Below are 55,235 nucleotides of genomic sequence, written 5' to 3' on the forward strand. Positions count from 1 at the left end.
GGGCAGTTTCCCTTCGGTCTTGCGTTTCCGACTCTATCAGATCTTTCCGATCCGATTTCCTCGGTGCTTTCCAGGTTCTCGCTTTCGCGTTTCCCTTTCCGGCGACTCCGACTCTATCAGACTCTTTCGTGTCCGATTCCCTGTCGGCGGGTTGTCTTCAGGCCTTTGAGGGCTTTCGCCCAGCGGCCTTTCGACATTCACTACGTTAACCGATTCCCGCGTCCACTCATAATCGAGTTGCGCGAGTTCGAATTCGGGCATGCAGACACGCCGAATTCGCCCCCGCTGAAGGGGAGTCGTAGGTAGTGGGTTGGCCGCTTCCGGCTGCTGGCTGAACGCCGTACCCGGTTCAAGCGGCTCGGGCTACATTACGGATCCCCCAGGGACGCGTCAAGTTGAGCGCCGACGGGGCGTATGGGCCCGATAAGGGCTCACCGTAGGGTCGTTGGCGATCCAGAAGCGCCAAGGGTGGACTCCGCCGTCGCCGGACACACCGGTGCGGGGACCGTTCCGTACCTGGTCGGAGTGGACGGGCGTGCCCGCGCGCAGGGTCAGCGGGGAGCCTTCGGGGCCGCAGGCGTCGGTGCCGTCGAGCGCACGGTCCACCCCGAGGGCCGTGGCGAGGCGCGCCGGCCCTTTGGCCAGTTCCTTGTCATTGCGGGCCGAGATTCGACGTTTGCGCGCCAGGTCGACGCCCTCGGTGATCTCGCCGGCCCGGAGGAGGACGGCGCTGGGCCTGTCACCGGGACCGCACACCAGGTTCATGCAGAACCACATGCCGTAGGTGAAGTAGACGTACACATGGCCGGGCGGACCGAACATCACTCCGTTGCGGGCCGTGCGGCCGCGATAGGCGTGTGAGCCGGGGTCGTTCGGGCCGTCGTACGCCTCCACCTCCGTGATGCGGAGCTCGATCGGACCGTCCGGGGTGGAGCGCACGAGGATGCGCCCCAGGAGGTCGGGGGCGACGTCCAGTACGGGGCGGTCGAAGAAGTCGCGCGTGAGAGGCGTACGGTCAGGGGCCACGATCATGGCGTACGAGCGTAGTCCAGGAACCGGGACGGGAGCCGGGAGCGGTCCTGGGCCGGTACGGGCGGATGCTCGTCGACGGGGTGGTCAGGTGCTCTCCTCCTTGGAAAAGTGTGGGCACGGAACCGGCCGCGGCTGGATCGCGTTTGTAGGGATCAAGGAATCCAGACGGACATCAGGACGGAACAGGCGTTGCCTGGGGAGGTAGTGACATGGGGTTCAAGCGGCTGCTCGCGAGCATGGGTGCCGGTGGCGCTTCGGTCGAGACGGTGCTGACGGAGGCCAACACCGTCCCGGGCGGCGTCGTCCAGGGAGAGGTGCGGATCCAGGGCGGGTCGGTCAACCAGTCCATCGAGGGCCTGTCCGTCGGTCTGCAGGCCCGGGTCGAGGTCGAGGGCCACGACGACCAGGAGTACAAGCAGGACATCGTCTTCACGAAGGTGCGCCTCGGCGGCGCCTTCGAGCTCCAGGCCGGCGCGGTGCACGCGGTGCCGTTCGGTCTGGAGATCCCGTGGGAGACGCCGGTCACCATGATCGACGGGCAGAGCCTGCGCGGGATGAACATCGGCGTGGTGACGGAGCTGGAGATCGCGCGCGCCATCGACTCGGGCGACCTGGACCCGATCAACGTGCACCCGCTGCCGGCGCAGAAGGCGATCCTGGACGCGTTCATCCAGCTGGGCTTCCGCTTCAAGACCGCGGACATGGAGCGCGGTCACATCCGGGGGACGCGGCAGAAGCTGCCGTTCTACCAGGAGGTCGAGTTCTACCCGCCGTCGCAGTACCGCGGTCTGAACCAGGTGGAGTTGAGCTTCGTCGCGGACGAGCACGCGATGGACGTCGTGCTGGAGATGGACAAGAAGCCGGGCCTCTTCAGCGAGGGCAGCGACTCGTTCCGCTCCTTCCAGGTGGGGCTGCACGACTACCAGAGCACGGACTGGGCGGCCTACCTGAACCAGTGGCTGTCGGAGGTCGGCAGCAAGCGCAGCTGGTTCTAGGCTCGGGTCGGGAGATTCCGCTTCTGGAACCGCCCGGCAACCAACCAGGAACCGATCAGGAGGTACCGAGGTGACCGAGCTCAAGCGGCCGCCGCTCCCCCATGACTTCCATCCGCCCGTGCCGGCGTTCACGGTCACGAGCGAGGACGTCGAGCCGGGTGCGACGCTCAAGGACGCTCAGGTCCACGCGGCGGGGAACACCTCTCCGCAGCTGCGCTGGGAGGGTTTCCCGCCGGAGACCAAGAGTTTCGCCGTGACCTGCTACGACCCGGACGCACCGACGGGGAGCGGGTTCTGGCACTGGGTCCTGTTCGACATCCCGGTGTCGGTCACGGAGCTGCCCACGGGTGCGGGTACCGGCAAGTTCGAGGGCCTGCCCGAGGGCGCGGTGCACGTGCGCAACGACTACGGCTCGAAGGACTTCGGCGGTGCGGCGCCGCCGTCCGGGGACCCGGCTCACCGGTATGTGTTCACGGTCTACGCCGTCGATCAGGAGAAGCTCGGTCCTGACTCGGACGTGTCGCCCGCCGTGGTGGGCTTCAATCTGCGGTTCCACACGCTGGGGCGCGCCCAGCTGATCGGTGAGTACGCCGCTCCCGCGTGAGGCACCTCGCGGTGTCGAAGACTGACGTTCATTGAACGTTTGCCCGCCTCTGGTCTTGGAAGTGATCAGGGGCGGGCATTTTTTATTGCGTTGTCCATCTCGGCGTGCCCGGCCAGAGTTGATCCAGCCCGCCAGGGGGGTGGGCCGGTGCGCACAGGAGGTGGGCTGGATGCGGGACACGCTGGTACTCAACGCGAGCTTTGAGCCGCTGTCGACGGTGACGTTGAACCGAGCCGTCGTTCTGGTGCTGCAGGACAAGGCGGTCGTCGAGCAGGCCCACCCCGAGCTGCGCATGCGCGGAGCCGACCTGGACATACCCGTGCCCCGGGTGATCAGGCTCTGCCGCTACGTCCGGGTGCCCTTCCGAAGACAAGCCCCGTGGTCGAGGCGGGGTGTGCTGGTCCGGGACCGGCACAGGTGCGCGTACTGCGGGCACCGGGCGACGACCGTGGACCACGTGGTGCCGCGGGCGCAGGGTGGCCAGGACTCGTGGCTGAACACGGTCGCCTCGTGTGCGGTGGACAATCACCGCAAGGCGGACCGTACGCCGGAGCAGGCGGGCATGCCGCTGCTGCGGCAGCCGTTCGAGCCGACGCCGGCGGACGCGATGCTGCTGGCGCTCGGGCAGGACGACTTCGACGCACTGCCCCAGTGGCTGGTGCAGCCGGCCGCCTGATCCGTGCGGCGCGGCCCGTGGCCGCATACGGCGATGGGGCCCACCTCCCTCGTGGAGGTGGGCCCCATCGCCGTATGCGGAGGGGTCAGTCGGTGATGGACGGCTTCTCGCGGCGCTCCGTGCCGCCGCCGGAGCCGCCCGGCGTGCCGCCGTTGCCCGAACCGCCGCCCATGGCACCGAAGTTGCCCATGGCGCCGCTGAGTCCCTTGAGGGCGTCGCCGATCTCGCTGGGCACGATCCAGAGCTTGTTGGCGTCGCCTTCGGCGATCTTCGGGAGCATCTGGAGGTACTGGTAGGAGAGGAGCTTCTGGTCCGGGTCTCCGGCGTGGATCGCCTCGAAGACCGTACGGACGGCCTGGGCCTCGCCCTCGGCGCGCAGTGCGGCGGCCTTGGCCTCACCTTCGGCGCGCAGGATCGCGGACTGCTTCTCACCTTCCGCGGTGAGGATCTGGGACTGCCGGATGCCTTCGGCGGTGAGGATCGCGGCGCGCTTGTCACGGTCGGCGCGCATCTGCTTCTCCATCGAGTCCTGGATGGAGGTGGGCGGCTCGATGGCCTTGAGCTCGACGCGGTTGACGCGGATGCCCCACTTGCCGGTGGCCTCGTCGAGGACGCCGCGCAGGGCCGCGTTGATCTCCTCGCGGGAGGTCAGCGTGCGCTCCAGGTCCATGCCGCCGATGATGTTGCGCAACGTGGTGACGGTGAGCTGCTCGATCGCCTGGATGTAGCTGGCGACCTCGTACGTCGCGGCCCGGGCGTCGGTGACCTGGTAGTAGATGACGGTGTCGATGTTGACGACCAGGTTGTCCTGGGTGATCACCGGCTGCGGCGGGAACGGCACGACCTGTTCTCGCAGGTCGATGCGGTTGCGGATGGAGTCGATGAACGGGACGACGATGTTCAGGCCGGCGTTCAGTGTGCGTGTGTAGCGGCCGAAGCGCTCGACGATGGCGGCGCTCGCCTGTGGGATGACCTGGATGGTCTTGATCAGGGCGATGAAGACCAGCACCACCAGAATGATCAGGACGATGATGATCGGTTCCATCGTTGCTCCCCGTACCCTTCTCCGCCTCGGTGATTCCGAAAGATCTTATGGTTGTTGAAGATCTTGCTGGACGAGTCTGACAGACCGCCGTCTGCCACGTGGGGCGTTCGGTTCACTTGCGTCGTACGAGGTCACATGATGATCGCCGTAGCTCCTTCGATGTCCACGACGTCCACTTCCTGGCCTACCTCGTAGGACTGTCCGGCGTCGAGGGCGCGTGCGGACCAGATCTCCCCGGCGAGCTTGATCCTGCCACCGCCGGAGCCGTCGATCCGCTCCATGACGACGGCCTGTTTCCCCTTCAATGCTTCCACGCCCGTGGCCAGTTGAGGCTGCTGGGCACGGTGCCGGGCCGCGATGGGCCGCACCACGGAGATGAGGGCGACCGAGACGACGGCGAAGACGAGGACCTGGACGACGACACCGCCGCCGAGGCCGGACGCAGCCGCGGCGGCGACTGCGCCCACGGCGAGCATGCCGAACTCCGGCATCGCGGTCACGACCAGCGGGATGCCGAGTCCGGCCGCGGCGACCAGCCACCACACCCATGCGTTGATGTCGTTCACACGGTCATGGTAGGACCGCGTGCCCTCGGCGGACAGGGCGCACGATCAACCGGGACACGCGGCCCACGGGGCGCGTCCGAGTGCTCGGGTCGGGTGCTCAGGCCATCGGGAGGCCCTGCGCCGTCCAGCGCTCGCCGACCTGCTCGACGACGAGCGGGAGTCCGAAGCAGAGCGAGAGGTTGCGCGAGGTGAGTTCGAGCTCCAGCGGACCGGCGGCGAGGACCTTGCCCTGACGGATCATCAGGACGTGGGTGAAGCCGGGCGCGATCTCCTCGACGTGGTGGGTGACCATGATCATGGAGGGGGCGATCGGGTCGCGGGCGAGGCGGCCGAGGCGGCGTACGAGGTCCTCACGGCCGCCCAGGTCGAGGCCCGCGGCAGGCTCGTCGAGCAGCAGCAGCTCGGGGTCGGTCATCAGGGCGCGGGCGATCAGGGTGCGCTTGCGCTCGCCCTCGGAGAGCGTGCCGAACCTGCGGTCCAGGTAGTCGCTCATGCCGAGCCGGTCGAGGAAGGCGCGGGCGCGCTGCTCGTCGACGTCCTCGTAGTCCTCGTGCCAGCCGGCGGTCATGCCGTAGGCGGCGGTCAGCACGGTCTGCAGGACGGTCTGACGCTTGGGGAGCTTCTCCGCCATGGCGATGCCGGCCACGCCGATGCGCGGGCGCAGTTCGAAGACGTCGACCTTCCCGAGGGTCTCGCCGAGGATGGTGGCGGTGCCCTGGCTGGGGAAGAGGTAGCTGGAGGCGACGTTCAGAAGGGTCGTCTTTCCGGCGCCGTTCGGGCCGAGGATGACCCAGCGCTCGCCCTCCTTGACCGACCAGGAGACCTGGTCCACCAGAGCCCGGCCCTCGCGGACCACGGACACGTCCTCCAGCTCCAGTACATCGCTCATGAGCGCGTTGTCTCCCATTGCAGTCTCGGCCGTCGCTGACGTCTGTCGACGCAGCCCCCAGGGAAAACCTACGCCACCGGTCGGCCGCTCCAATCCATCGGTCGGTCCTTAGGGTGGAGGCATGCTCTCGGAACCACGCTCAGGACGACTGGCCGCATGGGGAAATGCCCTTTTGGCCGGACTTGTTTCACCGGACGACGCGGTGCTCGCCGTCGTCGGGGAGGACGCCGTGCACCGGGTCGAGGGGCTGCCCGGCGAGTCCGGGCCGGTGGGCCTGACGCTCGCCCTCGGACGGCTCCGCGCGCTCGGCGTGACGGGACTGCGGGTCGCGCTGCCGGCGCCGGGCCATCCGCTCGGGCTGAGCGGTCCGCCGGAGTTCAACGCGCGCGCCCTCGACGCCGAGGAGGCCATCGTCTGTCACGGCGCGGCGCTCGGGCTCGTGCCCGAGGTGTACGAGGCCGGGCCCGAAGGCGATGTGCACGTCGAGGTCCTCTGGCACTGTCTCGCCGTGCGGGAGGCGCCGCCCGCCGACGTGCCGTCCCTCGGCGAGGCGGAGCGGGAGCTGGCGGAGGCGCTGCGCGAGGCGACCGAGGTGTTGTCGCGGCTGGACGTGGCCGGGTCGGGGCCGGTCGCGGAGGCGGCGATCGACGCGTACCGGGCGCGTGCCGAGCGTGGTCGCGAAGTGCTCGCTCCCGGTTATCCGCCGCGCGCCGTGCGCGTGCTGGAGCTCGCCCAGCGGGTGGGGCTGCTGATCTCCGTCGCCTACGAGAACGGCCACGGCGGAGCGGTGAGCGCCTCGGAGATCGGCGCACGCTCCCTCGCGCTGCGCCCGGTGGAGCGGACGGCCCGACGGGCGCAGGTGGCCGCGTACAACGCCTTCGTGGAGGAGCGGGAGCGGGGGGCTCGGTGAGCGTCCTGGGGGCGGCGCGGGGGGCCTGCCCGCCGGGGTGAGCGGGAGACTCCGGGGGCTCGGTGCGCGGCACCGAACCGGAGCAGTGCGGGGGCGGTGAGCGGGCCCGAGCCGGAGGTGCCGGGGGGCCTGCAGCGGGCCCGGGGGCTGTGCGGGGTCCGGGCGGGCTGGGGGCCCGAGCGGCCCCGCTGCGCAGGGCACGGCCCGGGTTCCCGAGTCGCGCCCCCGCGCGAAGGGAGCCCCGGGGACACGGAAGGAGCCTGCGCCGCGCGGGAGCGCTCACATCGCGCGGGACAGGAGCGTGCACGGTCCGGGAGCGCTCATGCCCCCGCGCAGCGGCGTGCGCGGCGCGCGAACGCCCACGGCCCGCGGGACGCCGGGGCCGACGCTCCCGGCCCGGCGGGCCGGCGCTCCCGGGCATGCGAAGGGCCCCGCGCGCTTCCGGCGCGGGGCCCTTGGCGACCGTACGGATCAGTCGTTGACGGCCTGGTTGCCGAAGGCCGGGTTCAGGAGACCGATGACGTTCACGCTGTCGCCGGACACGTTCACGGGGACGTGGACGGGGACCTGCACGGTGTTGCCCGAGGCGACGCCCGGGGACTGCGCGGCAGCGCCTTCGGCACCCGAGTCGGCGACGGCGGCACCGGCCGAGGCGCCCGCGGCGATCCCGGCGATGGTGAGGGCCAGGGCTGCCTTCTTGGCGATCTTCATAAAAAACGTTCCTCCTGCGTTCGCTTATCCGACCCGGCCGAGGGTCGTACGCTGAGCAACGCGAGGACGCCCGACGCGGCACGGGATGCCGCGACGAAAGGCCCGATCGGGCCAGTCAACTGATCAGTCGACAACCTGACCGGCCTCCCAGGGAACCCTGGAAGGCCGGTGGTCACGAACGGTCCGGTGCGGGCCTCAGTGGTTGATACCGAGGTTGCCGAAGGCCGGGTTCAGGGCGCCGATCACGTTCACCGTGTTGCCGACCGCGTTCACCGGGACGTGCACCGGGACCTGGACGAGGTTGCCCGAGACGACACCCGGGGAGCCCGCGGCCTTGCCGCCCGCCCACGCACCGTCGGTGGCGGAGGCCATGCCGGCTCCCGCGGCGACCAGGCCGCCGGCCACCATCGCGACTGCCGTGGCCTTCTTCAGGTTCTTCACTTCTTCAACCCCTCCTGGCGATCACCGCGGCGGGTCGCCGCGGCACGCACTGGAGAACGGCGGAGATCCACGGAGGATGCGCCATTCGGGGGACATACACACGACGGTATGAATCTCATCCCGGAGCGGAACCCTCCGAATTGCCGGGCACCGACCGACCGGGGAGGTGCGCCGGAGCGCTCTCTCCCTGGTGACCGGCCCAGGCCTCAGCCCCCGACGCCGTGCCGCACGGCCCAGAGCGCGGCCTGGGTCCGGTCGGCGAGGTCGAGTTTCATCAGGATGTTCGAGACATGGGTCTTCACCGTCTTCTCGGACAGGACGAGGGCGCGGGCGATCTCCCGGTTGGAGCGGCCGTCCGCGATCAGGCCGAGCACCTCACGCTCCCGCTCGGTGAGCGAACCGCCCCTTCCCTGACCCGAGTTCGCCTCGTCCTGGGACAACAGGGCGCCCGCCACCTCGGGTTGCAGCAGGATGTGTCCGGCGTGCACGGAGCGGATGGCGCCGGCCAGGGCGTCCGGGTCCACGTCCTTGTACACATAGCCGGCGGCTCCGGCGCGCAGGGCGGGCACGACGGTGCGCTGCTCGGTGAAGCTGGTGACGATCAGCACCCGTGCCGGGTTGGCGAGTTCGCGGAGCCTGCGCAGCGCGTCGATGCCGTCCATGCCGGGCATCTTGACGTCCATGAGGACGACGTCGGGTTTCAACTCCTCGGCGCGCTCGACCCCTTCGGCACCGTCGGAGGCCTCTCCCACGACCTCGATGTCGTCCTGTACTTCGAGGAAGGTGCGCAGACCGCGGCGGACCACTTGGTGGTCGTCGACGAGCAGCACCTTGATTGCGTCAGCCACCAGGGACCTCCATCTCGATCGTGGTGCCCTTTCCGGGCGCCGATTCCACGGTGAGGTTGCCGCCGACCCCGCTTGCCCGGTCGCGCATCGACACCAGTCCGAGGTGGCGGCCGGCGCTGCGTATCGCGGCGGGTTCGAAACCGCTGCCGTCGTCGGTGACGCGCAGGACGGCACCCTGGCCGTGCTTCTCCAGGGTGACGTCGACCCGGGCGGCGCCGGAGTGCCGCAGCGCGTTGTGCAGGGCCTCCTGGGCGACGCGCAGCAGGGCCTCCTCCTGGGCCGCGGGCAGCGCCCGGACCCCGCGGCTGGAGAACCCGACCCGTGCCGAGTGGGCACGGTCGAGGACCTGGATCTGATTGCGCAGGGTGGCGACCAGGCCGTCCTCGTCGAGCGCGGTGGGGCGCAACTCGACCACGGCGGCGCGCAGTTCGTCCGCCGCCTCCGCGGCGAGCGCGGCCACCTGCTGGAGTTCGCCCTTGGCGCGTGACGGGTCGCGGTCGACGAGTGCGGCTGCCGCCTGCGCGGTGAGGCGCAGGGAGAACAGCTTCTGGCTGACCGCGTCGTGCAGTTCATGGGCGAGCCGGGACCGCTCCTCGGCGATGGTGAGCTCGCGGCTGCGCTCGTACAGGCGGGCGTTGGTCAGGGCGATCGCCGCGTGCTGGGCGAGGATCGTGAGCAGTTCCTCGTCGTCCTCGGTGAATCCGCAGCCGCCGCCCGCCCGGGGGGCCGGGACGTCCTGTCCGCGGCCCTCGGAGGGGCGCACCTTGTTGGCGAGGAACAGTGCGCCGATGACCTCGTCCCCGTCGCGGATGGGCAGGCCCAGGAAGTCGGACATGTTCGGGTGGGCGGAGGGCCAGCCCTCGAAGCGGGGGTCCTTGCGCACGTCGGCGAGGCGTTCCGGGCGGGCCTCGTGGAGCATGGCGGCGAGGATGCCGTGCTGGCGCGGGAGCGGGCCGATGGCCTTCCACTGTGCGTCGCTGACGCCGTCGACGACGAACTGGGCGAAGCCGCCGTGGTCGTCGGGCACGCCGAGCGCCGCGTACTGCGCGTCGAGCAGCTCACGGGCCGAGGCGACGATCGTCTTGAGGACGTCGCGCACCTCGAGGTGCCTGCTCATGGCCAGCAGCGCGGAGCTCACCGCGGACAGGCCGGAACGGGGTCCTTGGCTCATGACCTCAAGGTACCGGCGGGGTGTGACGGCGCGTATCGGACCTGTGGTGGCCCCCGCCTAGGCCGGTGGGCCTAGGACGAAGGAACCCCGATCATTGCGGCCCGCGCACGAGGCGCCGGGGTGGGCCCGGTTCCTACCTTGAAGACACCCGCCGGGAAAGGCGGTCAAGGGATGAGGGGACGGTTGTCATGCCGGTAGCGATCATCACGGGGGCTTCGAAGGGGCTGGGGCGGGCGCTCGGTGCGGCCCTGGCGGAGCGCGGCTGGGACCTGGTGCTCGACGCCAGGACGGCCGGGGTTCTGGAGGAGACCGCGGTGGCACTGTCCGCGTACGGGACCCGTGTCGAGGCTCTGCCCGGGGACGTCACGGACGCGGGGCACCGCGCGGAGCTGGTGGCGGCGGCCCGCAAGCTCGGGGGTGTCGATCTGCTGGTGAACAACGCGAGCGCGCTCGGCGCCGAGCCGCTGGTGCGTCTGGAGGACCTGACGCTGGACGGGCTGCGGCAGGCGCTGGAGGTCAATGTGGTGGCCGCGCTGGGCCTGGTCCAGGAGGCGCTGCCGCTGCTCCGGGCCGCGGAGGCGGGCACGGTCGTCGACATCAGCTCGGACGCCGCCGCCGAGGCGTACGAGACGTGGGGCGGCTACGGCGCGTCCAAGGCGGCGCTCGACCATCTGTCGGCGGTCCTCGGCGAGGAGGAGCCCGGTCTTCGGGTCTGGGCCGTCGACCCCGGGGACATGGGTACGGACCTGTACGCGGCGGCCGTACCGGAGGACGACGATCCACGGCCGGCACCGGACAGCGTGGTTCCTGCCTTTCTGCGACTGATCGACGAACGGCCGGCCAGTGGGCGCTACTCCGCTCCGGCCCTCCTGGAGGAGCGATGACGACGGCGGTGCAGGTTCCGGAGGAGTTGTCGGCCCGGGTGCCGGCCGAGCAGCGCGGTCCCGGTCTGGACCGGGACTCGGTGCGGCTGCTGGTGTCGCGCGGTACAGAGGTGTCGCATCACGAATTCGTGGAGCTGCCCCGGGAACTCAAGGCGGGTGACCTGCTCGTGGTCAACACCTCCGCCACCCTGGCGGCGGCGGTGGACGGGCGGGTGGGGGACGCGCGCGTGGTCGTCCACTTCTCCACGCGAGGGGACGACGGGCGGTGGGCCGTCGAGCTGCGGGATCCCGACGGTGCTGGTACTACGCGCGCGCGGGCGGGCGGGCCTGCGGGTACAGAGGTGTCTCTGCCCGGGGACGTACGGCTCGTCCTGGAGGAGCCGCTGACCTCGCGGAGCCCGCGGCTGTGGTGGGGGCGGGTGTCGGAGGCCGACGTCCAGGGGCTGCTGCGGCGGCACGGGCGGCCCATCCGTTACTCCTACACGGACAGGGACCAGCCGCTGTCCGTGTACCAGACGGTGTTCGCGCTGCCGTCCGCCGACGGCGCGGGCAGTGCGGAGATGCCGAGCGCGGCGCGGCCCTTCACCTCTCGGCTGGTGGCGGAGCTGGTGAGCCGGGGCGTGCAGTTCGCGCCGATCACTCTGCACACGGGGGTGGCGTCGGCGGAGTCCCACGAGCCGCCGTATCCGGAGAGGTACGAGGTGCCGGAGGCGTCGGCCCGGCTGATCAACGCGGCGAAGGCCGGCGGGGGCCGGATCATCGCGATCGGCACGACCGCGGTGCGTGCCGTCGAGTCCGCGACCGGCACCGACGGGGTGGTGCGGGCGGCGACGGGCTGGACCGATCTGGTGGTGACCCCGGAGCGCGGGGTGCGGGTCGTCGACGGGCTGCTGACCGGGCTGCACGAGCCCGAGGCCTCGCATCTTCTGATGCTGGAGGCGATCGCGGGCCGCGCCGCGCTCGACAGCAGTTACGACCAGGCGCTGCGCGGGCGGTACCTCTGGCACGAGTTCGGGGACGTCCACCTCATCCTCCCCGAGGAGAGCGCTCGCTCTCGGCATTGCTCCGGCAACTGTTGGTGACATCGGGGAGGGACCGGTGTGAGCCCGCACATAGGGCGCACATCACGTACGAGGGAGCATAGGAGATAAACAGGACGCGGTGAGCGGGGCAGACGTGTCAGTCTGCCCCGATTTGCCCGTTACGGCTCCACTACCCGGCTTCGTACGTCACACCTTTGCCACAGGATTTTGCGGCCGCTAAGAATTGCCTCCGTCGCTCAGCACCGAGGGTTTCGCCCCACGGTGTTCGTTCCGGAAATGATTTGTCCCCCACCGGGCCCCGAGCGACCTCCGCGCTATTCGAAGAGGTCCATCAGCCATGCCCAAGAACAACACCACTCCTGGACATAGTCCGAAGCTGACCCAGGTCCGCAAGCTCTCGATCGCAGGTGTCGCCACCCTCGGCGCCGCTGCCCTCGCGTTCTCGCTGGCACCGGGTCACTCGGGGACCACCGCGACCGACGCCGCCGTCGCCGCGGCTCCGGTCGCCTACAGCGAGACCCAGATCAAGGACGTCAAGGCCAGCATCACCGACCAGCTGGCCGCCAAGGACCTGAAGACCCAGGACATCGCCGCGAAGCAGAAGGCCGTCGCCGTCGCCGCCGCCTCGAAGAAGGCCGCCGCCGACAAGGCCGAGGCCCAGGCTCTCGCGACGCAGCAGGCCGCGGAATCCCGTGTGACGACGCTGGCCGCCGGCCGCTCCGCGCCGATCCACGTCCAGACGGTCGCCGCGACGACCTACGCCAACAACCTCGACGGCTGGATCCGCAAGTCCCTCTCGATCATGGCCAAGCACGGCATCCCGGGCACCTACAACGGCCTGTACCGCAACATCATGCGGGAGTCCTCGGGCAACCCGAACGCCATCAACGGCTGGGACATCAACGCGATCAACGGCATCCCGTCGAAGGGTCTGCTGCAGGTCATCCAGCCGACCTTCAACGCGTACCACGTGTCCGGCACCTCGTGGAACATCTACGACCCGGTCGCCAACATCACCGCCGCCGCCAACTACGCGGCCGACAAGTACGGCTCGATGGACAACGTCAACAGCGCCTACTGAGGGCTTGGCGCGGAGCTCCCACGCAGACGCCGAAGGGCGGCACCCCGGTCGGGGTGCCGCCCTTCGCCCGTGCCGGCCGGTCCGCACGACTGCGGGCGGCCGGTCCGCGCGACTACTTGCGCATGACCTCGGGCTCGTGGCGGCGCAGGAAGCGGGCCACGAAGAAGCCGCAGAGCACGCCGAGGACGATCAGGGCGACCATGTCCAGGGTCCAGGCCCCGGCCGTGTGGTCCCACAGCGGGTCCGTGCTGCTCGGGTCGTCCTGGTTCGGGAAGATGTTGTTGAAGTCCAGCGTGGTACCGGAGGCGGCGACAGCCCAGCGGGCCGGCATCAGGTACGAGAACTGGTTGACGCCGGGCGTGCCGTTCAGGATGAACAGACAGCCGGTGAAGACGACCTGGACGATCGCGAACATGACCAGCAGCGGCATGGTCTTCTCGGCGGTCTTCACCAGCGAGGAGATCACCAGGCCGAACATCATCGACGCGAAGCCGAGGGCCATGATCGGGATGGTGAGTTCGACCTTGGGCAGGCTCGTCAGGATCAGGCCCTCTTTCGGGACCGTGCGGCTGCCGAAGCCGATGGCGCCGATCAAGGCACCCTGCAGCATGGTGATCACGCCGAGGACGATGACCTTGGACATGAGATACGCGGAACGTGACAGACCCGTCGCGCGCTCCCGCTCGTAGATCACCCGCTCCTTGATCAGCTCGCGGACGGAGTTGGCGGCGCCGGCGAAGCACGCGCCGACCGCGAGGATGAGGAGCACCGTCGTGGCCGTGCCGTTGGCGACGTGGAAGCCGCCCTTCGTGATGATCGGGTTGACCAGCAGCGTCTTGTCCGAGTCGATGAGCAGGCTCACCGCGCCCAGCACCGCCGGCAGGATCACCGTCAGCGCCAGGAAGCCCTTGTCGGAGGCGATCACCGAGACATAGCGGCGGATCAGAGTCATCAGCTGGGAGCCCCAGCTCTGCGGCTTCGGCGGCTTCATCGCCTGCGGCGGCGGCATCTGCGTCGACTGCGGGGCGACCGCGTCGATGTCCGCGGCGTACATCTGGTAGTGCTGCGAGCCCTTCCAGCGGCCCGCCCAGTCGTAGTCGCGGTAGTTCTCGAAGGCGGAGAACACATCGGCCCAGGTGTCGTAGCCGAAGAAGTTCAGCGCCTCCTCCGGCGGGCCGAAGTAGGCCACGGAGCCGCCGGGCGCCATGACGAGGAGCTTGTCGCAGATCGCCAGCTCGGCCACGGAGTGCGTGACGACGAGGACCGTACGGCCGTCGTCGGCGAGGCCGCGCAGCAGCTGCATGACGTCACGGTCCATGCCCGGGTCGAGGCCGGAGGTCGGCTCGTCCAGGAAGATCAGCGACGGCTTGGTGAGCAGCTCCAGGGCCACCGAGACACGCTTGCGCTGGCCACCGGAGAGGGAGGTGACCTTCTTCTCCTTGTGGATGTCCAGCTTCAGCTCGCGCAGCACCTCGTCTATGCGGGCCTCGCGCTCCTCGGTCGTGGTGTCCGCGGGGAAGCGCAGCTTGGCCGCGTACTTGAGGGCCTTCTTGACGGTCAGTTCCTTGTGCAGGATGTCGTCCTGCGGGACCAGACCGATGCGCTGACGCAGCTCGGCGAACTGCTTGTACAGGTTCCGGTTGTCGTAGAGAACGTCGCCCTGGTTGGCGGGGCGGTAGCCGGTGAGCGCCTTCAGCAGCGTCGACTTGCCGGAACCGGACGGGCCGATGACCGCGATGAGCGACTTCTCCGGCACGCCGAAGGAGACGTCCTTGAGGATCTGCTTGCCGCCGTCGACCGTCACGGTCAGGTGGCGGGCCGAGAAGGAGACCTCACCGGTGTCGACGAACTCCTCGAGGCGGTCGCCGACGAGGCGGAACGTCGAGTGGCCGACACCGACGATGTCGTTCGGGCCGAGCAGCGCCGAACCGCCCTTGGCGATCGGCATACCGTTGACGTACGTGCCGTTGTGCGAGCCGAGGTCACGGATCTCGAAGCGGCCGTCGGGCGTCGCGTGGAACTCAGCGTGGTGGCGCGAGACCTGGAGGTCGGAGACGACCAGCTCGTTCTCCAGCGCACGGCCGATGCGCATCACGCGGCCGAGCGAGAACTGGTGGAAGGTCGTCGGGCTGCGGTCGCCGTAGACCGGCGGCGCCCCCGCGGCTCCACCGGGTCCCTGCTGCTGCGGCACGCTCGGTGCCGACTGCTGCGGCTGCTGCCAGCTCTGGTCGGGCGCCTGCTGCTGCGGCTGCTGAGCCCAGCCGGGGCTCGCGCCCTGCGCGGCGTACGGCTGCTGTTGGGGCTGCGCGACCGAGGCGGCGGCACCCGACACGTTCAGGCGCGGCCCGTCGGTCGCGTTGCCGAGGTGCACGGCCGAGCCCGGGCCGATCTCCATCTGGTGGATCCGCTGGCCCTGCACGAATGTGCCGTTGGTGCTGCCGTGGTCCTCGATGACCCAACTGCGGCCGCCCCAGCTGATCGTGGCGTGACGCCAGGACACCCTGGCGTCGTCGAGCACGATGTCCCCCTGCGGATCGCGTCCGAGGGTGTGTGGCCTGGACGCATCGAGCGTCCAGGTCCGTCCATTCAATTCCAGTACGAGTTCCGGCACTCCATGCCCCACTGAGTTGTCCCCCGAGTTACCCCCATCACAGGGAGTCTAGGGATGTCGAACATCGTGGGGAACTATTTCAGTAGGAGCCCCCTGACCGAAAGTCGGGCCTTGTGAAGGATGAGTACGGGCGGGTTGCCCGTTTCCGTTGACGGGGTTGAAACCGGCCCGGAGAGTGGTAATCCCACGCGAGGGGGACATCCGCGGTGGATCGCCGCGGCGCGGATCGGGGGGTCTGACGATGAGCATCGGGACCGCGGATCACGAGGCAGGCACCAGGAGCGTGCCGTGGGGAGACGTGGCACTGTCCGCGATCGCCTCCGTGAGCTGGGCGTTGATCGGCATGGCCGGTACGGCCGCGCTCGGTCTGCATCTGCTCGGGGCGGACTCGGCGGGCTCGCTGGGGCCGATGACCGCGGCGGTGGTGGCACTTGGGGCTAACGGCGCGGTCAAGCCGTCGGGCGACGTGTCGGCCTTCGGTCTGAAGGGGGCGGAGGCGCACACCGCGATCCAGATCACACCGCTGGGTGTGGGCCTGGTCGGTGCGCTGCTGCTGGCCTGGTTCTTCCTGAGGTCTTTGCGCGGGGCGGGAGTTGTGATCGCTCCGTCCGAACTCCTCGCGCGCGGGGCCTCGGTGGTGGTGCTCTTCGTCGCCACGCTGGGCGGTCTCGCCTGGGCCGGTCATGACGTCATCACGATCGACGGGAGCAAGCTCGGGCTCGACCGGGTCGCGGGTGGGGGCGGACTCGGCGACATCACCGACAAACTCCCCGGCGGGCTGGGCGACCTGGGCGGACTGCTCCCCGACAAGATCGGCGACCTGGTCGACGCGAAGGCGGCCGTGGGGTTCACCGTCGACACGGTGCCCACACTGCTGGGCGGTGCGGCGTGGGCGGCCGGGGTCCTGGTGATCGCCCTGCTGGCCTCGCGGCGCACACCGCTGCCGCGCGGCTGGGAGGCCGTGCACCGCGTGGTGCGGCCGGCCGCCTCCGCGCTCGTCACGGTGCTGCTGGTCGCCGTCCTGGCAGGGCTCGCCGCGGCGGCGTACGCGGCGATCGGCGACGACCACCCCAAGCGGATCGCCGGGGCCGCCCTGCTCGGTGCGCCCAACGGCGTGTGGCTCGGCGTGCCCGTCGGCCTCTTCGTGCCGTGGGACGGCAGGGCCACGGGCGAACTCGCCAAGCTGCTCCCCGACCCGCTGGACCGGTTGCTCAGTGTCGACTCCGGTCGGCCCGTCACCCTGGGCCGTCTCGCCGAACTCGACGGACGCGTGTGGCTGCTGGGTGTCGCGACCGCCCTCATGATGCTGTTCGCGGGCGTCCTGACGGCGACGCGTACGCCTTTTGTACGGGAGCCGGCTGCCGCCGACGCGGGAGGCGCGGCTGCCGCAGACGTACGGGGCGGGGGTGCTCTCTCCTTCGCAGGGCGCTGCGCTCTTCCGCTCGCGGTGGTGACCGCGGCCGCACTGCCCCTGATGGCGTGGCTGACGGAGGTGTCCGCGGACGCCTCGCTGTCGGTGCTCGGCTTCGACGCGTTCGGCGCGGGGATCGAGTTGCACGGGCGCCTGGGCATCGCGCTGCTGCTCGGCGCCGCGTGGGGCGCGGGTGCGGGCGCGGCCGGGGCGCTGCTGGCGTACGCGAGCGGTGCCGCGGGACGACGGGCCGCGTCTTTGGCACTGGGTGACTTCGGAGCTCACCCGGTGGCCGTGGCCGAGTACGCCGTGCCCGCCGGGGAGTCCGGGCCGTACCGCCCGCAGGCCTCCTACCGGCCGCCGAACCCGGACACGAATCCCTATCTTCAGCTGCCGGAGGAGTTGCGGAGGCCGGGTGGCCCGAGGGCGCGGGGGCCCGCGCCGGGCACGGCACCGGGACGCGGTGGACAGCCCTCGCGGGGAGCCGGACCCAGGGACGGCGGACCGACCTCGCGGGGAGCGGGGCCGCGGGACGGCGGACCGACCTCCGAGGACACGCGGACGCCGGGGAGCGGACCGGCGCCCGGCGATGTGTACGGTGCGCCGACGGTGGTCGGGCCCATCGGGCCGCCGCCCCCGCGTCGGCCCCGGCCGGGCGGGCAGGGGCTGGGCGGAACCCCGCCGCCTCCCCCGCCGCCGCCTCCGGACGAGGGGACACCCCCTCCGCGCCGACCCCGCGGAGGACGCTGACAGACGCGCGCCGCGCGAGGGCGTGCGACGGACACGCCCCGTTCCCGCTGGGTGCGGGGGCCGTGCCCGCGTGAGGGGAGTACGGCGTCGGCGGGCGGTCATGAGCGCGCCACTCAGGTGACATCCAGTGTTCGCCGTCCGCCAGGCGGACCAGGAAGGCGCAAGGCACTCGGTGCCGGATACGGTGGAAGCACCATGAGCGCTTCGCAGACCTCCGACGTCCCCACTCTCCTCGTCAAGATCTTCGGCAAGGACCGGCCGGGCATCACCGCCGGACTCTTCGACACCCTCGCCGCCTACTCCGTCGACGTGGTCGACATCGAGCAGGTCGTCACCCGTGGCCGGATCGTGCTGTGCGCGCTCGTGACCGAGCCGCACGTCGGGCTCGAGGGTGATCTGCGGGCCACCGTCCACAGCTGGGCGGAGTCGATGAAGATGCAGGCGGAGATCATCTCCGGTCACGGCGACAACCGGCCCCGTGGGCTCGGACGTTCGCTCGTCACGGTGCTCGGGCATCCGCTGACCGCGGAGTCGACCGCCGCGATCGCCGCGCGGATCACGAAGTCCGGCGGCAACATCGACCGCATCTTCCGGCTCGCCAAGTACCCGGTGACCGCCGTCGAATTCGCCGTGTCCGGCACGGAGACCGAGGCGCTGCGCACCGCGCTGGTGACGGAGGCGGCGGCGCTCGGTGTCGACATCGCGGTCGTCGCGGCCGGACTGCACCGCAGGGCCCAGCGTCTGGTCGTCATGGACGTGGACTCGACGCTCATCCAGGACGAGGTGATCGAGCTCTTCGCGGCGCACGCGGGCTGCGAGGCCGAGGTCGCCGAGGTGACGGCGGCGGCGATGCGCGGGGAGCTGGACTTCGAGCAGTCGCTGCACGCGCGCGTGGCCCTGCTCAAGGGGCTCGACGCCTCCGTGGTGGACAAGGTGCGCGAGGAGGTGCGGCTGACGCCGGGCGCGCGCACCCTCATCCGTACGCTGAAGCGGCTCGGTTTCCAAGTCGGCGTCGTGTCGGGCGGGTTCACCCAGGTCACGGACGACCTGAAGGAACGGCTCGGGCTCGACTTCGCGCAGGCCAACACGCTGGAGATCGTCGACGGGAAGCTGACCGGCAAGGTCACCGGCGAGATCGTGGACCGGGCGGGCAAGGCGCGGCTGCTGCGCCGGTTCGCCGCCGAGGCGGGGGTCCCGCTCGCGCAGACCGTGGCGATCGGTGACGGCGCCAACGACCTGGACATGCTCAACGCGGCCGGGCTCGGCGTCGCGTTCAACGCGAAGCCGGTGGTGCGCGAGGCCGCGCACACGGCGGTGAACTTCCCGTTCCTCGACACGGTCCTCTATCTGCTGGGCGTCACCCGCGAAGAGGTCGAGGCGGCGGACATGCACTCGGACGAGCACTGACCCGTCCGGTGATATGACGAAGGGGGGTCCGGCACCCTGTGCCGGACCCCCCTTCGTCACGAGGAGGGGTGGGTCACTCCGTCGGCGCCCAGTAGTCGACGAGGGTGGCCGCGCCGGGCTCCAGGGTCTTCCAGGAGCCGTCGAAGGTGAGCACCGCGAAGGCGGCGGCGGGGAACCCCCTGCTGTTCATCCGGGTGCGGGCGTCGCCCTCGGCCTGGCCGGCCAGGATCTCGGCGAGGCCGTGCACCCCGGGGTTGTGGCCGATGAGGACCACCTGGCGCGCGTCGTCGGGGGTTTCGTTGAGCACGGCGATCAGCTCGCCGGGCGAGGCTTCGTAGAGCCGCTCCTCATAGACTGTTTTCGGCCGGTGCGCGAGTTCGTGGACCGCGAGCTTCCAGGTGTCGCGGGTCCGGATCGCGGTGGAGCAGAGAGCCAGGTCGAAGGTGATGCCGGTGTCGGCCAGCTTGCGTCCGGCGGTGGCCGCGTCCATGCGGCCCCGGTCAGCGAGCGGCCGCTCGTGGTCGGCCACCTGCGGCCAGTCGGCTTTCGCATGCCGGAAGAGGATGATCCTGCGGGGGTCTGCGACGCTCATGCGTTCCAGCTTCGCATGAAACACGCCATGGGGCGCTGGGAGTTGACGTGCTCACCCGCCAGGGGTGATGAGGTCCCCCCGGACGGCGCGGGCCGGGCCGGACGTGCGGTGACTCAGGGCGCCCGGTGCAGCACTGTCTGCTGGACCTGCTCGAAGACGTGGGTGATCGCCGGGTCGCCGCCCGCGGCGTGCGCGTCGGCGGGATTGAGGATCAGGAGCAGCAGGGTGACGAAGGCGAGCGTGGGCAGGGCCAGGGCCCACCAGGGCAGACGGATGTCGACGCGGCCCGGGGTCGCCGGGTGGGGCCGGGTGTGCGTTCGGGCCGACATGCCGCCTCCGTGGTCTTCGAGTGGTCCGTGGCCGACGTCCTCGCGGCCACATCTCGAAACTACGGACTCGGGGGCGCTCAACCCATCCGGTGATCCACCCACTTGACCCTGACACTCACCCCCTAGGGGACAGGGGGGTTAGCCCCACCATCGCGGTGGGACGCGTGGCCCGGGTGGCCGAGGGGGCCTCGGGTCACGGGGAGGCGATCGACGCGATGATGCCGATGATCACGGTGATGGCCAGCATCGCTCCAAACACGAGCAGGAGCTTCTTCTGGCCGTTCTGGGGGTTCGGGTCGAGCGCAGGCATACGGCCAGTCTCGCACCCTTCGTCCGGGCCTCGGAGGGTGGGGTCCGGGACGCCGGCCCCCAGTGCCGGCGTGCGGGCCCCGCCGTCACGCCCGGAGCCGTGGCCTCCTCCCCCGGCGGGCCACGGCCTCCCCCCGCCGGTCATGCCCGAAGGCATGGCGCCCTCCCCTGGCGGGCCACGGCCTACCCGTAGGTCACGGCCTCATCCGAGGAGCTGCGGCCTCAGCCCTGTGCGCCTTGCGCCGCCGCCTCGTCCTCCACCGTGCGGTCGCGGCCCGCGAGGACGCCCACCGCCATCTGCGGGACCATCAGCGCGGCCATGAGGGCGAGCGGCAGGCCCCAGCCGCCGCTGTGCTGGTAGAGCACGCCCACGAGCAGCGGGCCCGGGATGGAGAGCAGGTAACCGGTGCTCTGGGCGAAGGCCGACAGCTTGGCGACGCCCGCCCCGGTCCTGGCCCGCATGCCGACCATGGTGAGCGCGAGGGGGAAGGCGCAGTTGGAGACGCCGAGGAGCAGTGCCCAGGCCCAGGCGCCGCCCGCCGGCGCGAAGTAGAGCCCGGCGTACCCGGCGAGCCCGCAGACGCCGAGGGCGAGCACGATCGGCCCCTGGTGGGGCAGGCGCGTGGCGAGGCGCGGAATGACGAAGGCCAGCGGAACGCCCATGACCATCGTGACGGCGAGGAGCAGTCCGGCGGTGCCGGCCGAGACGCCCGCGTCGCGGAAGATCTGCGCCATCCAGCCCATCGTGATGTAGGCGGCGGTGGCCTGGAGCCCGAAGAAGACGGCGAGCGCCCAGGCCGTACGGCTGCGGGTGATGCGCAGCCCGTCCGGCTCGGACCCAGCCGCTGCGGCGGACCCGGAGTCCGCCCGCGCGCCCGCGGCGTCCGGGGAACCGGTGCGCCGGGCGGGACGGGTACCGGCTTCCGCGTCCCGTGCGCGCACGAGCGGGAGCCACGGCAGCACGGCCGCCGCCGCGAGCCCCGCCCAGACCGCCAGCCCGGACTGCCAACTGCCGCCCAGGACATCGGTCATGGGGACCGTCACCGCCGCGGCGGCCGAGGTGCCGAGCGCCAGGGCCATCGAGTACAGGCCGGTCATGGAGCCGACCCGGTCCGGGAACCAGCGCTTGACGATGACCGGCATCAGGACGTTGCTGACGGCGATGCCCATGAGCGCGAGCGCGCTGGCGGCCAGGAAGCCGGCCGTGTTCCCCGCGTAGGGGCGGACGGCCAGGCCCGCCGCGATGGCGGCCATGCCCGCGCAGACGACCGCGCCCGGCCCGAAGCGGCGGGCCAGCCGCGGCGCCATGACACCGAAGACCGCGAAGCAGAGCGGCGGCACGGAGGTGAGCAGTCCGGCGAGGCTGCCGCTCATGCCGAGGCCGTCGCGCACCTCTTCGAGGAGGGCGCCGAGGCTGGTGATCGCCGGGCGCAGGTTGAGCGCGGTGACGACGATGCCGACGACCACGAGTCGCGTCGTCCACGCGCGCGTGGCGGGCGATCGGGGTTCCGTGCTCCCTGCGGAGCTGCGTATCGGTGTGGACGTCATCGTCCGGGTCTCCTCGCTTGCCATGTCGCCCATCATAGAATCATGGGATGATTGGTTGTCCAATCCGCCTGCGTTAATCTCCGAGACCTCCGGCCCCGCGCGACCGAACGCACCGGGCCCGTACGAAGGACCGACATGCCGCTGAGCCACCCACGCCGTTCGGCCCTGTCCGAGCAGGTCATCGCCGAGCTGCGGACGCAGATCACCTCGGGCGAGTGGCCCGTCGGCTCACGCATCCCCACCGAGCCGGAGCTCGTCGAGCAGCTGGGCGTCGCCCGCAACACCGTCCGCGAAGCCGTCCGCGCCCTCGCCCACAACGGCCTGCTCGACATCCGTCAGGGCTCGGGCACCTATGTCGTGGCGACCAGCGAACTGGCCGGAGTGATGCACCGCCGCTTCGCGGACGCGGACCCGCGCCACATCGCCGAACTGCGCTCCACGCTGGAGTCGAGCGCGGCGAAGCTGGCGGCCGAGCGGCGCACCGAGCGCGATCTCAAGCAGCTGGACACCCTGCTCCTGCGCCGCGAGGAGGCGTGGGAGTCGGGCGACACGGAGGCGTTCGTGACGGCGGACGCGACCTTCCACCTGGCGGTGGTGGCCGCGTCCCACAACGACGTCATGAGAGCGATGTACGCGGACCTGGGCGAGGTGCTCCGGGACTGGCTGCGCGAGGACGTCGGCGAGGAGCTGACGCCGGAGACGTACATGGACCACACGCGGCTCGTCGACGCGATCCGTACGGGCGACGCGGAGGCGGCGGCCACGGAGGCCGCGGGCTATCCGTTCCTGTGCCGTCCCGGGAGGTTCAGCTCGGCTGCTTCTGGTGACTGACCCAGACGGAGCGGATCTCCTTCCAGCACCGGCCGGTGAGCTTCACCGTGGCCGCGGCACCGGCGTCGGCCGGGGCGCTGTCGGTGTCGATGTCCCACCAGCGGTCGCACTCGACGTGCAGACGGACGCGGTCGGTGTCCACATAGGGGTTGTGGCAGTACGCGACGGCGTGCGAGCCGTCGATGGTGGTGCGGCACTCGGCACCGAACGGTTCGGGATCGGCGGGTCGGCCGTCGTCGTTCGAGAGGTTCTGGGCGTCGTCGTGTCCCACGCGCGCGTGGGGTATCGCGTCGTACGGCACGGCCATCACGAGAGCGACAGCTGCGAACACCGGGGCAAAGCGGCGGGACAGGCGCACAAGGGAACCTCCTCGGCCGTACGGCTGCGGGGCGGTGCTACTCCAATCGTGCGTGCCGGGCCACCCCGGGCGCCCGGTCTGTTGGGCCGAACGGGGGACGCCCCGCCCCCCGCGGCTGCGGGGAACGGGGCGTCGGGTACGGGCGTCCTCGGGGGCGCGCCGGGGGCTTCGTCGGCGTCCCGGACGACGCGTCGCGAGGTGTCAGGCGCCGATCGCGTGCAGACCGCCGTCGACGTGGATGATCTCGCCCGTGGTCTTCGGGAACCAGTCGCTCAGCAGGGCCACGACACCGCGGCCGGCCGGCTCCGGGTCCTTGAGGTCCCACTCCAGGGGCGCGCGGGTGTCCCACACGGCGGCGAGCTCGCTGAAGCCCGGGATGGACTTGGCGGCCATGGAGCCGATCGGGCCCGCCGAGATGAGGTTGGAGCGCACGTTCTGCTTGCCCAGGTCCCGGGCGAGGTAGCGGTTGGTGGCCTCCAGGGCGGCCTTGGCCGGGCCCATCCAGTCGTACTGCGGCCACGCGTACTGGGCATCGAAGGTGAGGCCGACGACCGATCCGCCGTTCTGCATCAGCGGCAGGCAGGCCATGGTCAGCGACTTCAGGGAGAACGCCGAGACGTGCATGGCCGTGGCGACCGACTCGAACGGCGTGTTGAGGAAGTTGCCGCCGAGTGCGTCCTGCGGGGCGAAGCCGATGGAGTGAACGACGCCGTCGAGGCCGCCGAGCTCCTCACCGACGACGTCGGCGAGGCGGGCGAGGTGCTCCTCGTTGGTGACGTCGAGCTCGATGACCTTGGTGGGCTTGGGGAGCTTCTTGGCGATGCGCTCGGTCAGCGTGGGCCGCGGGAACGCGGTCAGGATGATCTCGGCACCCTGCTCCTGGGCCAGCTTGGCGGTGTGGAAGGCGATGGAGGACTCCATCAGCACACCGGTGATCAGGACGCGCTTGCCCTCGAGAATTCCGCTCATGGTGATCAGTGACCCATTCCCAGTCCGCCGTCAACGGGGATGACGGCTCCAGTGATGTACGAGGCGTCGTCCGAGGCGAGGAACCGCACCGTCGCGGCGATCTCCTCGGGCTGCGCGTAGCGGCCCAGCGGCACCTGCGACACGATGCCCGCGCGCTGGTCGTCGGTGAGCGCCTGGGTCATGTCCGTGTCGACGAAGCCGGGCGCGACGACGTTGAAGGTGATGTTGCGCGAGCCGAGCTCCCGGGCGAGGGAACGCGCGAAGCCGACCAGGGCGGCCTTGGAGGCGGCGTAGTTGGCCTGCCCCGCCGAACCGAGCAGTCCGACGACCGACGAGATCAGGACGACGCGGCCCTTCTTGGCGCGCAGCATGCCGCGGTTGGCGCGCTTGACGACGCGGAAGGCGCCGGTGAGGTTCGTGTCGATGACCGAGGTGAAGTCCTCCTCGGACATGCGCATCAGGAGCTGGTCCTTGGTGACGCCGGCGTTGGCGACGAGGACCTCGACCGGGCCGTGCTCGGCCTCGATCTCCTTGTAGGCCTGCTCCACCTGCTCGGTGTCGGTGATGTCGCACTTGACGGCCAGGAAGCCGGACGGCGGCTCACCGGAACGGTATGTGATCGCGACCTTGTCGCCGGCATCGGCGAACGCGCGGGCGATGGCGAGGCCGATGCCCCGGTTGCCTCCGGTGACGAGAACCGAGCGGCTCAACGGATCACCCTTTCGATAGCGGACTGGAACCCCTGCAAGACAGGCGCCTTCCTCGGAAACCTATCGGTCCGGCAGGCCGCTCGGAGAATCGGGCACCGACAGTGGCGCCGGGGAGTCGCTGTCGGGTCCCTACAGAAATCCCTGCTCGGCGGGGTCCTGGACCCGGCCGGCCCGCCGAATCCCGCGGCCCGCCGGACGTACCGGCCCGAAACCTGCGCCTGCTGGAGGAAAGGCATGGCCGCCGGGCCCGCCCGCGCGACATGATCGGATCCGACAGGCCACGACAGCAGGGAGACCTCGGTGCCTCATTCCATCGACGAAGCCTTCACGGCGCTACCGCTGCGCGCCCTGGCCGACGCCGCGCTCGCGCGGGCTCGGGCCCTGGGCGCCGAGCATGCTGACTTCCGCTTCGAGCGGGTGCGCAGCGCGTCCTGGCGGCTGCGGGACGCCAAGCCCGCCGGGTCGTCGGACACCACGGACCTCGGGTACGCGGTGCGGGTGGTGCACGGCGGGACCTGGGGCTTCGCGTCCGGTGTGGACCTGACGATGGACGCCGCCGCGAAGGTCGCCTCGCAGGCCGTGGCGATGGCGAAGCTGTCCGCCCAGGTGATCAGGGCCGCCGGGTCCGAGGAGGTCGTGGAGCTGGCGGACGAGCCCGTGCACGCCGAGAAGACGTGGGTCTCCTCGTACGACATCGACCCCTTCTCCGTGCCCGACGAGGAGAAGGCCGGGCTGCTCGCGGACTGGAGCGCGCGGCTGCTGGCGGCCGACGGCGTCAACCACGTCGACGCCTCGCTGCTGACCGTGCACGAGAACAAGTTCTACGCCGACACCGCCGGGACCGTGACCACGCAGCAGCGGGTCCGGCTGCACCCGCAGCTCACGGCCGTCGCCGTCGACGAGTCGAGCGGCGAGTTCGACTCGATGCGGACCCTCGCGCCGCCGGTCGGGCGCGGCTGGGAGTACCTGACGGGCACCGGCTGGGACTGGGAGTCGGAACTCGCGCAGATCCCGGAGCTGCTCGCCGAGAAGATGCGGGCGCCGAGCGTCGACGCAGGCGTGTACGACCTCGTGGTCGACCCGTCCAACCTGTGGCTGACGATCCACGAGTCCATCGGGCACGCCACCGAGCTGGACCGTGCGCTGGGCTACGAGGCGGCGTACGCCGGCACCTCCTTCGCCACCTTCGACCAGCTGGGCAAGCTGCGGTACGGCTCCGAGCTGATGAACGTCACCGGCGACCGCACCGCCGAGCACGGACTCGCGACCGTCGGGTACGACGACGAGGGTGTCGCGGGGCAGTCCTGGGACCTGGTCAAGGACGGCACGCTCGTCGGCTACCAGCTGGACCGGCGCATCGCGCGGCTGACCGGCTTCGAGCGGTCCAACGGCTGCGCTTATGCCGACTCCCCCGGGCACGTGCCCGTGCAGCGCATGGCCAACGTGTCGCTCCGGCCGGACCCGGCCGGGATGTCCACCGAGGATCTGATCGGGAGCGTGGACCGCGGCATCTACGTGGTCGGCGACCGGTCCTGGTCGATCGACATGCAGCGCTACAACTTCCAGTTCACCGGCCAGCGCTTCTTCAAGATCGAGAACGGCCGGCTCACCGGCCAGCTGCGGGATGTCGCGTACCAGGCCACGACCACCGACTTCTGGGGTTCGATGGCCGCGGTGGGCGGTCCGCAGACGTATGTCCTGGGCGGTGCCTTCAACTGCGGCAAGGCCCAGCCGGGCCAGGTCGCCGCGGTCTCGCACGGCTGCCCGGCGGCCCTCTTCAAGGGCGTGAACATCCTCAACACCACGCAGGAGGCCGGTCGATGACCGCCCGTACGAACAAGCCGCACGAGGTCGTCGAGCGCGCCCTCGAACTGTCCCGCGCCGACGGCTGCGTGGTGATCGCCGACGAGCAGTCCACGGCGAACCTGCGCTGGGCGGGCAACGCGCTCACCACGAACGGCGTCACCCGCGGGCGCACGCTGACCGTCATCGCGACCGTCGACGGCCGTGAGGGCACCGCGTCCGGGGTCGTCTCGCGCTCGGCCGTGACCGCCGACGAGCTGGAGCCGCTGGTGCGGGCCGCCGAGGCCGCCGCGCGCGGTGCCGGTCCCGCCGAGGACGCGCAGCCGCTCGTGACCGGGGTGCCGGAGTCCCCGGACTTCACGGACGCGCCCGCCGAGACGTCGTCCGCCGTCTTCGCCGATTTCGCGCCGGCGCTCGGCGAGTCCTTCGCCCGCGCCCGGCACGGCGGCCGCGAGCTGTACGGCTTCGCCAACCACGAGCTGGTCTCCAGCTACCTCGGCACGTCGTCGGGGCTGCGGCTGCGGCACGACCAGCCCAACGGCACGCTGGAGCTCAACGCCAAGTCGCCGGACCGTACGCGGTCGGCGTGGGCGGGGCGCTCGACCCGGGACTTCAAGGACGTGGACCCGGCGGCGCTGGACGCGGAGCTGGCGGTGCGGCTCGGCTGGGCGGAGCGGCGCGTCGAGCTACCCGCGGGGCGCTACGAGACGCTGCTGCCGCCGACCGCCGTCGCCGACCTGCTGATCTACCAGATGTGGTCGGCCGCGGCCCGGGACGCGGCCGAGGGCCGCACCGTGTTCAGCAGGCCCGGGGGCGGCACCCGTGTCGGCGAGAAGCTCACCGAGCTGCCGCTGACGCTGCGCAGCGACCCGAACGAGCCGGGCCTGGAGTCCGCCCCGTTCGTCCTCGCGCACTCCTCGGGGGACGACGCCTCCGTGTTCGACAACGGGCTGCCGCTGGCCGCGACGGACTGGGTGCGCGAGGGCACGCTGCACCGTCTGTCCACCACCCGGCACAGCGCGGACCTGACCGGGCTCCCGGTGGCGCCGTCGATCGGGAACCTCGTCCTGGACGGGGGCGAGGACCGCTCGCTGGAGGAGATGGTCGCCGCAACCGAGCGTGGTCTGCTGCTGACCTGCCTGTGGTACATCCGCGAGGTCGACCCGGCGACGCTGCTGCTGACCGGGCTGACCAGGGACGGCGTCTACCTCGTGGAGAAGGGCCAGGTCGTCGGCGAGGTGAACAATTTCCGGTTCAACGAGTCGCCGGTGGACCTGCTGGGGCGGGCCACGGAGGCGGGGCGCACGGAAAAGACATTGCCGCGTGAATGGAGCGATTGGTTCACTCGTGCCGCGATGCCGGCGCTGCGGGTGCCGGACTTCAACATGAGCTCGGTCAGCCAGGGCGTGTGACCCGCCTAGACTGGCCGGTGCCCAACCTTCGCTTTCAAGGAGACACAAGACCGTGACGGACATCGTCGACGAACTGAAGTGGCGCGGGCTGATCGCCCTCTCCACGGACGAGGACGCATTGCGCAAGGCGTTCGCGGACGGTCCCGTCACGTTCTATTGCGGCTTCGACCCGACCGCGCCCAGCCTGCACCTCGGCAACCTCGTGCAGATCCTGACGATGCGCCGCATCCAGCAGGCGGGCAACCGTCCGCTGGGCCTGGTCGGTGGTGCCACCGGTCTGATCGGTGACCCGAAGCCGAACTCCGAGCGCACGCTGAACGCGCCCGAGGTCGTCGCTCAGTGGGTGGAGCGGCTGCGCGCCCAGATCCAGCCGCTGCTGGACTTCGAGGGGCCGAACGCGGCGGTCATGGTCAACAACCTGGACTGGACCCAGGGCCTGTCGGCCATCGAGTTCCTGCGTGACGTGGGCAAGCACTTCCGCGTCAACAAGATGATCACCAAGGAGGCCGTCGCCCGGCGCCTGGAGTCCCAGGAAGGCATCAGCTACACCGAGTTCAGCTACCAGATCCTGCAGGGCATGGACTTCCTGGAGCTGTACCGCAGGTACGGCTGCACGCTGCAGACCGGCGGCAGCGACCAGTGGGGCAACCTCACGTCGGGCACCGACCTGATCCACCGGGTCGAGCCGGACGCGGTGGTGCACGCGCTGGGCACTCCGCTGATCACCAAGGCGGACGGCACCAAGTTCGGCAAGACGGAGTCGGGCACGGTCTGGCTCGACCCCGAGATGACCACGCCGTACGCGTTCTACCAGTTCTGGCTGAACGCGGACGACCGGGACGTCTCCAAGTTCCTGCGCATCTTCAGCTTCCGGTCCCGTGAGGAGATCGAGGAGCTGGAGAAGCAGACCGAGGAGCGTCCGCAGGCCCGTGCCGCGCAGCGTGCGCTGGCCGAGGAGCTGACGACGCTGGTGCACGGCGCCGACCAGACGGCCGCGGTGATCGCCGCGTCGAAGGCCCTCTTCGGCCAGGGCGAGCTGGCGGAGCTCGACGAGAAGACGCTGGCCGCGTCCCTCTCCGAGCTGCCGCACGTCCAGGTCGACGAGCTCGGTCCCGTCGTGGACCTCTTCGCGGAGGTCGGCCTGGTGGCCAGCAAGTCGGCCGCGCGCCGCACGGTCAAGGAGGGCGGCGCGTACGTGAACAACGTGAAGGTCGTCGGCGAGGACGCGGTCCCCGCCAAGGAGGACCTGCTGCACGGGCGCTGGCTCGTGCTGCGCCGGGGCAAGAAGAACCTGGCGGCCGTCGAGGTCACGGGCCGCTGAGCCGGAACCAGCACGGCGAAGGGGGCGGTCCCGTCGGGGCCGCCCCCTTCGCCGTGCGTACGCGCCGCGCTCAGGCGCGCTGCTTCCTCTTGTTGCCCCACACCGCCATGTAGGCCATGTCGCCGAGGAAGACGATGATGATCGCCGCCACGAGCTGGAAGGCGTGCCGGCTCCAGTCGATGCCGCGGGTCTCGGCGACGCCCAGCCCTTGGGCGATCGCGTTGCCGGCGATGGCGCCGAGCATGCCGAAGATGGTGGTCAGCCAGAGGGGGCTGTGCTGTTTGCCCGGGAGGACCGCCTTGGCCAGCAGGCCCAGCACGAACCCGACGATGATGGCCCACAACCAGCCCATGCCTGCCTCCTAGTGCGGCTCCATATGAGCAGTACGCCCAGTCTCGGTCTGTCCGCCATACGGCGCATGTCGGGCGCCTCCGTACGCGCTACGGCGCATCCGGTCCACCCCGTCGGGTCTCCGCCCCGGTCTCGAAGGCGGCGCAGTCGCGGCGTAACGTGGAGTTGTTCGGACCTGCTTCCTCGACGGGGTCCGGGACGGGTACGGACCGGGGAGCGTCCGACACAGGCGGGTGGTGGAACGTGATGCGGAAGCAGAGCAATGTCCAGGTCTTCCGGATCACCGGAGCCAGGCAAGGACTGGACGAGGACGTACGCGGACGGCAGCGCCGCTACGTCATCTCGATGTCCGTGCGCACGGTCTCCGTGATCCTTGCGGCCACCCTGTGGAACGTGGAGCGGCACGTCGCGATCGTCGCGCTGGTGCTCGGCTTGGTGCTCCCCTACATCGCGGTGGTCATCGCCAACGCGGGGCGCGAGAACGCGCCGTCGCTCCCCTCGACGTTCGTCGCAGCCCCCACCCGTCCGATGATCGCGCCGCCGCGTGAGGACGACCCTTCGGAAGGCGTTCCGGAGGACGTCACGGCCGATCCCGGCGGGGCTCCGCGGGCCGAGCGACAGGACATGAACTGACCCCGGCCCGGCCACCGGGACTCCTTCCGAAACGGAACGCCGTCGCGCATCAAGCTCAAGAAAAGCTCAGATCAATCATGTTGTTCCGGTGCCGGGCGACGGGTTACCCGTGACATACTTCGTACGCGCTCCGCATCCCCCGTCGGAGCGACGGACCGACGCCGGGCAGCTCCCCCCGTGGCTGCTCGGCGTCGCCTTTTGGGGGCCGTCTAGGGTTGAGGCGTGAACCTCCCGCTGCCCGATCCGTCATCCGCTCCCGCCACCGCGCAGTGCTCCGCCAAGGGCTGTCGTGCCGACGCCGTGTGGGTGCTCGCCTGGAACAACCCGAAGCTGCACACGCCGGAGCGGCGCAAGACGTGGCTCGCGTGCGAGGAGCATCGCGAGCACCTGTCGCAGTTCCTCGGCGTGCGCGGGTTCCTCAAGGACGTCGTGAAACTGACGGACTGGGAAGCGCCCGAGGGAGCCTAGGGAATGTCGGACGGCCTCGTCGCCCGGGACTAGGGGGTTTCGTTGGGATCAGCCCGGGTCCGCGACGCCCGGCACGGCACCTCGCCGCGTTGTCGGACCACCCGAGTACGCCCAGTACGCAGGTGATCCTCCGCCTTGCGATGCACCGCACCGGACGCCGCGGCCCGATCCGGCCTGATCCGAACGAAACCCCCTAGCCGCCGATCGCGGACATCGGTCGGTCGGGCTGGAGGAACGACGGGTCGTCCAGGCCCGAGCCCGCCTTCTTGCCCCACATCGCGAGCCGCCAGATGCGGGCGATCTCCTCGTCGGGGGCGTCCGAGCGCAACGCGGCCCTCAGGTCGGTCTCCTCGGTGGCGAACAGGCAGGTGCGGACCTGGCCGTCGGCCGTGAGCCGGGTGCGGTCGCAGGCCGCGCAGAACGGGCGGGTGACCGAGGCGATCACACCGACGCGGTGCGGTCCGCCGTCGACGAGCCAGCGCTCGGCGGGGGCGGAGCCCCGCTCGCCGGAACCCTCCGGGGTGAGCTCGAACCGGGTGCGCAGTGACGTGAGGATGTCACCGGCGGTGACCATGCCCTCGCGCTTCCAGCCGTGCTGGGCGTCCAGGGGCATCTGCTCGATGAACCGGAGTTCGTAGTCGTGCTCCACCGCCCAGGCGAGCAGGTCGGGGGCCTCGTCGTCGTTCAGTCCGGGCATGAGGACCGAATTGACCTTGACCGGGGTCAGGTCGGCGTCCCGGGCGGCTTCGAGGCCTTCGAGGACGTCCTTGTGGCGGTCACGGCGCGTCAGGGTCTTGAAGACGTCGGGGCGCAGGGTGTCCAGCGAGACGTTCACCCGGTCCAGGCCCGCCTCCTTGAGTGCCTTCGCGGTGCGCTTCAGACCGATGCCGTTGGTCGTCAGGGACATCTGGGGGCGGGGGTCGAGCGCGGCGACCTGCTCCACGATGCCGACCAGACCGGGGCGCAGCAGGGGCTCACCGCCGGTGAAGCGGACCTCGGTGATGCCGAGGTCGGTGACCGCGACGCGTATCAGCCGGACGATCTCGTCGTCCGTGAGCAGGTCCGGCTTGGACAGCCACTGCAGGCCCTCCTCGGGCATGCAGTACGTGCACCGCAGGTTGCAGCGGTCCGTCAGCGAGACACGCAGGTCGGTGGCCACCCGGCCGTAGGTGTCGATGAGCACGTGGGCCCCCTCCCGCTATGCGGATCACTTTGCCTGACACTGCGAGCCTACGTGACGGGACCGACATCGACAGCGGCCCGGATCCCACGAGGTGCGACGCGGCCGCGTCGTAGGGATCTACGACGCGGCCGCGAGCGGTGCGGTCCGGGTGGGGACCCGGTGGGGTCCGTGCCGGGGCCCGGTGCGGTCCCGGTGGCCGGGGCGGCGCGCGCTCAGTGCGCCCCGGTTCCGGTGAGCGAGCGGACCTCCAGCTCCGCGTACTTCCCGGCGTCCGGCTCCTCCTTCGACAGGATCGTGCCGAGCCAGCCCAGCAGGAAGCCGACCGGGATGGAGATGAGTCCCGGGTTCTCCAGCGCGAACCAGTGGAAGTCGACGTCCGGGAACATCGAGGTGGGCTTGCCGGACACGACCGGCGAGAACAGCACCAGGCCGACCGCGGTGACCAGGCCGCCGTAGATCGACCAGAGGGCGCCCTGCGTGGTGAACCTCTTCCAGAACAGGCTGTAGAGGATCGTCGGCAGGTTGGCGGAGGCGGCGACGGCGAAGGCCAGTGCGACCAGGCCGGCGACGTTCAGGTCGCGGGCGAGGGCACCCAGCAGGATGGACACGGCGCCGATGCCGACCGTCGCGTACCGGGCGGCCTTCATCTCCTGCTTCTCCGACGCCTGGCCCTTCTTGATGACGTTCGCGTAGATGTCGTGCGCGAACGACGAGGACGAGGCCAGCGTGAGTCCCGCGACGACGGCGAGGATCGTGGCGAAGGCGACGGCCGAGATCGAGGCGAGGAGGATCGCGCCCCAGTTGGAGTCGACGCCTCCCAGATGCAGCGCGAGCAGCGGGGCCGCCGTGTTGCCCGCCTTGTTGGAGGCGATGATCTCGTCCGGTTTGATCAGCGCGGCGGCGCCGAAGCCGAGGGCGAGGGTCATCAGGTAGAAGGTGCCGATGAGGCCGATCGCCCAGTTCACGGACTTCCGCGCGGTCTTGGCCGTGGGCACGGTGTAGAAGCGGATCAGGATGTGCGGCAGGCCCGCGGTGCCGAGGACCAGCGCCATGCCCAGCGAGATGAAGTCCAGCTTGGTGGTGGAGGTCGCGCCGTACTTGAGCCCGGGCTCCAGGAAGGGCGCTCCCTTGCCGCTGTTGTCGGCGGCCTTGCCGAGCAGGTCGGAGATGTTGAAGTTGAACTTCAGCAGGACCAGGAAGGTGAGCAGGAGGGCTCCGACGATGAGCAGCACCGCCTTGACCATCTGCACCCAGGTGGTGCCCTTCATGCCGCCGATGGTGACGTACACGATCATCAGGACGCCGACGAGGGCGACGATGCCGATCTTGCCGCCGTCGCTGGTGATGCCGAGGAGCAGGGACACGAGGACGCCCGCGCCCGCCATCTGGGCCAGCAGGTAGAAGATCGAGACGACGATCGTGGAGGTGCCCGCGGCGGTGCGCACCGGGCGCTGGCGCATGCGGTAGGCGAGGACGTCGCCCATCGTGTAGCGGCCGGAGTTGCGCAGCGGCTCGGCGACCAGGAGCAGGGCCACCAGCCAGGCGACCAGGAAGCCGATGGAGTAGAGGAAGCCGTCGTAGCCGAAGAGGGCGATCGCGCCCGCGATGCCGAGGAAGGACGCGGCGGACATGTAGTCGCCGGAGACCGCGAGGCCGTTCTGGAAGCCGGTGAACTGACGGCCGCCCGCGTAGAAGTCGGAGGCGTCCTTGGTCTGGCGGCCGGCCCAGACGGTGATGACGAGGGTCGCGGCGACGAACACCGCGAACAGGGTGATGATCAGCGGCCGGTGCTCGCTGGCCTCGCCTGCGGCCAGGGTGATCGCGGGGCTCATGCGCCGCCCTCCATCCGGGACTTGATCGCCTCGGCCTTGGGGTCGAGCTTGGCGGCGGCGTGCCGCGAGTACCACCAGGCGATGAGGAACGTGGTGAGGAACTGGCCGAGGCCGAGCACCAGGGCGACGTTGATGTTGCCGAACAGCTTGGTGCCCATGAAGTCGCCCGCGTAGTTCGACAGCAGGACGTACAGCAGGTACCAGACGATGAAGCCGACGGTCAGCGGGAAGGCGAAGGAGCGGTAGGAGCTGCGCAGTTCACCGAATTCGGCGCTCTCCTGCACCTGGACGAACTCCTCGGTGGAGGGGAGGGGTGTTCCGGCTTTCGAGGGTGGCGGTGCGTCGGTGGCCACGTTGTCTCCTCGCGTTGCGGGTGCTGTTGCGACGGTGGACGGGGGCGAGCCGGGGCTCGCGGACGGGGACGGCTCGCTTGTGGACATGCAGTACTGACCTCACAGTGATATGGATCACATGACGGGGCGTGATCATAAGGCTCTCGTAAGTGATCCTTCAGGGGGCTCGATCGTCCTCGGGCTCCCTGCTCAAGGTCACGGCGCCACGCGTGGACCGGTTCAACTCCCCCGGCTTCTTTCGGAAGTCATCGCCAGAAGTCGTTGCTGCCCAGCTCGGACCGGGGATAGCTTTCGCCCTGCACCACTCCGTCATGCACCTGCCCGGGCACCACCTGTGTTCGGGCAGCTTCGTTTTCCGGATGATGTGGAGATCCCATGGCTCATCTGCGATCCAGACGCCGCCTCGGCCTCGCCGTACCGGTCGTGCTGTCGCTCACCGCCTCGCTCGGCTTCCTGCCGGGTGCCGCCTCCGCCGCCCCTCTCGGCGCTCCCGCCGCGACCACCGCGGACGGACCCAACCTGTCGTACGTGGTCAACACCCGGACGGACCACCGGACGATCGAGTCGGTGACGAAGGCGATCAAGGCGGCCGGTGGCAGTGTCGTCATCGCGTACGAGCAGATCGGTGTGATCGTCGTCCACTCCGCCAACCCGGACTTCGGGAAGCAGATCCGGACGGTGCGCGGAGTGCAGTCCGCGGGTGCGACGCGCACCTCGCCGCTGACGCCCGCGGGCACGACGGACGAGGGTTCCGCGCAGGTGCTGTCGGCGGCCGAGGCCGCCAAGGTCTCGCGCGCCGCCACGGCGGACGAGGAACCCCTCGAGGCCGACCAGTGGGACCTGCGGGCGATAGGCGCCGACAAGGCGGCGAAGATCAACCCGGGCAGCAAGAAGGTGACGGTCGCCGTGATCGACGTCGGCGTCGACGACACCCACCCGGACATCGCCCCGAACTTCTCGCCTTCGCAGTCCGCGAACTGTGTGGGCGGCAAGCCGGACACCACGTACGGTTCCTGGCGTCCGGTCGACGCCGACCATTACCACGGCACGCATGTCGCGGGCGAGATCGCGGCGGCCCGCAACGGCGTCGGCGTCGCGGGTGTCGCGCCCGGCGTGAAGGTCTCGGGCATCACGGTGGCCCAGCCGGACTCCACGCAGCTCTTCTACCCCGAAAGCGTCGTGTGCGCCTTCGTGTTCGCCGCCGACCACGGCGTCGAGATCACCAACAACAGCTACTACGTGGACCCGTGGCTCTACAACTGCCTCGACGACCCCGACCAGCGGGCCATCGTCGACGCGGTGAACCGGGCCCAGACGTACGCCCAGAAGAAGGGCACGCTGAACGTCGCCGCGGCCGGCAACTCCAACGACGACCTCGACTCCGACGCCCTCACCGACGCGTCCAGCCCCGACGACTCGACACCGGTCACCCGCACCGTCGACCCGCACAAGTGCTTCGACGTGCCGACCCAGTTGCCGGGTGTCGTCACGGTCAGCTCGACCGGCGTGAAGGGCGCCAAGTCGTACTTCTCCAGCTACGGCGACGGCGTCATCGACGTGTCCGCGCCCGGCGGCGACCGGTACCAGATCCCGGACACGCCGTCGAAGAACGGCCGCATCCTGTCCACCATGCCCAACAACCAGTACGCCTACCTCCAGGGCACCTCGATGGCGACGCCGCACGTCGCCGGTGTGGCCGCGCTGCTGAAGTCCAAGTACCCCTGGGCCGGCCCGGCACAGCTCCAGGCGCTGCTCAAGGCACAGGCGGACAACCCGGGTTGCCCGACCGACCCGTACGACGGGAACGGCGACGGCGTCGTCGACGCCACCTGCTCGGGCGGCAAGCGGGTGAACGGCTTCTACGGCTGGGGCATCGTCAACGCGCTGCGGGCGGTCAAGTAGCCGTCACCGTAAGACCGGTCGCGCCGTGAAGGCGGCACGACCACGACGAACGGGCCGGGCGGTGCGACCGCCCGGCCCGTTCGTCCACGGGAACTCCTCGGAAGTGCCCGAAGAGCAGCGCCCGTGGGGGGCGGCCGCCTCTCATGTTGATCCGGTCCACCCTGCATAGTGCCCGGTATGAAGCATTCGCCGATGGCTGCTGTGTGGGAGGGACTGGGCGGCGATCCCGCGCTGCTCTCCCGGGTGTCGACCGTGCCGCGTGAAGGCGCCCTGGATTCGCGGCTCCCCGTACGTGACATGGCGCGGGCCTGTGTGGGCGGCTGCGCGCTGGCCGCGGCCGAGCTCGGGGCGCTGCGGGCGGGGCGCGCGGACGTGCCGGAGGTGCGGGTCGACGACGGGGCCGTCGCGACGGCGTTCGTCAGCGAGCGGCATCTGCTGATCGACGGGCGGGCGCCCGTCACCTTCGCGCCGGTGTCGCGGTTCTGGCGCACCGCCGACGGCTGGGTGCGCACGCACGCCAACTATCCGCACCACCGGACACGTCTGCTGGACGCGCTGGGGCTGCCCGGGGACGCCTCCGTCGACACGGTCGCCGCGCATCTCGCGGAGCGGCCCGCCGTGGCGGTGGAGGACGCGGTGTACGCCGCCGGGGGCCTCGCCGTCGCGCTGCGCACGGCGAAGGAGTGGAGGGCGCACGAGCAGGGCGCCGCCGTGGCGCACGGGCCGCTGCTGAGCCGGGAACGACTGGACGACGCGCCGGTACGCGGACTCCCCGCGCTCCACGGTGATCCGCTGCTGCCCGCGGCGGGTCTGCGCGTCCTCGACCTCACCCGGGTGATCGCGGGCCCGGTCGCCACCCGGACGCTCGCCCTGCTGGGTGCCGACGTGCTGCGTGTGGACTCGCCGCAGCTGCCCGAACTCGCCGACGCGCACGCCGACACGGGGTTCGGCAAGCGGTCCGCCGTCCTCGGCCTCGCGACCGACCGGCGGGCCTTCGAGGAGCTGCTCGCCGCCGCGGACGTCGTCGTCACCGGGTACCGCCCGGGCGCCCTGGACCGGTTCGGTCTTTCGCCCGAGGCACTGGCCGAGCGCAGGCCAGGACTGGTCGTGGCGCAGCTGTCGGCCTGGGGCGACCGCGGTCCGTGGGCGGGACGCCGGGGTTTCGACAGTCTGGTGCAGGTCGCCACGGGCATCGCCGCCGTCGAGGGGTCGCCGGAGCGGCCGGGCGCGCTGCCCGCGCAGGCACTCGACCACGGGACGGGATATCTGCTCGCCGCGGGGGTGCTGCGGGCGTTGACGGAGCAGGCCGGTGACGGCGGCAGCCGGTCCGTGCGGCTCGCCCTGGCGCGGACGGCGGCCTGGCTGCTGGACGGGGTGGACGGCACCACGGGCGGGGACGTACGCGCGAACGCGAACCGGACGGTGCCCGGGAGCGGGACCGGGCCCGCGGGCGAGGACGCGGCCGCGAACAGGACCGTACCCGTGGGCGTGAGGGGCGGTGCGGGGCAGGCCGACGACGCGGGCGGGACGGGTGGTGCGGGGTCGGCCGACGACGCGGGCCGATACGGCACCCCCGATCCGTGGCTCGCCGTGACGGACAGCCCGCTCGGGCGTCTCAGGTACGCCCGCTCCCCCGTCTCGTTCGCCGGCGGTCCGGCCGACTGGGCGCGGCCGCCGGGGATCTGGGGTGCGGACGCGGCCCGTTGGTCATGAGCGTCCCGCCGACCGGAGACGTACCTGTGGGCGGAATGGCGCTGCACCAGTTGTTCCTCCGCGCTTGCCCGCATCCGCGGCGCCTGGTGAGGATCGTGAAGTGACGTCGACGAGACCGACGGCCCGGTCGGCGGACGCGGGCGGGCCGGCCCGGCCGGGCTCCGCCGGCCGCGCCGTCGCCGTGCTCGCCCTGGTGGCCGTCGCCGCCCTGATACCGCTGCTGGGCCCACGGGGCGCGTTGCAGGGGACGGGCGAGGCGGCGGCACCCGGCGCCGGCGGCATAGCCCTGCTGCGTACGGTGCTGTTCGCCGCGCTGTGCGTGCCCGTGGGCGAACTCCTCGCGGCCCGGCTGACCCGCCGCGTGCCGGGCGCCCCGCCGACGGACGCGCCGCGCAGCTGGGCCCCCCTCGCGGCCGCCGCCGGGCTCGTCGCCTCCCTGGGGCTGGCGTCGGTCGTCGCCACGGGCAATCTGCTGCCGCACCACCTCTCCGACATGGACGTCGGAGGGCTGTACCGGACCAGGGAGGGCAAGTCGGCGCTCCTGGAGGTCAACGCCTTCGCGGTCGCCTGGCTGTGCTCCCGCTCGCGTCGGCCGGCCGTCCGGGCGTGGCCGTCGGCCGTGGTGGCGGTCGCGGAGGCACTGCGCGTCCACCCCGCGGCGGAGCACGATCCGCTGATCGGCTCCGGCCTGACGTTCCTTCACGTGACCTGCGCGGCCCTGTGGGTGGGCGGTCTGCTGCACGTCCTGCGACTGCTGCGGACCTGGCGCGCGACGGAGGCCGGGGCCGCGCTCCTCGGCCTCTACGCGCGCGTGGCGGCCGTCCTGTTCGCGCTGCTCACCGCGACGGGCACGTGGAGCGCGCTGCGCCGCATGCCGCCGGGCACGGTCCTGGAGCAGCTGACGACGACGGCGTACGGGCGCACCCTGCTCGCCAAGGTGCTCGTCGTGGCCGTCGTCGCCGTCCTGGCCCTGTGGGCCCGTCTGCGGATGCGCCGGGCGACGGACCCGCTCGGGGCCTGCTCCCCCGCGCGCGCGGAGGTCGTCGCGCTGGGCGTGGTCGTCGCGGTCTCGGGCGTACTGACGGCGCTGCCGCTGCCCATCAGGTGGTGACCACGGCGACGGTGGTCGGTCTCCGCGCGCGACGAGGCGGACCGGACGCGGTCCCGGCTCGCGGTGCGGGCCGGGTGGTCCAGCGGTGGTTCAGTTCGCGACGAGGACCTTGAGGGCCGTGCGTTCGTCCATGGCCTTGTAGCCCTCCGGCACGCCTTCGAGGCCGATGGTCATGTCGAAGACGGGCGAGGGGTCGATGGTCCCGTCGAGGACGTCGGGGAGCAGTTCCGGGATGTAGGCGCGCACCGGCGCCACACCGCCGCGCAGGGCGATGTTCCGGTCGAACATGACGCCCAGGTCCAGGCCCGTGCCGCTGCCGTGCGGCACGCCGACGAAGCCGATGGCGCCGCCGTCACGGGTGATGTTCACGGCCGTCCGCATGGACTGCTCGGTGCCGACCGCCTCGACGACGCAGTGCGCACCCTGCCCGCGGGTCAGCTCACGGACGGCCTCGACCGCCGCGTCGCCGCGCTCGGCGACGACGTCCGTGGCACCGAAGCGGCGGGCGATGTCCGTCCGCACCTGGTGGCGGCCGAGCGCGATGATCCGCTCGGCGCCGAGCCGCTCGGCGGCCAGCACGGCGCACAGCCCGACGGCCCCGTCGCCGACGACGGCGACGGTGGAGCCCGCCCGGACACCGGCGCCCAGGGCCGCGTGGTGGCCCGTGCCCATGACGTCGGAGAGCGTCAGCAGCGCCGCCAGCAGGTGGTCGTCGGAGGCCGCCTCCTTGGGCAGCTGGACGAGGGTGCCGTCGGCGAACGGGACGCGCACGGCCTCACCCTGGCCGCCGTCGTATCCGACGGAGCCCCAGAAACCGCCGTGCTCGCACGAGGTGGTGAGCCCCTCGCGGCAGTAGTCGCACACGCCGTCGGACCACATGAAGGGCGCGACGACCAGGTCGCCGCGCCGGACGGTGCCGACCTCGGAGCCGGTCTCCTCGACGATGCCGAGGAACTCGTGCCCGATGCGCTGGCCGGGCTGCCGCTCCGCCTCACCGCGGTACGCCCACAGGTCGCTGCCGCAGATGCAGGAGCGCAGCACGCGCACGACGGCGTCGGTGGGCAGCTGCACCACGGGCTCGGGAACGTCCTCCACGCGCATGTCGAACGGGGCGTGGATGGTGGTGGCGCGCATGGCGAGGGTCCTTCTCGTGCGGGGCGTCGGTGGATGCGCTCAGGGGGTGGTTGAGCGCATCTCACCGTACGCCGCCGCGGGCGCGGGCCGCGCGCCGAGGGTGCCCAGCACGCCGCGGACCAGCAGGAACTGGGCGGCGGCGTACGTGAGCATGATCCAGAAGGCTGGTTCCGGAAGCTGCGGCCAGTCGGCGACGCCGGTGGCGATGAGCGTGTCCGAGACCATGAAGAGCGCACCGCCGAGACCCGCGACCGGCCCGAGCCGCGTGGCACTGTACGCCATCGCGGTGAGCAGCAGGCTGTAGCCGGCGACGGGAACGCGGAGGCCGGCGGGCAGATCGGGCCACAGCAGGACGACGAGGGCGGTCAGCGCGAGGGCGTACGCCCCGGCGAGCGGGAGGCCGGCCCGTGCGGGTGCGGTCCTGCGGAAGAGGACCAGATAGCAGACGTGGCCCGCGGCGAAGGAGGCCATGCCCGCGAGGAAGGCGGCGTCCGCGTCGGACAGGAGCAGCACGTCGCCGCCCCACCCGCAGAGCAGGGCCGCGACGAGCAGGCGCGGGCCGCCGCGCACGACCACGTGGGCGGCGAGCAGCGGCAGCAGGAGGGGCTTGGCGACCGTATGACCCAGGTCGAAGCCGGTGACCAGGGAGACGAGGTCCACGGCGGTCGCCGCGGCGAACGCGGCCAGCAGCACGCGCGCGGGGCTCCGGTTCACGCGACGGACTCCGTGACGGACGGCTCCGCGAGCGCTGTGCCGGCGGCCGCCGGGCCGGGCTGCCAGCCCGGCCCGCGCAGGACCCGCCCGGCCCGCTCACGCCAACTCGTCGCCGCCTTCACGTCCCTGGCGATGGAGACGTACTCGTGGGTGGCAACGCGCAGGGGGTTGTACGTGGAGATGTTCTTGGTGAGTCCGTACACGGGCCGCTCGGTCTCGGCGACGAACGACCGGAAGAGGCGGTCCCAGACGATGAGGATTCCCCCGAAGTTGCGGTCCAGGTAGCCGCCCTGCGAGGCGTGGTGGACGCGGTGGTGGGAGGGCGTGTTGAAGGCGAACTCGAAGGGCCGGGGCAGCTTGTCGATGCGCTCGGTGTGGATCCAGAACTGGTAGACGAGGTTCACGGACGAGCAGAACGCGAGCGCGGCGGGATGCACGCCGAGCGCCACGAGCGGCAGGTAGAAGGGCCACGACGTCAAGGACGTCCACGGCTGGCGCAGCGCGGTGGTGAGGTTGAACTTCCGGCTGGAGTGGTGGACTACGTGGCAGGCCCACAGGATGCGGATCACGTGGTGTCCGCGGTGCGACCAGTAGTAGAAGAAGTCCTGCGCGAGCAGCATCAGCGGGATCGTCCACCACAGGAGGGGCACCCGCAGCGGCGTCAGTTCGTAGACCGCCCAGTAGATCGCGACGACCGGGATCTTCCAGAAGAAGTCGAAGAGGAGACTGCCGAGGCCCATGCCGACGCTGGTCGCGGCGTCCTTCGCCTCGTACCCTGCCGCGTCCTCGTCCGGGTGGATGCGGACGCTGATCATCTCGATGACGCTGAGCAGCACAAAGGCGGGGATCGACAGGACCACCACGTCGGGGAGGTTCGGCATGGGTGCACCGTAGAGCCGCTGATCGGCTGCGGCTAGGGGTGGTTACCGACAAGTATTACCGCCGGTACGCGCTTGCTTGTTGGCGATCTCCGCCAAAGTCCCGGTGCTCACCTGCCGCACGCCGCCCACCAGCGGGTTCATCGGCCGGCTGCCCGGCGGGCGCTCGCCCGCCACCGCGCCACGCGGCACCGCGGGCTCCACACGGCCACCGCGCCACGCGGCACCGCGGGCTCCACACGCCCACCACGCCGGGCGCCCCGCAGGGTTCCCCCGGCCATCGCGCCGCGCGGCCGGCGGGCTCCCGCGCCCTCTGTGGCCGTGTCCGGCAAGTCCGGTGTGTCCGGCGGGGTTCACACCCCCGCGGCACCCAGCAGGCTTCCCGCCGCGTACGTCACCGCCATCGCCAGCGCGCCCCCGGCAGCGTTGCGCAGCACCGCGCGCCTCGCGTCGGCCGCCCCCAGCCGGGCGCTGCTCCACCCGGTGAGGACGAGCGCCGCGAGCACCGACAGGACCGTGACCCCGAGCCGCCACTCCGCGGGCGGCAGCACGATCGCCAGCAGCGGAAGCAGCGCCCCCACGGTGAACGCCAGGAAACTGGCCCACGCCGCGTGCCACGGGTTGGTGAGCGCGTCGGGGTCGATGCCGAGCTCCACGCGCGCGTGGGCCCTGAGCGCGTCCCGCTCGGTGAGCTGCTGCGCCGCCTCGCGGGCCACCTCCCGGGACAGGCCGCGCTCCTGCAGCAGTTCGGTCAGCTCCTCCAGCTCGGCCTCCGGCTGCTCCTTCAGCTCGCGCTTCTCCGTCGCCAGGGCCGCCAGCTCCGAGTCGCGCTGGGTGGAGACGGACACGTACTCGCCCGCCGCCATCGACATCGACCCGGCCAGCAGGCCCGCGAGCCCCGCCGTGAGCAGCGCGGCGCGGTCGTCGGTGGCGCCCGCCACGCCGACGACGAGGCCCGCGGTGGAGACGATGCCGTCGTTGGCGCCGAGGACGGCGGCCCGCAGCCAGTTCAGCCGGGTGCCGAGTGCGCCTGGGTGGACCTCGTCGTGCGTCGGTTCCGTCACACGGCGAGGATCCCACCCCGGGCGCCGCCGTCGGTGTACCGACGCTTCGCTCACCACACCCGTACCGAGCCCCCCTTCGCGAACACCGGGCTGGTCGCGTCCGCGGGCGGAGTGCCGAGCGGCTCGGCGATCTCGGCCACCGTCGGGCCTGCCTTCGCCGCGATCTCGTCCAGCCGGTCCAGGTCGAAGCCGTACACGCGCGCCGCGTTGCCGCCGACCATCGCCGCGACCTCGTCCCGCGGCAGGCCCGCGTAGGCGATGCGCAGCCCTTCGCGGGAGTACGGGTGGGTGCCCTCGTCGTGCGGGTAGTCGCTGCCCCACATGATCTTGTCGAGGCCGATGCGGTCGCGCAGCGGCACCTCGTGCGGGCGCATGAAGCTGGCCCCGACGAAGCAGTTCTCCCGCCAGACCTGTGAGGGCCCCTTCCCCATCGCCGCGGCGAGTCCCGCGCCGAACTTCGACTCGGCCGTCGACGCCTTCGTGGCCGCGGCCACCAGTCGCCCGTGGTAGTAGTCCAGCATGTCCAGCACGCCGGGGATCCAGCCGGAGCCCTGCTCGGTGAGGACGAGCCTCAGGCCGGGGTGGCGGCGGAACGCGCCGCCGAACACGAGGTGCCACAGCGCCCGGTGCGAGAACCACGTCGTCTCCACCATGAACACCGCGCGTGCGGCCGGCTCGTCGCCCAGGGGCGGTGACGCCGAGCCCGCGTGGTGGTTGACGGGGACGTCCAGTTCGTCGCAGACCGCCCAGATCGGGTCGTACGCCGAGGAGTAGAGCTCGGGCAGGCCCGAGCCAGGCGGTGTGCCGGGGAGCAGCAGGCCGCCGCGCAGGCCCGCGCCGACCGCCCACCTGATCTCCTTCACCGCTTCGTCCACGTCGTTCAGGAGGATCTGGAAGACGCCCGCCCGACGGCCCGGGGCGGCCGCGCAGAAGTCCGCGAGCCAGCGGTTGTGGGCGCGCAGTCCGGCCCACCGCTGCTCGAACTCCTCCGCGGTCGGGGCCGGCGCCATCAGGGAGGCGGAGGGGAAGAACGGCGGGATGGTGTTGGGGAAGACGACCTCCGCGACGATGCCGTCCGCCTCCAGCTCCGCGACGCGCCGCTCGGAGTTCCAGTTCCGGTCGGCCGTGTCGGCGAGCAGGTCCGCGTAGGGGTTGACGTAGGTGGCCGCCCAGGCGTCGAACGCGTCGTGGTGCTCGGCCGCCAAGTACGGCCGGTAGTCGAGGAGATCGGCGCCGGCGTGGCAGTCGGCGGAGATCACCGTGTACCGGTCGTCCGGCCCGCCCGGGTCGTGTCGGGCTTCCGTCACGGGGCCACCCCCAGGGCGGGGAAGTCGTGGTCCGTGAGCCAGTGGCGGCCCACCTCGCGCGAGTGCGCCCAGGAGGCCTCGACCGCCGACTGGTCGTCCGGCTGGCCGAGTTCGGCGGGCGTCGGGCCGATGCGCCGGGCGAGCGGTACCAGCTTGTCGACGTCGAAGCCGAAGACCTCGGCGGCGGCCAGGCCGAGCATGCGGCGCGTCTCGGCGACGGGGATGTCGTGGAAGGTCCTCTTCAGCCACGCGCGCGTGTCGGGCCAGGTGCCCTCGGGGTGCGGGAAGTCGCTGCCCCAGAGGATGTTGTCGACGCCGATCTCGTAGCGCTGGGCCAGTTCGCGGCGCTTGGTGTTGGTCGCGCAGATGAAGAGCTGGCGGTCCAGGTACTCGTGCGGGGGCCGCTTCAGCTCGGCGAAGGGGGACAGCTTCTTGCCGCCGTGCGCGCCGAGGTAGAGGCGGTCCATGAACCACAGCAGGTTCGGCAGCCACCAGCAGCCCGACTCGGCGACCCCGAACCTCAGGCCCGGGTGCCGTTCGAGGACGCCCGACCAGAGCAGGAACCACAGGGGGCGGGCGGGCCACCAGGTCACCTCGCTGACGTAGATGCCGAGGTGGTCGCCGTACTCGTGGCGCGGGGCCGCCCCGGAGTGGGTGACCACCGGCATCCCGCATTCGGCCGCCGCCGCCCACACGGGGTCGTAACGGCGGTCGTGGTAGGGCTCCTTGTCCACCCACATGGAGGGGATCATGAGGGCGCCGAGTCCCGATTCCTTCGCCCGGTGCACCTCGGCGACGACGCGCCCGGTGTCCGCGGTGACCGGCAGCAGGGCGACCCCGCAGTGCCGTTCGGGGTTCTCGGAGACGAAGTCGGCGAGCCAGCGGTTGTGGGCCTGCGCGCCGGCCATGCCGAGCTCCGGGTCGTGGTCGCCGGACAGGCCGAGACCGACGCCGAAGGGGGCGGCGGTCCGGCTGTCCACGGCGTCCGCGTCGGGGAAGACCACCTCCGCCGCCACACCGTCGCCGTCCAGCTCCTTGAGGCGCTGCGCGGTGTCCCAGCCGCCGCGCAGTCCCTCCTCGTTGTCCTGGAACCACTTGTTCGCGAAGGACTCGTTGCGGATGCCGAGCCGTGTCATCTCCTCGCGGCGCCGGTCCCGGCCCGCGAGGAAGTCGTCGAAGTCCCGGTGGAAGCGGGAGTCCAGATAGGGCCGGTACTCCTCGGTGGGGAGTCCGGCGTGGCAGTCGGAGGAGATGATCAGGTAGGGGTCCTGGTCCGGCATCACGGCTCCCTCAGTCCAGGATGAAGTGTTCGAGATACGACGGGTCGGCCCGGTCGAGCATCGACTGCGACCGCGCGCGGATCTGCCGGTCGCTGTGCTCGCTCTCGGGCAGCAGCCAGAAGCGGCCGGCGCGGATGCCCTCGGCGACGAGGTCGGCGACGTCCTCGACGGGCGTGAACCGCACCTCCTGGCCGGCCTCCTTCATCGCGGCCTCCCACTGGCCGAGGCTGCGGTACGGGGTCTTCCTGGGTTTCTGCTTCGCGTAGCGCGCGGGCCGGTTGCGGTGCGACTCCCACAGGCCGGTACGGAGCATGTGGGGGCCGGGGAAGAGCACGGACGCGCCCACGCGCGCGCCTTCCGCCTTCAGATGCGCGTAGAGCGACTCGGTCATCGTCACGACGGCCGCCTTGGTGACGGCGTACACGGACGCGGTGGGCAGCGGGGCGATACCGCCGTCCCCGGACGAGGTGTTGACGACGTGTCCCGGCTCTCCCCCGGCGATCATCCGCGGGACGAACGCCTGGACGCCGTGGAAGACGCCCCACACGTTGACGGCGAACGCCCACTTCCAGTCGTTGGGGTCGTGCTCCCACATGCGGCCCTCGGCGCCGGAGCCGACACCGGCGTTGTTGCACAGGACGTGGACGGCGCCGTACCGCTCGTACGTCTCGGTGGCGAGCGCCTCCACCTGCGCGCGGTCCGCGACGTCCACCACGCACGCGTGCACGTCGGCGCCGTCCTTGCGCAGCCCGGCGGCGGCGTCCTCCAGAGCACCCTCCTCGACGTCCGCGAGGACCACCTTCAGACCGTCCGCGGCGAAGCGTCGCGCCATGGCGAGACCGATGCCGCTCGCGGCGCCGGTGACCACGGCGACCCGGCCGGGTGTCAGCTCCATGTCCGCTCGTCCTTCCGTGCCGGCCCCGTGGGGCGGTCCTGGGAGTGGTGTGCACCGGGAGGACACGGCATCAGACGCTCCCCTCGGGCGGTCCGTCGAGGATCTGCTGCGGATCGTCGTAGCGCTGGTGGATGTACGGCATCAGGGCCTGGGCGCTGACGCGTTCGACGACCCTGCCCTGCTGGTCGGTGGTCTTCTCGCCGATGGTGATCTCGACGAGTTCGCGCACGGGGAGGTCGGCGACCGGGTCGTACATGGACTCGCGCAGGACGACGTCCCCGGTGACGCGCTCCAGCCTGCGCACCTTCTCGTTGCGCACGCAGTGCACGAGGACGGGTTCGGCGTCGAAGCCCGAACCGTCCACCGCGGGAAGGAACTTGAAGTAGAAGTCGGTCTTCTGGACGGGCCCGGGCAGCGGGAGGTCACCGCTCACCGCGCCGCGCACCTCGACGAACGCGATGCCGTGCCGGGCGAGCGCGGCGCGTACGACGAGGCCGTCCCGTTCGACCGTCACCTCGCCGAGCTTCTTGGGCTCCCCGAAGACCTCACGGCCGCCGATCAGGGCCCGCTCGTGGGTCATCGGCATGACGAGCGGATACCAGCCCTCGACACCGTCGTGTGCGGCGGCGACGGCGAACGAACCCGCGCCCAGCGGATATCCGGGCAGGTCGACCTTGCTGATGTTGACCCGCACCAGGGGGCGTCCGGTGGGTTTCAGCGGCGGCGGCAGGACCGCCGCGACCGCGTCCGGATCGCTCTCCCAGACGGCCACCACACCGGTGGACCAGATGTCGGGGAGCCTGGAGCTCGCGGCGCGCGCGGCGGCGATCTCCGCCCCGGTCCGCGCGCCGTACCTCACGCGTGCCATGTCGTACCGCCCTTCGTCAGGTGCTTCGGAAGGTTTCTGATGGTCCGTCACTAGCGCCTGTAACACAGTTACAGCAGAGTCCGCGAAGGGTAAATACGTGTGCGTGACAAAGCCTTGGGGGCGCCCGTGAGCAGACCGGTACTCACCCGCGAACGGGTGCTGGACACCGCCGCGAGTCTGGTGACGCAGCACGGCCCGGACGCTCTGACGATGCGCAAGCTCGCCGCCGAGCTGGGCACCGCCGTGACCTCGATCTACTGGCACGTCGGCAACCGCGAGTCGCTGCTCGACGCCCTCGTCGAGCGGACCGTCGCCGACCTCGGCGCGCTGCGCCCCACCGGGCGCACCCCGGCGCAGCGCATCGTGTCGCTGGCCCGCGCCCTGCGTCGGCAGCTGCGCGCCCATCCGCACCTCGTCGCGATGGTGCACGAACGCGGTCTGACCGAGCGGATGTTCCTGCCCGCCCGGCAGGCCCTGGTGCGCGAGGCGCACGCGGCGGGGCTGGAGGGCGCGCGGGCGGCCGAGGTGGTGCGCGCGGTGCAGTTCCAGGTCGTCGGCTTCGTGCTCGTCGAGCGCAACCGCGAACGCGCGCCGGCGCAGCGGCCCGCCGAGGAGGAGGCGCGGGACGCCGAGACCGCCGGGCGGGACGCCGCCCTGGCCCGTGCGCTCGCCCGTCCGGTGGACGAGGAGAGGCTGTTCGTCACCTCCGTACGGGCGTTGGTGGACGGACTCCTGGCGCGCTGAGCGGCGGCCCGGGACGGCCGCGCCGCGGCGGCCCGCGGCGCGCCGGAGCACTCTCCGCTTCCGGGAAGGCGGGGACCGGGCTGTCAGTCGCGGCCCGTATCCTCATGGACCATGCTCGAAGACCTCACGACCGCAGCGTCCCCAGCCTCCTGGCCGGCCGCGTATCCGCAGGGATACGCGGTCGTTGACGTGGAGACCACCGGACTGGCCCGCGACGACCGGATCATCTCCGCCGCCGTCTACCGGCTGGACGCGCGCGGCGAGGTCGAGGACCACTGGTACACGATGGTCAATCCGGAGCGCGATCCGGGCCCCGTGTGGATCCACGGGCTGACGAGCGAGATGCTCGAAGGGGCCCCGTTCTTCCACGAGGTCGCCGAGGAGTTCGCCGCCCGGCTCGCGGACCGCGTGCTGGTCGCGCACAACGCGGTCTTCGACTGGTCCATGATCGCCCGCGAGTACGCGCGCGTGGAGCGCGAGGCCCCGGTGCAGCAGCGGCTGTGCACCATCGCCCTCTCCAAGGAGCTGCGGCTGCCGCTGCCCAATCACAAGCTGGAGTCGCTGGCCGCGCACTTCGGCGTCGTGCAGCAGCGCGCGCACCACGCGCTGGACGACGCGCGCGTGCTGGCCGAAGCGTTCAGGCCGAGCCTGCGGGCCGCCGCCCGCGGCGGTGTACGCCTGCCGCTGCTGGAGTGCCGGCCGCTCAAGGAGTGGTCCGACAGTCCGGCCGCGCCGCGGATCGGCCGGCAGTCCGGCGCTTATCCGTCCGGGAGTTGGCGCCCTTCGCGCAGGCGCCCCGCATGCCCCTACCCCAACCCAGGGCGGTACGAAGAGAGCAAACCGCTCAAGCAGGGCATGCGGGTGGCGTTCTCCGGGGACACGTCCGTCGACCGCGAGCTGCTGGAGGACCGCGCCGTCGAGGCGGGACTGCACGTCGCGACGAGCCTGTCCCGGCTCACCAGCCTGCTCGTCACCAACGACCCGGACTCCGGCACGTCCAAGGTGGTCAAGGCCAGGCAGTTCGGCACACCGGTGATCGACGAGGCCGCGTTCGGCCAGCTCCTGCGGGACGTGGAGCCGGCCACCGAAGGGTGACCGGTCGCGGGGACGGGCCCGCCGCGCAAGGGCCCCTCGGCCGTATCAGGACGCGCCGCCCCGAGGACGCGAGCCCGCCGCGGCGGGCGGAGCCGGGGCGCGGGCCGCTGACGGACGTACGGGTGATTGGCGCACGACTCGCCCGGCACCCGCTCGCCCGGGCCGCGTCGGCGCCTCACCCTGTGGCGCATGGCGAGATGCGAAGTATGTGGCAATGACTACGGCATGACGTTCGAGGTGCACGCGCAGGGCTCCGTGCACGTCTTCGACTGCTTCTCCTGCGCGATCCACCGGATGGCCCCCATCTGCGAGCACTGTCGCGTGCAGATCATCGGCCAGGGGGTCGAGGTCGAGGGCCACTGGTTCTGCGGGGCGCACTGCGCCCGCGCGGAGGGGAAGGTGGGGATCATCGACAAGGTCTGACCGCCGGGTCGCACGGCCCCCGACGGGACCCTCCCGTCGGGGGCCGAATCGTGCCGAGTACCGTCAATGGGGTGTACCGCTTCCTGTTGTCCCGGCAGTGGGTGATCCTCACCCTCGTGACCCTCGCGCTCATCCCGACGATGATCAAGCTGGGCTACTGGCAGCTGCACCGGCACGAGCACAAGGTCGCACTGAACAAGGTGATCTCCGACTCGCTCGCCGCCGATCCGGTGCCGGCCGCGTCACTGACCGCGCCGGGACGGCAGATCGCCCACGACGACCTGTACCGCCGGGTGACCGCGAAGGGCCACTTCGACACCGCGCACGAAGAGGTCGTACGCCGTCGCACGAACTCCGACGGCGAGGTCGGCTACCACGTCCTCACCCCGTTCGTCCTCGACGACGGCCGGGTGCTGATGGTCAACCGGGGCTGGGTCCCGGCGGACGGCGCACAGACCGTGTTCCCCAAGATCCCGGCTCCGCCGCGCGGCGAGACCACCGTCACCGGCCGGCTGATGGCCGACCAGACGACCGCCGACAGCGGCATCAAGAACGTCAAGGGCCTGCCCGACCGGCAGGTCATGCTGATCGACAGCGGGCAGGAGTCCCGGCGGCTCGGCAAGCAGGTCCTCGGCGGCTACATCGAGCAGACCGCGCCGCGGCCGAAGGGCGGCTCCCCCGAGCTGATCCCCGATCCCGAGCACAGCGACATCGGCCCGCACATGGCGTACGCGATCCAGTGGTGGCTGTTCTCCGCGGGCGTCCCCGTGGGCTGGGCGGTCCTGGTCCGCCGTGAACGCCGTGACCGGGCGGCGTCCGCGCAGGCCGAGGCCGCTCCGGAAGCGGCCCCCGCGGGCGTGTAGCCCGTACGCCCTCGCCCCGTGCCGGCGGCCGCCGCGCCGCCCGCCCACCCCGCCGGGCCGGGCGCTCCCGGCCGGAGGTCACCCGGTCGGCCCCCGCCCGGATTGGCTCCGCCCCCGACCGGGGAACTCGCCCCACGTGGACCCACGCATCGAGGACTACGCGCTCATCGGGGACGAGCAGACCGCGGCCCTGGTGAGCCGGTACGGCTCCATCGACTGGCTGTGTCTGCCCCGGTTCGACTCGGCGGCCTGCTTCGCCGCGCTGCTGGGCGACGAGGACAACGGCCACTGGCGGATCTCCCCCAAGGGCGCCGGCCCCTGCACCCGGCGCGCCTACCGCCCGGACACGCTCGTGCTGGACACCGAGTGGGAGACCGACGAGGGGGCGGTCCGGGTGACCGACCTGATGCCGCAGCGCGACGTCGCCCCCGACGTCGTACGCGTCATCGAGGGGCTGAGCGGCCGGGTCACCGTGCAGAGCCAGCTGCGGCTGCGCTTCGACTACGGCTCGATCGTGCCGTGGATGCGCCGCGCGGAAGGCCACCGGGTGGCGGTCGCGGGCCCCGACTCGGTCTGGCTCCGCAGCGAGCCGCCCGTGCGGACCTGGGGCAAGGACTTCCGCACGTACTCGGAGTTCACGGTCGAGGCCGGGCAGAAGGTGGCCTTCGTCCTGACCTGGCACCCCTCGCACCAACCGCGTCCGCCGCTGGGCGACCCCTTCGAGGCGCTGCGCAGCAGCGTCGAGGACTGGCAGGCGTGGGCGGCGGGCTGCCGCTACGACGGCCCGCACCGGGACGCCGTCGTGCGCTCCCTGATCACCCTCAAGGCCCTCACCTACTCGCCGACCGGCGGCATCGTGGCCGCCCCCACGACCTCGCTGCCCGAGGAGCTCGGCGGCGTCCGCAACTGGGACTACCGGTACTGCTGGCTGCGCGACTCCACCCTCACCCTCGGCGCCCTCCTGTCGGCCGGCTACCACGAGGAGGCCGAGGCCTGGCGCGACTGGCTGCTGCGCGCGGTGGCGGGCGACCCGGCGGACCTGCAGATCATGTACGGCCTGTCCGGGGAGCGCCGGCTGACCGAGTTCGAGGTGCCGTGGCTCTCCGGCTTCGCGGGCTCGACCCCGGTCCGGATCGGCAACGCCGCCGTGGAGCAGTTGCAGCTGGACGTGTACGGCGAGGTCATCGACTCGCTGGCGCTGTCTCGGCGTTCGGGTCTGCCGTTCAAGCCCCATATGTGGCGGGTGTGGTGCGCCCTGATGGACTTCGTGCGCACGGCGTGGCGGCAGCCCGACGAGGGCATCTGGGAAGTGCGGGGCCCGCGCAGGCACTTCGTGTACTCCAAGGTGATGGCCTGGGTGGCCGCCGACCGCGCGGTGCGCGCCCTGGAGAGCGAACCGGCACTCGGCGGCGACCTGGAGGGCTGGCGCGCGATGCGCGACGAGGTGCACCGCGAGGTGTGCGAGCGCGGCTTCGACCCGGAGCGGAACACGTTCACCCAGTCCTACGGCTCGCGCGAGCTGGACGCCTCCTTGCTGCTGATCCCCCGGGTCGGTTTCCTGCCGCCCGACGATCCGAGGGTCGTCGGCACGATCGACGCCGTTCGCACGGAGCTCGACAACAACGGCTTCCTGCGTCGCTACGACATCGACCCGTCCGGCGCCGTCGAGGTGTCCGTCGACGAGACCGAGATGTCCGTGAGCGAGACCGAGGTGTCCCTGAGCGAGACCGAGATGTCCGTCAGCAGCCCCGGCAAGCACGTCGTCGACGGGCTTCCCGGCGGCGAGGGAACGTTCCTCGTCTGCTCGTTCTGGCTCGCGGAGGCGCTGCACGCGACGGGCCGGAAGCAGGAGGCCCGCGAGTTGTTCGACCGGCTGGTGGCGCTGACCAACGACGTGGGGCTGCTGTCCGAGGAGTACGACCCCGTCGCCGGACGCCAGCTCGGCAATTTCCCCCAGGCGTTCAGCCACATCGGCCTGGTGAGCACCGCCCTCGCCCTGTTCGGGGGCGACCGGGCAGGATAGGGGGCATGGATCTTGGACTGAAGGACCGTGTGTACGTCGTCACGGGAGCCACCCGCGGGCTGGGCAACGCCGCCGCGCGTGAACTCGTCGCCGACGGCGCGAAGGTGATCGTCACCGGGCGCGACGAGAAGAGCGCCGCCGAGGCGGCGTCCGCGCTCGGCCCGAACGCGGTCGGTGTCGCCGCCGACAACGGCGACCCGGCGACCGCGACCCGGCTCGTCGCGGCGGCCCATGAGCACTTCGGTGGTTTCGACGGCATCCTGATCAGCGTCGGCGGTCCGGCGCCGGGATTCGTCGCCGACAACACCGACGAGCAGTGGACGGCCGCGTTCGACTCGGTCTTCCTCGGCGCGGTGCGACTGGCCCGCACGGCCGCCGCGGAGCTCGGCGAGGGCGGGGTCATCGGGTTCGTGCTCTCCGGCTCGGTGCACGAACCGATCCCCGGGCTGACCATCTCCAACGGCCTGCGTCCCGGACTCGCGGGCTTCGCCAAGTCCCTCGCGGACGAGCTCGGCCCGCGCGGCATCCGCGTCCTCGGGCTGCTGCCGTCGCGCATCGACACCGACCGCGTCCGCGAGCTGGACGGTCTGTCCGCCGACCCGGAGGCCACCCGTGCGGCCAACGAGGCACGCATCCCGCTGCGCCGCTACGGCACTCCCGAGGAGTTCGGCCGCGCGGCCGCGTTCCTGCTCTCGCCTGCAGCCTCCTATCTGACCGGCATCATGCTGCCGGTGGACGGCGGCATGCGGCACGGTTTCTGACCGCAGACGGGCGGTACCGCCCCCGAACACCGCTGTGCGGTACGGCCTCTCGACGCCGCGGTGCGGCACGGCTGCACAACGCGGCCTTGCGGCACGGCTGCACAACGGGGCCGTGCGGCACGGCTGTCGGTCGGCGCACGGACGGCTCGGCGGGTCAACTCACGCGCTCGGCGGGTCAGCTCACGCGCTCGGCCCGGTGCTTGACCCCGCGCAGGCGCGCCTCCGCGGGGATCGAGGCGAGGCCCGCCGAGTCCCGCGCGTGCGCGAGCGCCTCCGTGGTGAGCAGATGCAGCGCGTCCCCGGGGTCCACGTGCGGTTCCAGCTGGAGCTGCACGCGGGCCTCCGGCGTGCTGCGCCGTCCGGTCAGCAGCACGTGCGCCTGCGCGACGCCGTCCAGCCTGTCCGCCTCGGCGGCCAGTACGCCTTCCAGGGCCCGTCCGCGCAGCAGCGCGCCCTCGCCGTCGCCGGTGTCCACGAGCACCTCGGCGAGCCGACGGCGCCGCAGCACGGCCACGAGCCACCACAGGGCGAGCAGCAGCAGGACCGCGAGGGCGGCGATGACGGTCGGCCACCACCATCCGTGGTCCCGCAAGCGGGCCCGGTCGGCGTCGCTGAGCAGCACGTCGTGCCGCCCTTCGTGGATCCACCACGACGGCGGGCGCACGCCGAGCCCGACGGCGAGCACGGATCCGCCGAGGACGAGCAGCGCGAGACCGATGATCCCGATCAGTACGCGGTTGACGATGCGCAGCACTGCCTCACCCCTTCCGTCCGGGGCGCCTCACGTGCACCGACAGGGAGGGCGGCCGGGCGAGCCCGAGCCCTCGGATGCCGTCGGCGAGTGTGGCGTCCAGGTCGGCACGTACGTCGTCGAGTTCGCGGAAGTGCGAGAGCGCGCGCACGGCGGCCTTGCGCCGGCCCATGTGGACCCGGACCGACTGCACGCCGGCGACCTCCATGGCCCGGTCGCGCAGCGCCATCGCCGCGGCGCCCCGGTGCAGCCCGGCCCGCACGTCCGGGTGGGTGCGCCGCATCGGCAGGACGTCCCGCAGCCCCGGTGTGGCCGCGAGGACGATCAGCCACAGTCCGACGGCCGCGGCGACACCCGCGCCGACGAGCACCCAGGTGTCGTCCAGGGGCCGTTCGGCGAGCGAGTCGGCCAGGGTCCTGCGCCAGCGCATGGCGGGCCGGTGCGCGCGCACGGCCGCCACGTCGTACAGGAAGGCGCCCGCGCAGAGGAGGATCAGCACCGCGAGGACGCCCGCCGGGATCCGGCGGGCGGACCAGAAGCGGCCCTGGCCGCCGTCCTCGTCCTCGTCGGTGCGCAGTGGTTCGTAGTCCGCCGCGGAGGCGGACTGGCCGAGTGCGCTCTCGCCGGCCTTCTCCATGACGGGCATGCGCCGGGTGTTCTCCGAGCCCTGGGGCTCGCTCATCGCGTCCTCCCCTGTGCCGCGCCGGGCGTGTGTGCCAGGTGCAACCGCTCCACCCGGACGGCCACCTCCGGAACTTCCATCCCCGCCAACGCCTCTACCCGCTCGGCGACGTGCCGACGCACCGCGCCGCAGCGGCCGCCGATGTCGGAGGGATAGTCGAGTTCGAGGCTGACCCGGACGTGGGCGCTCTCGGCCGGGGTGCCCGCCGACCGGCCCGAGCCCTTCTCGTGGCGGCGCACGACCACGGTGGCGTGCGGGGCCCCGGCATCCGCGGGCAGCGCGGGCAGCACCTCGCGGGCCGCCTGTGCGGCGATCTTCGCGACCACCCGGTCGGCGATCCGGGTCGCGCCGCGCTCGGCCGCCGGCACCACCGTCAGGGGCCGCCGCGTCTCACCGAGCCGGTCCGCCTGACCTGGCACGCGTCACCGCCGCCGGTCGTCGCGGGTGCGGAACAGGTCGCTGACGTCCAGGTCCCCTTCGAGGAACCGCCCTACGACGAAGCCGACGGCGCCCAGGGCGGCCACCAGGAGGAAGGCTCCGAAACCCCCGAAGTATCCGGCGAAGCCCAGCGCCATTCCGGCGATCATGCCGATCACGGCCAAACTCATGGTGCGCTCCTCAGCAGTTCGGTGGCCGAGTGATCACCGGTCGTCCGGTGGCCGGGTGGTCACTGGAGCCGCGACTCCGGCTCCTCGTCTTCTTCCTCGGGAAGCTTCACATCACTCACCGCGATGTTGACTTCCACCACCTCGAGTCCCGTCATGCGCTCGACGGCCGCGACCACGTTCTCCCGTACGGCGCGGGCCACATCGCCGATCGAGACGCCGTAGTCGACGACGATCTCCAGGTCGAGCGCGGTCTGCAACTCGCCGACCTCCGCCTTCACGCCCCGTGTGACGGACTTCGAGCCGCCGCCGGGCACCCTGTCGCGCACCGCACCGAAGGTCCGG

At 71.5% G+C, this 55,235-nt stretch carries 57 protein-coding genes (1 of these 57 running past the window's edge); 24 read left to right on the plus strand and 33 right to left on the minus strand.

Annotated elements, in window-relative coordinates; translation table 11 throughout:
• Nucleotides 1-390 precede the first annotated feature (390 nt).
• A complete protein-coding gene (locus tag BKI49_RS07245) occupies nucleotides 391-1,032 on the minus strand; it encodes a DNA-3-methyladenine glycosylase (RefSeq protein WP_095933354.1) in 642 nt (213 codons plus the stop codon).
• Between the two features lie 209 nt (nucleotides 1,033-1,241).
• Between BKI49_RS07245 and BKI49_RS07250 the strand changes: the two genes are divergently transcribed.
• The 3 genes from BKI49_RS07250 to BKI49_RS07260 all read left to right on the plus strand — a co-directional run bounded on the left by BKI49_RS07250 (nucleotide 1,242) and on the right by BKI49_RS07260 (nucleotide 3,307).
• The gene (locus BKI49_RS07250; protein WP_095933355.1) at nucleotides 1,242-2,027 is read left to right on the plus strand and encodes a sporulation protein; all 786 of its coding nucleotides are present in this window, start codon (nucleotides 1,242-1,244) and stop codon (nucleotides 2,025-2,027) included.
• A gap of 70 nt (nucleotides 2,028-2,097) precedes the next feature.
• Nucleotides 2,098-2,631, plus strand: a complete 534-nt coding sequence (locus BKI49_RS07255) for a YbhB/YbcL family Raf kinase inhibitor-like protein (RefSeq protein WP_095933356.1) — start codon at nucleotides 2,098-2,100, stop codon at nucleotides 2,629-2,631.
• Between the two features lie 169 nt (nucleotides 2,632-2,800).
• Nucleotides 2,801-3,307, plus strand: coding sequence for an HNH endonuclease (locus BKI49_RS07260; protein WP_095933357.1), 507 nt, complete (start codon nucleotides 2,801-2,803; stop codon nucleotides 3,305-3,307).
• Nucleotides 3,308-3,392: 85 nt separating this feature from the next.
• Here BKI49_RS07260 and BKI49_RS07265 read toward each other — a convergent pair whose 3' ends face one another.
• The 3 genes from BKI49_RS07265 to BKI49_RS07275 all read right to left on the minus strand — a co-directional run bounded on the left by BKI49_RS07265 (nucleotide 3,393) and on the right by BKI49_RS07275 (nucleotide 5,807).
• Entirely contained in the window at nucleotides 3,393-4,352 is a 960-nt protein-coding gene (locus BKI49_RS07265) for an SPFH domain-containing protein (protein WP_028803269.1), read from the minus strand.
• A gap of 131 nt (nucleotides 4,353-4,483) precedes the next feature.
• A complete protein-coding gene (locus BKI49_RS07270) occupies nucleotides 4,484-4,918 on the minus strand; it encodes an NfeD family protein (RefSeq protein ID WP_095933358.1) in 435 nt (144 codons plus the stop codon).
• A 97-nt stretch (nucleotides 4,919-5,015) separates the two neighbouring features.
• Nucleotides 5,016-5,807, minus strand: coding sequence for an ABC transporter ATP-binding protein (locus BKI49_RS07275; RefSeq protein WP_095933425.1), 792 nt, complete (start codon nucleotides 5,805-5,807; stop codon nucleotides 5,016-5,018).
• A gap of 121 nt (nucleotides 5,808-5,928) precedes the next feature.
• Here BKI49_RS07275 and BKI49_RS07280 point away from each other — a divergent pair, with 121 nt between their 5' ends.
• Nucleotides 5,929-6,717: a hypothetical protein gene (locus BKI49_RS07280; protein ID WP_095933359.1), complete on the plus strand. Its 789-nt coding sequence runs from the start codon at nucleotides 5,929-5,931 to the stop codon at nucleotides 6,715-6,717.
• A gap of 471 nt (nucleotides 6,718-7,188) precedes the next feature.
• On the opposite strand, the gene BKI49_RS07285 is transcribed toward BKI49_RS07280, so the two are convergent.
• The 4 genes from BKI49_RS07285 to BKI49_RS07300 all read right to left on the minus strand — a co-directional run bounded on the left by BKI49_RS07285 (nucleotide 7,189) and on the right by BKI49_RS07300 (nucleotide 9,888).
• On the minus strand, nucleotides 7,189-7,428 hold the full coding sequence (locus BKI49_RS07285) for a chaplin (protein WP_095933360.1): 240 nt from the start codon (nucleotides 7,426-7,428) through the stop codon (nucleotides 7,189-7,191).
• A gap of 195 nt (nucleotides 7,429-7,623) precedes the next feature.
• Nucleotides 7,624-7,869 carry a chaplin gene (locus BKI49_RS07290; RefSeq protein ID WP_095933361.1) on the minus strand — a complete coding sequence of 82 codons (246 nt, stop codon included), beginning with the start codon at nucleotides 7,867-7,869 and terminating at the stop codon, nucleotides 7,624-7,626.
• A gap of 206 nt (nucleotides 7,870-8,075) precedes the next feature.
• Nucleotides 8,076-8,717, minus strand: coding sequence for a response regulator (locus BKI49_RS07295; protein ID WP_095933362.1), 642 nt, complete (start codon nucleotides 8,715-8,717; stop codon nucleotides 8,076-8,078).
• A complete protein-coding gene (locus BKI49_RS07300) occupies nucleotides 8,710-9,888 on the minus strand; it encodes a GAF domain-containing sensor histidine kinase (protein ID WP_095933363.1) in 1,179 nt (392 codons plus the stop codon). The genes BKI49_RS07295 and BKI49_RS07300 overlap by 8 nt, the downstream gene beginning before the upstream one ends.
• A gap of 188 nt (nucleotides 9,889-10,076) precedes the next feature.
• On the opposite strand from BKI49_RS07300, the gene BKI49_RS07305 reads away from it, so the two are divergent.
• The 3 genes from BKI49_RS07305 (at nucleotide 10,077) to BKI49_RS07315 (ending at nucleotide 12,896) form a co-directional block, all read left to right on the plus strand.
• Complete coding sequence (locus BKI49_RS07305) at nucleotides 10,077-10,772, plus strand: SDR family NAD(P)-dependent oxidoreductase (RefSeq protein WP_095933364.1); 696 nt, start codon at nucleotides 10,077-10,079, stop codon at nucleotides 10,770-10,772.
• Nucleotides 10,769-11,854: an S-adenosylmethionine:tRNA ribosyltransferase-isomerase gene (locus BKI49_RS07310; RefSeq protein ID WP_095933365.1), complete on the plus strand. Its 1,086-nt coding sequence runs from the start codon at nucleotides 10,769-10,771 to the stop codon at nucleotides 11,852-11,854. The genes BKI49_RS07305 and BKI49_RS07310 overlap by 4 nt, the downstream gene beginning before the upstream one ends.
• Nucleotides 11,855-12,152: 298 nt before the next feature.
• Entirely contained in the window at nucleotides 12,153-12,896 is a 744-nt protein-coding gene (locus tag BKI49_RS07315; RefSeq protein WP_095933366.1) for a transglycosylase SLT domain-containing protein, read from the plus strand.
• Nucleotides 12,897-13,008: 112 nt separating this feature from the next.
• Here BKI49_RS07315 and BKI49_RS07320 read toward each other — a convergent pair whose 3' ends face one another.
• Entirely contained in the window at nucleotides 13,009-15,507 is a 2,499-nt protein-coding gene (locus BKI49_RS07320) for an ABC transporter ATP-binding protein/permease (protein WP_095933367.1), read from the minus strand.
• A gap of 241 nt (nucleotides 15,508-15,748) precedes the next feature.
• Here BKI49_RS07320 and BKI49_RS07325 point away from each other — a divergent pair, with 241 nt between their 5' ends.
• Nucleotides 15,749-17,668: a streptophobe family protein gene (locus BKI49_RS07325; RefSeq protein ID WP_095933368.1), complete on the plus strand. Its 1,920-nt coding sequence runs from the start codon at nucleotides 15,749-15,751 to the stop codon at nucleotides 17,666-17,668.
• 195 nt (nucleotides 17,669-17,863) lie between these two features.
• Nucleotides 17,864-19,075, plus strand: coding sequence for a phosphoserine phosphatase SerB (gene serB, locus BKI49_RS07330; RefSeq protein WP_095933369.1), 1,212 nt, complete (start codon nucleotides 17,864-17,866; stop codon nucleotides 19,073-19,075).
• A gap of 73 nt (nucleotides 19,076-19,148) precedes the next feature.
• Here serB and BKI49_RS07335 read toward each other — a convergent pair whose 3' ends face one another.
• From BKI49_RS07335 to BKI49_RS07350, 4 genes are all read right to left on the minus strand, one after another.
• Nucleotides 19,149-19,667, minus strand: coding sequence for a SixA phosphatase family protein (locus BKI49_RS07335; RefSeq protein ID WP_095933370.1), 519 nt, complete (start codon nucleotides 19,665-19,667; stop codon nucleotides 19,149-19,151).
• A 113-nt stretch (nucleotides 19,668-19,780) separates the two neighbouring features.
• On the minus strand, nucleotides 19,781-19,996 hold the full coding sequence (locus tag BKI49_RS07340) for a hypothetical protein (RefSeq protein WP_095933371.1): 216 nt from the start codon (nucleotides 19,994-19,996) through the stop codon (nucleotides 19,781-19,783).
• A 193-nt stretch (nucleotides 19,997-20,189) separates the two neighbouring features.
• The gene (locus tag BKI49_RS35690; protein WP_095933372.1) at nucleotides 20,190-20,306 is read right to left on the minus strand and encodes an SGM_5486 family transporter-associated protein; all 117 of its coding nucleotides are present in this window, start codon (nucleotides 20,304-20,306) and stop codon (nucleotides 20,190-20,192) included.
• 221 nt (nucleotides 20,307-20,527) lie between these two features.
• A complete protein-coding gene (locus tag BKI49_RS07350; protein WP_257004649.1) occupies nucleotides 20,528-21,877 on the minus strand; it encodes a CynX/NimT family MFS transporter in 1,350 nt (449 codons plus the stop codon).
• 111 nt (nucleotides 21,878-21,988) lie between these two features.
• Between BKI49_RS07350 and BKI49_RS07355 the strand changes: the two genes are divergently transcribed.
• A complete protein-coding gene (locus BKI49_RS07355) occupies nucleotides 21,989-22,684 on the plus strand; it encodes a FadR/GntR family transcriptional regulator (RefSeq protein ID WP_095933374.1) in 696 nt (231 codons plus the stop codon).
• Here BKI49_RS07355 and BKI49_RS07360 read toward each other — a convergent pair.
• The 3 genes from BKI49_RS07360 to fabG form a co-directional block, all read right to left on the minus strand.
• Complete coding sequence (locus BKI49_RS07360) at nucleotides 22,659-23,042, minus strand: hypothetical protein (protein ID WP_095933375.1); 384 nt, start codon at nucleotides 23,040-23,042, stop codon at nucleotides 22,659-22,661. The genes BKI49_RS07355 and BKI49_RS07360 overlap by 26 nt on opposite strands.
• Before the next feature lie 201 nt (nucleotides 23,043-23,243).
• Nucleotides 23,244-24,011, minus strand: coding sequence for an enoyl-ACP reductase FabI (gene fabI, locus BKI49_RS07365; RefSeq protein ID WP_095933376.1), 768 nt, complete (start codon nucleotides 24,009-24,011; stop codon nucleotides 23,244-23,246).
• A 5-nt stretch (nucleotides 24,012-24,016) separates the two neighbouring features.
• Nucleotides 24,017-24,721: a 3-oxoacyl-[acyl-carrier-protein] reductase gene (gene fabG, locus BKI49_RS07370; protein ID WP_095933377.1), complete on the minus strand. Its 705-nt coding sequence runs from the start codon at nucleotides 24,719-24,721 to the stop codon at nucleotides 24,017-24,019.
• Nucleotides 24,722-25,021: 300 nt separating this feature from the next.
• On the opposite strand from fabG, the gene BKI49_RS07375 reads away from it, so the two are divergent.
• The 3 genes from BKI49_RS07375 to tyrS are packed head-to-tail and all read left to right on the plus strand — an operon-like array spanning nucleotide 25,022 to nucleotide 29,257.
• The gene (locus tag BKI49_RS07375; protein ID WP_095933378.1) at nucleotides 25,022-26,545 is read left to right on the plus strand and encodes a TldD/PmbA family protein; all 1,524 of its coding nucleotides are present in this window, start codon (nucleotides 25,022-25,024) and stop codon (nucleotides 26,543-26,545) included.
• Nucleotides 26,542-27,936 (plus strand): metallopeptidase TldD-related protein, encoded by a 1,395-nt coding sequence (locus tag BKI49_RS07380; protein ID WP_095933379.1) that lies wholly within the window; start codon nucleotides 26,542-26,544, stop codon nucleotides 27,934-27,936. Before BKI49_RS07375 ends, BKI49_RS07380 begins: the two co-directional genes overlap by 4 nt.
• Nucleotides 27,937-27,988: 52 nt before the next feature.
• Nucleotides 27,989-29,257 carry a tyrosine--tRNA ligase gene (tyrS, locus tag BKI49_RS07385; protein WP_095933380.1) on the plus strand — a complete coding sequence of 423 codons (1,269 nt, stop codon included), beginning with the start codon at nucleotides 27,989-27,991 and terminating at the stop codon, nucleotides 29,255-29,257.
• Nucleotides 29,258-29,327: 70 nt separating this feature from the next.
• On the opposite strand, the gene BKI49_RS07390 is transcribed toward tyrS, so the two are convergent.
• Nucleotides 29,328-29,609, minus strand: coding sequence for a GlsB/YeaQ/YmgE family stress response membrane protein (locus BKI49_RS07390; protein ID WP_095933381.1), 282 nt, complete (start codon nucleotides 29,607-29,609; stop codon nucleotides 29,328-29,330).
• A 245-nt stretch (nucleotides 29,610-29,854) separates the two neighbouring features.
• On the opposite strand from BKI49_RS07390, the gene BKI49_RS07395 reads away from it, so the two are divergent.
• Together BKI49_RS07395 and BKI49_RS07400 are read left to right on the plus strand one after the other, a co-directional pair.
• Nucleotides 29,855-30,241 carry a DUF3099 domain-containing protein gene (locus BKI49_RS07395; protein WP_095933382.1) on the plus strand — a complete coding sequence of 129 codons (387 nt, stop codon included), beginning with the start codon at nucleotides 29,855-29,857 and terminating at the stop codon, nucleotides 30,239-30,241.
• Between the two features lie 222 nt (nucleotides 30,242-30,463).
• Nucleotides 30,464-30,709, plus strand: coding sequence for a hypothetical protein (locus tag BKI49_RS07400; RefSeq protein WP_257004650.1), 246 nt, complete (start codon nucleotides 30,464-30,466; stop codon nucleotides 30,707-30,709).
• Nucleotides 30,710-30,902: 193 nt separating this feature from the next.
• On the opposite strand, the gene moaA is transcribed toward BKI49_RS07400, so the two are convergent.
• The 3 genes from moaA to BKI49_RS07415 form a co-directional block, all read right to left on the minus strand.
• Nucleotides 30,903-31,892: a GTP 3',8-cyclase MoaA gene (gene moaA / locus BKI49_RS07405; RefSeq protein WP_095933383.1), complete on the minus strand. Its 990-nt coding sequence runs from the start codon at nucleotides 31,890-31,892 to the stop codon at nucleotides 30,903-30,905.
• Nucleotides 31,893-32,104: 212 nt separating this feature from the next.
• A complete protein-coding gene (locus BKI49_RS07410; protein ID WP_095933384.1) occupies nucleotides 32,105-33,724 on the minus strand; it encodes a solute symporter family protein in 1,620 nt (539 codons plus the stop codon).
• The gene (locus BKI49_RS07415) at nucleotides 33,721-34,077 is read right to left on the minus strand and encodes a DUF485 domain-containing protein (RefSeq protein ID WP_028803298.1); all 357 of its coding nucleotides are present in this window, start codon (nucleotides 34,075-34,077) and stop codon (nucleotides 33,721-33,723) included. Before BKI49_RS07415 ends, BKI49_RS07410 begins: the two co-directional genes overlap by 4 nt.
• 375 nt (nucleotides 34,078-34,452) lie before the next feature.
• On the opposite strand from BKI49_RS07415, the gene BKI49_RS07420 reads away from it, so the two are divergent.
• The 3 genes from BKI49_RS07420 to BKI49_RS07430 all read left to right on the plus strand — a co-directional run bounded on the left by BKI49_RS07420 (nucleotide 34,453) and on the right by BKI49_RS07430 (nucleotide 38,803).
• Nucleotides 34,453-35,979, plus strand: coding sequence for a S8 family serine peptidase (locus BKI49_RS07420; protein WP_095933385.1), 1,527 nt, complete (start codon nucleotides 34,453-34,455; stop codon nucleotides 35,977-35,979).
• A gap of 192 nt (nucleotides 35,980-36,171) precedes the next feature.
• On the plus strand, nucleotides 36,172-37,692 hold the full coding sequence (locus tag BKI49_RS07425) for a CoA transferase (protein ID WP_095933386.1): 1,521 nt from the start codon (nucleotides 36,172-36,174) through the stop codon (nucleotides 37,690-37,692).
• A 100-nt stretch (nucleotides 37,693-37,792) separates the two neighbouring features.
• Nucleotides 37,793-38,803: a CopD family protein gene (locus BKI49_RS07430; protein WP_095933387.1), complete on the plus strand. Its 1,011-nt coding sequence runs from the start codon at nucleotides 37,793-37,795 to the stop codon at nucleotides 38,801-38,803.
• Nucleotides 38,804-38,893: 90 nt separating this feature from the next.
• Here BKI49_RS07430 and BKI49_RS07435 read toward each other — a convergent pair whose 3' ends face one another.
• From BKI49_RS07435 to BKI49_RS07470, 8 genes are all read right to left on the minus strand, one after another.
• Nucleotides 38,894-39,937 (minus strand): zinc-dependent alcohol dehydrogenase family protein, encoded by a 1,044-nt coding sequence (locus tag BKI49_RS07435; RefSeq protein WP_095933388.1) that lies wholly within the window; start codon nucleotides 39,935-39,937, stop codon nucleotides 38,894-38,896.
• 39 nt (nucleotides 39,938-39,976) lie between these two features.
• The gene (locus BKI49_RS07440; protein ID WP_095933389.1) at nucleotides 39,977-40,651 is read right to left on the minus strand and encodes a lysoplasmalogenase; all 675 of its coding nucleotides are present in this window, start codon (nucleotides 40,649-40,651) and stop codon (nucleotides 39,977-39,979) included.
• Entirely contained in the window at nucleotides 40,648-41,532 is an 885-nt protein-coding gene (locus tag BKI49_RS07445; RefSeq protein ID WP_095933390.1) for a sterol desaturase family protein, read from the minus strand. Before BKI49_RS07445 ends, BKI49_RS07440 begins: the two co-directional genes overlap by 4 nt.
• A 350-nt stretch (nucleotides 41,533-41,882) precedes the next feature.
• Nucleotides 41,883-42,593, minus strand: coding sequence for a VIT1/CCC1 transporter family protein (locus BKI49_RS07450; RefSeq protein WP_095933391.1), 711 nt, complete (start codon nucleotides 42,591-42,593; stop codon nucleotides 41,883-41,885).
• Nucleotides 42,594-42,643: 50 nt separating this feature from the next.
• A complete protein-coding gene (locus BKI49_RS07455) occupies nucleotides 42,644-43,900 on the minus strand; it encodes an amidohydrolase family protein (RefSeq protein WP_095933392.1) in 1,257 nt (418 codons plus the stop codon).
• Entirely contained in the window at nucleotides 43,897-45,180 is a 1,284-nt protein-coding gene (locus BKI49_RS07460) for an amidohydrolase family protein (protein WP_095933393.1), read from the minus strand. Before BKI49_RS07460 ends, BKI49_RS07455 begins: the two co-directional genes overlap by 4 nt.
• A 10-nt stretch (nucleotides 45,181-45,190) precedes the next feature.
• On the minus strand, nucleotides 45,191-46,075 hold the full coding sequence (locus BKI49_RS07465) for an SDR family NAD(P)-dependent oxidoreductase (protein ID WP_095933394.1): 885 nt from the start codon (nucleotides 46,073-46,075) through the stop codon (nucleotides 45,191-45,193).
• Between the two features lie 70 nt (nucleotides 46,076-46,145).
• Entirely contained in the window at nucleotides 46,146-46,943 is a 798-nt protein-coding gene (locus tag BKI49_RS07470) for an acetoacetate decarboxylase family protein (protein ID WP_095933395.1), read from the minus strand.
• Between the two features lie 126 nt (nucleotides 46,944-47,069).
• On the opposite strand from BKI49_RS07470, the gene BKI49_RS07475 reads away from it, so the two are divergent.
• The 6 genes from BKI49_RS07475 (at nucleotide 47,070) to BKI49_RS07500 (ending at nucleotide 52,852) form a co-directional block, all read left to right on the plus strand.
• Nucleotides 47,070-47,687, plus strand: coding sequence for a TetR/AcrR family transcriptional regulator (locus BKI49_RS07475; RefSeq protein WP_095933396.1), 618 nt, complete (start codon nucleotides 47,070-47,072; stop codon nucleotides 47,685-47,687).
• A 111-nt stretch (nucleotides 47,688-47,798) separates the two neighbouring features.
• Nucleotides 47,799-48,782, plus strand: coding sequence for a DEDDh family exonuclease (locus BKI49_RS07480; protein WP_095933397.1), 984 nt, complete (start codon nucleotides 47,799-47,801; stop codon nucleotides 48,780-48,782).
• 189 nt (nucleotides 48,783-48,971) lie between these two features.
• Complete coding sequence (locus BKI49_RS07485; protein WP_078629285.1) at nucleotides 48,972-49,205, plus strand: hypothetical protein; 234 nt, start codon at nucleotides 48,972-48,974, stop codon at nucleotides 49,203-49,205.
• Between the two features lie 71 nt (nucleotides 49,206-49,276).
• On the plus strand, nucleotides 49,277-50,068 hold the full coding sequence (locus BKI49_RS07490) for an SURF1 family cytochrome oxidase biogenesis protein (protein WP_095933398.1): 792 nt from the start codon (nucleotides 49,277-49,279) through the stop codon (nucleotides 50,066-50,068).
• A 136-nt stretch (nucleotides 50,069-50,204) separates the two neighbouring features.
• The gene (locus BKI49_RS07495; protein ID WP_095933399.1) at nucleotides 50,205-52,091 is read left to right on the plus strand and encodes a glycoside hydrolase family 15 protein; all 1,887 of its coding nucleotides are present in this window, start codon (nucleotides 50,205-50,207) and stop codon (nucleotides 52,089-52,091) included.
• Between the two features lie 5 nt (nucleotides 52,092-52,096).
• Nucleotides 52,097-52,852 carry an SDR family oxidoreductase gene (locus BKI49_RS07500; RefSeq protein WP_095933400.1) on the plus strand — a complete coding sequence of 252 codons (756 nt, stop codon included), beginning with the start codon at nucleotides 52,097-52,099 and terminating at the stop codon, nucleotides 52,850-52,852.
• A 175-nt stretch (nucleotides 52,853-53,027) separates the two neighbouring features.
• On the opposite strand, the gene amaP is transcribed toward BKI49_RS07500, so the two are convergent.
• The 5 genes in view from amaP to BKI49_RS07525 are tightly spaced (at most 59 nt apart) and all read right to left on the minus strand, a layout consistent with a single transcriptional unit that may run on beyond the window.
• Nucleotides 53,028-53,606 carry an alkaline shock response membrane anchor protein AmaP gene (amaP, locus tag BKI49_RS07505; RefSeq protein WP_095933401.1) on the minus strand — a complete coding sequence of 193 codons (579 nt, stop codon included), beginning with the start codon at nucleotides 53,604-53,606 and terminating at the stop codon, nucleotides 53,028-53,030.
• A gap of 4 nt (nucleotides 53,607-53,610) precedes the next feature.
• Nucleotides 53,611-54,285 carry a DUF6286 domain-containing protein gene (locus BKI49_RS07510; protein WP_095933402.1) on the minus strand — a complete coding sequence of 225 codons (675 nt, stop codon included), beginning with the start codon at nucleotides 54,283-54,285 and terminating at the stop codon, nucleotides 53,611-53,613.
• Nucleotides 54,282-54,704, minus strand: coding sequence for an Asp23/Gls24 family envelope stress response protein (locus BKI49_RS07515; RefSeq protein ID WP_095933403.1), 423 nt, complete (start codon nucleotides 54,702-54,704; stop codon nucleotides 54,282-54,284). Before BKI49_RS07515 ends, BKI49_RS07510 begins: the two co-directional genes overlap by 4 nt.
• 3 nt (nucleotides 54,705-54,707) lie before the next feature.
• Nucleotides 54,708-54,893 carry a hypothetical protein gene (locus BKI49_RS07520; RefSeq protein WP_095933404.1) on the minus strand — a complete coding sequence of 62 codons (186 nt, stop codon included), beginning with the start codon at nucleotides 54,891-54,893 and terminating at the stop codon, nucleotides 54,708-54,710.
• A gap of 59 nt (nucleotides 54,894-54,952) precedes the next feature.
• Nucleotides 54,953-55,235: the 3' portion of an Asp23/Gls24 family envelope stress response protein gene (locus BKI49_RS07525; protein WP_028803319.1), read on the minus strand. 203 nt of this gene lie beyond the right edge of the window; only the last 283 of its 486 coding nucleotides appear in the window; its start codon lies beyond the right edge, outside the window — the gene reads right to left on this strand; its stop codon occupies nucleotides 54,953-54,955.

It is taken from the genome of Streptomyces sp. Tue6028 (genome assembly GCF_002300165.1).
GTDB classification, from domain to species: Bacteria; Actinomycetota; Actinomycetes; order Streptomycetales; family Streptomycetaceae; genus Streptomyces; species Streptomyces siamensis.

Bases quoted from the DNA above. Each gene is read 5' to 3' on its own strand.
- BKI49_RS07275 (WP_095933425.1), bottom strand. From the start codon at position 5,807: ATGAGCGATGTACTGGAGCTGGAGGACGTGTCCGTGGTCCGCGAGGGC.
- BKI49_RS07280 (WP_095933359.1), top strand. From the start codon at position 5,929: ATGCTCTCGGAACCACGCTCAGGACGACTGGCCGCATGGGGAAATGCC.
- BKI49_RS07435 (WP_095933388.1), bottom strand. From the start codon at position 39,937: ATGCGCGCCACCACCATCCACGCCCCGTTCGACATGCGCGTGGAGGAC.
- BKI49_RS07245 (WP_095933354.1), bottom strand. From the start codon at position 1,032: ATGATCGTGGCCCCTGACCGTACGCCTCTCACGCGCGACTTCTTCGAC.
- BKI49_RS07355 (WP_095933374.1), top strand. From the start codon at position 21,989: ATGCCGCTGAGCCACCCACGCCGTTCGGCCCTGTCCGAGCAGGTCATC.
- BKI49_RS07340 (WP_095933371.1), bottom strand. From the start codon at position 19,996: ATGTCGGCCCGAACGCACACCCGGCCCCACCCGGCGACCCCGGGCCGC.
- BKI49_RS07325 (WP_095933368.1), top strand. From the start codon at position 15,749: ATGAGCATCGGGACCGCGGATCACGAGGCAGGCACCAGGAGCGTGCCG.
- BKI49_RS07465 (WP_095933394.1), bottom strand. From the start codon at position 46,075: ATGGAGCTGACACCCGGCCGGGTCGCCGTGGTCACCGGCGCCGCGAGC.
- BKI49_RS07470 (WP_095933395.1), bottom strand. From the start codon at position 46,943: ATGGCACGCGTGAGGTACGGCGCGCGGACCGGGGCGGAGATCGCCGCC.
- BKI49_RS07445 (WP_095933390.1), bottom strand. From the start codon at position 41,532: ATGCCGAACCTCCCCGACGTGGTGGTCCTGTCGATCCCCGCCTTTGTG.
- BKI49_RS07305 (WP_095933364.1), top strand. From the start codon at position 10,077: ATGCCGGTAGCGATCATCACGGGGGCTTCGAAGGGGCTGGGGCGGGCG.
- BKI49_RS07395 (WP_095933382.1), top strand. From the start codon at position 29,855: ATGCGGAAGCAGAGCAATGTCCAGGTCTTCCGGATCACCGGAGCCAGG.
- BKI49_RS07485 (WP_078629285.1), top strand. From the start codon at position 48,972: ATGGCGAGATGCGAAGTATGTGGCAATGACTACGGCATGACGTTCGAG.
- BKI49_RS07260 (WP_095933357.1), top strand. From the start codon at position 2,801: ATGCGGGACACGCTGGTACTCAACGCGAGCTTTGAGCCGCTGTCGACG.
- BKI49_RS07420 (WP_095933385.1), top strand. From the start codon at position 34,453: ATGGCTCATCTGCGATCCAGACGCCGCCTCGGCCTCGCCGTACCGGTC.
- BKI49_RS07265 (WP_028803269.1), bottom strand. From the start codon at position 4,352: ATGGAACCGATCATCATCGTCCTGATCATTCTGGTGGTGCTGGTCTTC.
- BKI49_RS07390 (WP_095933381.1), bottom strand. From the start codon at position 29,609: ATGGGCTGGTTGTGGGCCATCATCGTCGGGTTCGTGCTGGGCCTGCTG.
- fabI (WP_095933376.1), bottom strand. From the start codon at position 24,011: ATGAGCGGAATTCTCGAGGGCAAGCGCGTCCTGATCACCGGTGTGCTG.
- BKI49_RS07510 (WP_095933402.1), bottom strand. From the start codon at position 54,285: ATGAGCGAGCCCCAGGGCTCGGAGAACACCCGGCGCATGCCCGTCATG.
- BKI49_RS07380 (WP_095933379.1), top strand. From the start codon at position 26,542: ATGACCGCCCGTACGAACAAGCCGCACGAGGTCGTCGAGCGCGCCCTC.
- BKI49_RS07520 (WP_095933404.1), bottom strand. From the start codon at position 54,893: ATGAGTTTGGCCGTGATCGGCATGATCGCCGGAATGGCGCTGGGCTTC.
- BKI49_RS07315 (WP_095933366.1), top strand. From the start codon at position 12,153: ATGCCCAAGAACAACACCACTCCTGGACATAGTCCGAAGCTGACCCAG.
- BKI49_RS07500 (WP_095933400.1), top strand. From the start codon at position 52,097: ATGGATCTTGGACTGAAGGACCGTGTGTACGTCGTCACGGGAGCCACC.
- BKI49_RS07350 (WP_257004649.1), bottom strand. From the start codon at position 21,877: ATGGCAAGCGAGGAGACCCGGACGATGACGTCCACACCGATACGCAGC.
- BKI49_RS07425 (WP_095933386.1), top strand. From the start codon at position 36,172: ATGGCTGCTGTGTGGGAGGGACTGGGCGGCGATCCCGCGCTGCTCTCC.
- BKI49_RS07285 (WP_095933360.1), bottom strand. From the start codon at position 7,428: ATGAAGATCGCCAAGAAGGCAGCCCTGGCCCTCACCATCGCCGGGATC.
- BKI49_RS07250 (WP_095933355.1), top strand. From the start codon at position 1,242: ATGGGGTTCAAGCGGCTGCTCGCGAGCATGGGTGCCGGTGGCGCTTCG.
- BKI49_RS07480 (WP_095933397.1), top strand. From the start codon at position 47,799: ATGCTCGAAGACCTCACGACCGCAGCGTCCCCAGCCTCCTGGCCGGCC.
- BKI49_RS07300 (WP_095933363.1), bottom strand. From the start codon at position 9,888: ATGAGCCAAGGACCCCGTTCCGGCCTGTCCGCGGTGAGCTCCGCGCTG.
- BKI49_RS07410 (WP_095933384.1), bottom strand. From the start codon at position 33,724: ATGAGCCCCGCGATCACCCTGGCCGCAGGCGAGGCCAGCGAGCACCGG.
- BKI49_RS07460 (WP_095933393.1), bottom strand. From the start codon at position 45,180: ATGCCGGACCAGGACCCCTACCTGATCATCTCCTCCGACTGCCACGCC.
- serB (WP_095933369.1), top strand. From the start codon at position 17,864: ATGAGCGCTTCGCAGACCTCCGACGTCCCCACTCTCCTCGTCAAGATC.
- BKI49_RS35690 (WP_095933372.1), bottom strand. From the start codon at position 20,306: ATGCCTGCGCTCGACCCGAACCCCCAGAACGGCCAGAAGAAGCTCCTG.
- BKI49_RS07335 (WP_095933370.1), bottom strand. From the start codon at position 19,667: ATGAGCGTCGCAGACCCCCGCAGGATCATCCTCTTCCGGCATGCGAAA.
- BKI49_RS07310 (WP_095933365.1), top strand. From the start codon at position 10,769: ATGACGACGGCGGTGCAGGTTCCGGAGGAGTTGTCGGCCCGGGTGCCG.